Source organism: Streptomyces sp. NPDC058637 (genome assembly GCF_042717325.1).
Classification (GTDB): domain Bacteria; phylum Actinomycetota; class Actinomycetes; order Streptomycetales; family Streptomycetaceae; genus Streptomyces.
In genome coordinates, this window is the sequence record NZ_JBHXRD010000021.1 from 53,242 (window position 1) to 110,912 (window position 57,671).

Consider the following 57,671-nt stretch of genomic DNA (forward strand, 5'->3'; position numbering starts at 1 on the left):
AAGGGTGACATCCGGGGCCAATGGTGTGAACCCGTCTGCGCCAGGGTTCACGCAACCCGATGCGATCTTCGTACTGACGCAGAGTGAAGGCCATGGATGCCATGCCGCAGCAGAACCCGGAGCCACCCCCCTCCACCCTGCCGCCGGAGGGTGCGACGGCCGTTACCCCGCACCCCGCGCCGATGCGCACCACGCTGCGCAGGGCGGCGCTCGGTGCGGTGGCCGGCGCCGTACTCGTGGCCGGTGCGGTGGTCGCCGTACCGGACGACGCGAACGATGCCTCACCCCCCGTGCCGGGGCCGGTCGCGCGGGCCGAGGCCGCTGCGGCCGCCGGATCCCCGGCGTCGCTGTCCGACCTCACGGCGCTGATCGGCGACCGGCAGCAGTGGGTGGAGACACACCCGTCCGACGCCCCGTCCTGGGCGGTGCTCGGTACGGCGTACGTGGAGTGGGGCCGGCGCTCCGCGGACGCGGCCTACTACACCCGGGCGGAGCAGGCGCTGCAGCGCTCGCTGGCCGCACAGCCCGGTGAGCGCGGGAACACGGAGGCCTGGGTGGGGCTGGGAGCCCTCGCCAACGCACGGCACGACCACCTCGCGGCGAAGAAGTGGGGCGAGACGGTACGCGCGCGGCAGCCGAAGAACTGGGCGGCCTACCCGGTCCTGATCGACGCGTACAACGGCCTCGGCGAGTACGAGGCGGCGGTCCGGGCGACGGAGAAGTTCGGGTCGCTGCGCAAGGGTGTCCCCGCGCTGGGCAGGACCGCGGAGATGTACCGGAACCAGGGCTGGCGCGAGGACGCCCTGGCCACCGCGCAGGAGGCGGCGGACCGCGCGACCGCCCCCGCGGAGAAGGCTGCGGCGCTGCACCGGCTGGGCGACCTGGCGTGGGAGCGCGGCGAGCCCGCGGAGGCCGTCGCCCAGTACGGCGCGGCCCTGCGCACCGACAGGGGGCACCTGGCCTCCCTGGCCGGCCGGGCGCGCGCCCTGGTGGCCCTGGACCGCACGGACGAGGCACTGGCCGACTACCGGACGGTGACGACGAAGCTGCCGCGCCCGGAGTACGTCCTCGAACTGGGCGAGCTGTACGAGTCGCTGGATCTGGACGGCGACGCCCGCACCCAGTACACGAGGCTCCGCGAACTGCTCGCGCAGGCCAGGACCGACGGGGTCGACGAATCCGTGACGGAGGCCCTGTTCGAGGCGGACCACGGCGATGCCGAAGCGGCCGTGGAGCTGATGCGCGCCGAGTGGTCCGCGCTGCGCCGCAGCTCGGCGGTGTCGGACGCCCTGGGCTGGGCGCTGCACCGGGCGGGCCGGTCGGAGGAGGGCCTGCAGTACGCGGAGCGGGCCGTGGAGACGGGTGTGCGGAACGCCTCGTACGCGTACCACCTGGGAATGATCGAGAACGCGCTCGGCCAGGGCGGGCCGGCCCGCGGTGATCTGGAGGAGTCCCTCCGTACGAATCCGGGGTTCTCCCCGCTGGCCGCGCCCCTGGCCCGGGACGCCCTCGACGCACTGGGCGCACCGGCCTCCGGTGGCCCGGCGGACATGGAACCGGCGGCCCCCGAGCCCGCTCCGGAACCGGAACCGACGCCGGTGCCGAGCCCCGGGGCACCTGAAAAGGACGGGACGGACGGGACGGACACGGCGCCGGGGAAGGCGGAGAGCCGGGAGAAGACGGAGAAGGGCGAGCCGGAGCCGAAGCGGTCCGAGCCGGAGGCCGCTCCGTCCCCGAAGGCGAAGCAGGGCGCGGAGCCGGTGGCTCGGTAGCCCTGCCCCGGGGCGTGCGGGGCGCGCACGTCCCGGGGCGTTTGCCTGCCTGCTACAGGTTGCCGCGCTTCTCCTGCTCGCGCTCGATCGCCTCGAACAGGGCCTTGAAGTTGCCCTTGCCGAAGCCCATCGAGCCGTGGCGCTCGATCATCTCGAAGAAGACCGTCGGCCGGTCCTGGACCGGCTTGGTGAAGATCTGCAGGAGGTAGCCGTCCTCGTCGCGGTCGACCAGGATCTTCAGCTCGCGCAGTGTCTCCACGGGTACGCGGGTCTCGCCCGCCCACTCCCCGAGGGTGTCGTAGTAGGAGTCCGGGGTGTCCAGGAACTGCACGCCGGCTGCCCGCATCGCCTTGACGGAGGCGACGATGTCGTTGGTGGCGAGCGCGATGTGCTGGACGCCCGCGCCGCCGTAGAACTCCAGGTACTCGTCGATCTGCGACTTTTTCTTCGCGATCGCCGGCTCGTTGATCGGGAACTTCACCTTAAGCGTGCCGTCGGCGACGACCTTCGACATGAGGGCGGAGTACTCGGTGGCGATGTCGTCGCCCACGAACTCCTTCATGTTGGTGAAGCCCATGACCTTGTTGTAGAACGCCACCCACTCGTTCATCCGGCCGAGCTCGACGTTGCCGACGCAGTGGTCGATCGCCTGGAAGGTCCGCTTGGCGGGTGCCTCGACGATCGGGGCGGCGGCGGCGAAGCCCGGGAGGTAGGGGCCGTCGTAGCCGGAGCGCTCGACGAGGGTGTGGCGGGTCCTCCCGTAGGTGGCGATGGCGGCGAGGACGACCGTGCCGTGCTCGTCCTTGAGCTCGTACGGCTCCGTGATGCCCTCGGCGCCGTGCTCGACCGCGTACGCGTACGCGGCGCGGGCGTCCGGGACCTCGATGGCGAGGTCGACGACACCGTCGCCGTGGGTGTTCACGTGGTCGGCCAGGAAGGTGCCCCACTCGGTGGAGGCCTTGATGACGGAGGTGAGGACGAAACGGGCGGAGCCGTTGGTCAGGACGTAACTCGCGGTCTCGCGGGTGCCGTTCTCCGGTCCGGAGTAGGCGACGAGCTTCATGCCGAAGGCGGTCGAGTAGTAGTGCGCCGCCTGCTTGGCGTTGCCCACGGCGAAGACGACCGCGTCCATTCCCCTGACCGGGAAGGGGTCGGCCTGCCGGGCGGTGTCAGGGGTGGTGTGCAGAGTCTCAGTCATGTCCGAAGGTTCCCGCCGCTTCGCAAGGTGCGCAACAGTTCGTGTGATCGCTGGTCAATCTGTCCAGTAGTCGGCCAGGATGGGGTTGCTATCTGCACAGGGTGACCATCGGGAGACGGATCATGGCGATCGATCATCTGGACGGCCGGCTCATCGCGCTACTGGCCCGTGAGCCCCGTATCGGTGTACTGGAGGCCTCCCGGCGGCTCGGGGTGGCGCGCGGGACGGTCCAGGCGCGGCTCGACCGCCTTCAGTCGAATGGCGTCATCCGCGGTTTCGGTCCGGACGTCGACCCGGCGGCACTCGGCTACCCCGTCACCGCGTTCGCCACGCTGGAGATCAGGCAGGGCCAAGGCGCCGACGTACGGGCCCATTTGGACGGGGTGCCCGAGGTGCTCGAACTGCACACGACCACCGGCCACGGCGACATGCTCTGCCGGCTCGTAGCCCGCTCCAACGCCGATCTCCAGCGGGTGATCGACCGGGTCGTCGGTTTGGATGGGATCGTCCGGGCCTCCACGGCGATCGTCATGGAAAACCCGGTCCCCCTGCGTATTCTCCCGCTCGTCGAGCAGGCTGCACAGGACATCGACTGACCCGAGGAGCGGCATGTGAACTTCTGGGAGTACGTGACCACCCGGCACCAGCAGCTCCTCACCGACGCGTTCCAGCACGTCAGCGCCGTCTTCCAGTGCATGGTCATCGCCACCCTGCTCGGCGTCCTGATCGGCGTGGTCAGCTACCGGAGCAGCTGGGGCGGGTCGTTGGCCATCACGTCCACGGCCATGATCCTCACCATTCCGTCGCTCGCCGCGATCGGTCTGCTGATCCCGCTGGTCGGCCTCGGGGTACCGCCCACCGTGATCATCCTGACGCTGTACGGGCTGCTGCCCATCGTCCGTAACTGCGTCGTCGGACTGCGTGGCGTCGACCCGTCCCTGGTCGACGCGGCGAAGGGCATCGGGATGTCGCGTACGGCGCGGCTGTGCCGGGTGGAGCTGCCGCTCGCCTGGCCGCCCATCCTCACCGGGATCCGGGTCTCCACCCAGATGCTGATGGGTATCGCCGCCATCGCCGCGTACGCCTCGGGGCCCGGTCTCGGGAACGAGATCTTCCGGGGTCTCGCCTCGCTGGGCAGCGCCAACGCGATCAACCAGGTCCTCGCGGGCACGCTCGGCATCGTCATCCTCGCCCTGCTCTTCGACGCCGGCTACGTACTGCTCGGACGACTCACCATCCCCAGGGGGATCCGTGTCTGAAACCGTCACCGGGCCGAAGGAGACTCCCGCGTCCCCCGCCGCGACCTCGGGGGCCACCATCCGGCTGGAGAACCTCACGAAGTCCTACCCCAACAGCCCCGCCCCGGCCGTCGACAACGTCTCCATGGACATCAAGGCCGGTGAGACCGTGATCCTGGTGGGGCCCTCCGGCTGCGGCAAGTCCACCACGCTGAAGATGATCAACAGACTGATCGAGCCGACGTCCGGGCGGATCAGGATCAACGACGAGGACGTCACCGACATGGACCCGGTGAAGCTGCGGCGCAAGATCGGCTACGCGATCCAGTCCTCCGGGCTCTTCCCGCACATGACGGTCGCGGAGAACATCGCCCTCGTGCCGAAGATGACCGGCTGGTCGAAGTCGGGGGTGAAGGACCGGGTCGAGGAGATGCTCGACCTGGTCGGTCTCGATCCGCGGGAGTTCCACGGGCGGTATCCGCGCCAGCTCTCCGGCGGCCAGCAGCAGCGGGTCGGCGTCGCACGGGCGCTGGCCGCGGATCCACCGGTGCTGCTGATGGACGAGCCGTTCGGCGCGGTCGACCCCATCACCCGTGACCACCTCCAGGACGAGCTGATCCGGCTCCAGCACGAGCTGCACAAGACGATCGTCTTCGTCACGCACGACTTCGACGAGGCGATCAAGCTGGGCGACCGGATCGCGGTGCTGCGGGAGCGTTCGCACATCGCGCAGTTCGACACCCCGGAGGCCATCCTCACCAACCCGACGGACGACTTCGTCTCCGGGTTCGTGGGTGCGGGCGCGGCACTGAAGCGGCTCAACCTCACCCGGGTACGCGATGTGGGCATCGCCGACTTCCCCACGGTGACCGTCGAGGACCCGCTCCAGTCGATCTTCGACAAGCTCCGGGACGGCCGGCACAACGAGCTTCTGATGCTGGACCGCAGGAACCGTCCGTACAAGTGGCTGCGGCGCGGCGACCTGATGCGGGCCAAGGGTTCGCTCGCCAGGGCCGGCCAGCTGGTGCACGACACGGTGACCCGGGACGCGACGCTGCACGACGCGCTGGAGGCGGTGCTGACCGACAGCGGAGGGCGGGTCGCCGTGACGGGGCGGCGCGGGGAGTTCATCGGCGTCGTCGACATGCACACCCTGATGAACTCCGTGCAGGAGCTGCTGGAGGCCGACCGGCTCACCGCGATGGAGCACCAGCACGATCTGGAGCACCTGCGGGTCCATCAGACCGAGCAGGAGCTGGAGGGAGGTGGCGGCGGGCTATGACCCCCAGTCATCAGGCACCCTCCACGCGACCGCCCGGGGAACACGATGTGCGGGGCCACTCCTTCCGCGACGAGGAGGCGGGGCCCCCTCGGGCGCCGTCCGGTCCGGCCCGCCGGATCACCTGGCGGAAGCTCGTGGTCGTACCCGCCGTCCTCGCGGTCGTCCTGGTCGCCACCTACTTCTGGATCTCCAACGTCGACCTCGACTCGATCGCCGAGAACTCGCTGGCCGGTGACACCGTCGAGGTCCGCTGGTGGCAGCACGTCAGGCTGACCGCGATCTCCACCTTCTGGGTGCTGATCATCGCCATCCCGCTCGGCATCGGGCTGACCCGGCGCGGCCTGAAGAGGGCCGCCCCCGGGGTCACGGCCCTCGCCAACATCGGACAGGCGACCCCCGCGATCGGGCTGCTGGCCCTGCTGGTCATCTGGCTGGGCATCGGGCCGTCGACGGCGATCATCGGAATGGTGATCTACGCGGTGCTGCCGGTGCTCTCCAACACCGTGGCGGGGCTGAACTCGATCGAGCCGACGCTCGTGGAGGCCGCCCGGGGCATCGGTATGTCCGCGATGGGCACGCTCGCCAAGGTCGAACTGCCGCTCGCCGTCCCGCTGATCCTGGCGGGTGTCCGCACGGCCCTGGTGCTCAACGTGGGCACGGCGACACTCGCCACCTTCGGGGGCGGCGGCGGACTCGGCGACCTGATCACCTCGGGGATCCAGACGCAGCGCATGCCCGTGCTGGTGCTCGGTTCCGTACTGACGGTGGTGCTGGCACTGCTCGTGGACTGGCTGGCCTCGCTGGTCGAACTGTGGCTGACGCCGCGCGGACTGGAGGAAGCGTGAGGGTACGTACGGGCCTGGCATCGGCGGCCACGCTCGCCCTCGTGCTCACGGGGTGCGGGCTGAAGAGCGGGTCGCCGCTGGTGGACGACGTGGTCCCGGGGTCGGTGGGGCAGGGGCAGCCGCTCCAGGGTGCCTCGCTGACGGTGACCTCGAAGAACTTCAGCGAGAACATCATCCTCGGAAACGTGATCGGACTGGTCTTCAAGGCGGCCGGCGCCGAGGTCCTGGACCGCACGAACCTCCCGGGGTCCATCAGCGCGCGTGAGGCGGTCGCCCAGGGGGAGGCCGACGCGCTGTACGACTACACGGGTACGGCCTGGATCACCTATCTGGGCCACGCCGAGCCGATCACCGACCCGCAGAAGCAGTGGAAGGCGGTCCGCGACGAGGACCTGGACAACGGGGTGACCTGGCTGCCGCCGGCCACCCTCGACAACACGTACGCCCTGGCCATCAGCAAGGAGAACAACGCCGAGTACCGCCTGAAGACCCTCTCCGACGTGGCCGCGCTCGCGAAGAAGGACCCCGGGGCCGTGACCGTCTGTGTGGAGAACGAGTTCGCGTCGCGCGACGACGGGCTGCCGGGCATGCAGAAGAAGTACGGGCTGAAGCTTCCGGCCGCGAACATCAAGAAGATGGACGCCGGGATCATCTACACCCAGGTGTCGAAGTCCGACTCCTGCCTGCTGGGCGAGGTGTACACCACGGACGGCCGGATCAAGGCGATGAACCTGGACGTGCTGGAGGACGACAGGCAGTTCTTCCCCAACTACAACGCCGCCCCCGCCATCCACACGGCGACCCTCGACAAGTATCCGGAGATCGCCACGATGCTGGCCCCGGTGACCGAGAAGCTGACGACCGAGCTCGCGCAGGAGCTCAACTCCAAGGTGGACGTGGACGGGCAGGACCCGCACGAGGTGGCGAAGGACTGGCTGCTGGAGGAGGGGTTCATCGAGGAGGGCTGAGCGGGACCGGTCCGAGCCACCGCAGAGCTTCCAAAGAAGTCGTTGCAAAAAACAGCTTGCAAAGTAATCTTTGCAAGCTTATGGTCGCGTCATGCCACCGAACGAGCCCGAAGACCGGCCCGCCCCGCCCTCGTACGCCGACGACCCGAAGATCCACCACGTCGACACCCGCACCCTGCGCGGTCTCGCGCACCCTCTGCGCATCCGGCTGCTGAACGCCCTCCGGGAGTTCGGTCCCGCCACCGCCTCTGGTCTGGCCGACCGGCTCGGCGAGTCCAGCGGCGCCACCAGCTACCACCTGCGCCAGCTGGCCGCGTACGGCTTCGTCGAGGACGACCCGGAGCGCGGCAAGGGGCGCGAGCGGTGGTGGAAGGCCGTCCACACGGGCACCGTCTTCCAGCGCACGGACAGCTTCCTGCAGCACCCGGACCCCGAGGTGCGCGGAGCCATCGGAGTCGTGCTCCACGAAGTGGCGACCACACACGCCCAGGAGCTGAACACCTGGCTCGGGACGATGCACGAATGGCCCCAGGAGTGGCGTCAGGCGTTCGACATGAGCGACTTCAAGCTGCGCCTCACCCCTGAACTCTCCCTGGAACTCGCGGAGAAGATGCAGGAGCTGGTGAACAGCTACCGGGGCCGCGTCCCCGAGGGCACCGAGGGGTCGGCCGTCGTCCGCACCCACCTGCACGTGTTCCCGCGTCCCACCGACTGAGGGGATCAACGTCATGCACAGCGATGTCCACCTTCTGCTCCACACCTGCCGTGCCGCCGAACTCCACCGCGAGGCGGCCGGGTTCACCCCCGTACGCCCCGGCTTCCGTCACCGTATGGGCTGGACGATGGTCGAGCTGGGCCTCCGCCTGGCCCAGAGCGCGCCACCCCCGGCACGTGCCGCGCGAACGGCCTGACGTGGACGGGGGGAAGCCGGCACCGGACCGTATCCCGCTCGCCGCCGTACTGGCGGCCAACTCGATATCCACAGCCGGCACCTCGCTCACGCTCATCGGCGTGCCGTGGTTCGTCCTCGACACCACGGGAAGCGCGGGCCGGGCCGGTGTCGTCGCCTTCTGCGCGACCCTGCCGATCGTCGTCGCCGCGCTGATCGGCGGGCCCGTCATCGACCGGATCGGCCGCCGCCGGGTCGCCGTCGCCTCGGACGCGGTCTGCGGCGCGGCCGTCGTCGCCATCCCGCTGCTGCACCACTCAGGAGCGCTCGAATTCTGGATGCTGTGCGCCCTGATGGCGCTGAACGGGCTGGCCCACACGCCCGGCAACACGGCGCGCTACGTCCTCGTACCCGATCTCGCCGAGCACGCGGGCACCACACTCGCCCGCGCCGCCAGCCTCTTCGACGCGGTGTCACGCGGGGCCCGCATGGTGGGCGCCGCGCTGGCCGGGGTGCTGATCGCCGTCGTAGGGGCAGAGACCGTACTCCTGCTGGACGCCGCCACGTTCGGTCTGTCCGCACTGCTGGTCGCGACCGGCGTCCGCGGGGTCCGGGCGGCCGAGCCCCGCAAGGCCGCGGCCCCGGTCTCGCTGCGCACCTACCGCGCCGAACTCCGCGAGGGTTACGCCTACTTGCTCGGCAACCGGCTGCTGCTCGCCGTGGTCGTCATGGTGATGGTCATGAACGGCACGGACCAGGGGTGGAACGCCGTCCTGCTGCCCGTGCACGCCGAGGGCGAGCTGGGCGGGGCGACCGATCTGGGTCTGCTCACCGCCCTGTTCGGCGCGGGCGGGCTGACCGGCGCGCTGCTGTACGGGGCGGTGGGGCACCGCTTCTCGCGACGGGCGGTGTTCTCGGTGTGCGTGGTGCTGTACGGGGCGCCGAGGTTCCTGGTCGCCGCGCTGACCGGGACGACGCTGCCGCTCGCGGTCACGATGGCGCTGGGCGGGGTCGCGGGCGGCATGCTCAACCCGATCCTGACGACGGTGACCTACGAGCGCGTCCCCGAGGAGCTGCGCAGCCGGGTGTCCGGGGCGCTCACCGCGGGCTGCGAGCTAGCCATGCCGGTGGGCGGCCTGGCCGCCGGCCTCCTGGTGGAGGGCATGGGCGCGTCGGGGGCGCTGCTGGCGATGGGCGGGGTGTACTTCCTGGCGACGCTGAGCCCGCTGGTGTTCCCCGCGTGGCGCGGCATGGAGGGTTCCCGGCCGCAGGTCAGCAGCTCGGAACCTCGTCTCCCTGATCCAGGGCCCGCAGCGAGGACACCGCGCTCTCCAGCGTCGTGACGGGGATCAGCCGCAGGCCCTCGGGGCGCTCCGCCTCCGCCTGCTTGCACTCGGCCTTCGGCACCAGGAAGACGGTCGCGCCGTCACGCCGCGCGGCCTGCGTCTTCAGGGAGACCCCGCCGACGGCGCCGACCGTGCCGCCGGCCTCGATCGTTCCCGTACCGGCGACCGTCCGGCCACCGGTCAGATCGCCGCCGGAGCCGTCACCGGCGAGTTTGTCGATGATGCCGAGCGAGAAGAACAGCCCGGCGCTGGGGCCTCCGACGTCGGCGAGGTTCAGGGTGACGTCCACCGAACCGGGGTCCCTGTCCAGGTAGTTCAGGGCCGCCTCGACCGCGACGTCCTGTGACTTCTCCATGTCCTGGAGATTGTGCTGCTCGATCTCCTTCTCGGAGCCCCCGGTGGGGTAGACGGAGTCGCGCGGCATGACCGCGCGGTCCGTCCTGAACCAGCTGTCGACCACGTCCGCGGCCGTGACGTCGGCGGTCGGCCCGGTCGCGATGATCGTCGTCATCAGCAGCTCGCCGTCCGTGGGAAGGGTCGGCGCGCCCTTGATCGTGATGACCGGCTTGCCCTGGTCGTCGCCCAGCACGTTCGCGGTCGTGCCGGGCTGCGCCAGGGTGAACGGCAGCGGCGCGAAGGCCGCCGTACCGAAGAGCGCGAGGACGGGCAGCGCACAGAGGGCGAGGGTGCGGGGGCGCGTGAGACGAGTGAGCACCCGCCCAATCTATCCGCCGCCGCACACCCCGGACGACTCCCCCGGCCCCGGGCCCGCGGGCCGGATCGGCGCGCCCGCGGCGGGGTCAGCGCAGCGCGTCCGCGACCTCCCGGGCCGCGTCGAGCACGCGGGGGCCGACCCGTTCGGGCACGGCGTCCGCGAGCATCACGACGCCCACGCTGCCCTCGACCCCGGACACCCCGACCAGCGGCGCCGCGGCACCGCAGGCACCGGCTTCGAGCTCGCCCTGGGTGAGGGTGTAGCCGGGATGGTCGGCGAGCGACTTCTGCCGGGCGGTGAGGATCGCCCGTCCTGCGGCGCCCCTGTCCAGTGCGTGCCGGAAGCCCGCCCGGTAGGCCACGTGGTAGTCGGTCCAGGTCGGTTCGACGACGGCGACGGCGAGTGCGTCCGCGCCGTCGACCAGGGTGAGGTGGGCGGTGGCCCCTATGTCCTCGGCCAGCGAGCGCAGTGCGGGCAGCGCCGCCTCCCTGACGAGCGGATGCACCTGACGGCCCAGGCGCAGCACGCCCAGGCCCACTCTGGCCCGGCCGCCCAGATCACGCCGGACGAGAGCGTGCTGTTCGAGAGTGGCGAGGAGTCGGTAGACCACCGTGCGGTTGACGCCGAGCTTGTTCGACAGCTCGGTGACGGTCAGGCCGTGGTCGGTATCGGCGAGCAGCTTGAGGACACGCAGTCCTCTGTCGAGCGTCTGGGAAGTCTCCGCGGTCACGACGCCCTCTCCCTCTTTGGTGAGCGGGGCGGATCTCTCTCCGGAGTGCCGACGCCGGACTCGACGGCGACGTACCGAGAGGCCGCCGACTGGCCATGGCACCGGCTGCGCACCGCGGCGACACTGCCACGGTGCGTTCATGTTTCGGGGACATTAGCGAGCGGGTCCGCTCAGCGGAAGACCTCGTCCAGAATCCGGTCCCCCTCCGGAACGCGACGACATAACCGCCGGTCAGCGCGGAACCGTCCGGAACGCGAACATCTACGCGCGTTCTAGTCGCGTGACTCGGCCGCGACGCTCCGTGCACCGGATGTGAACGGGTGTTAACTCACCGTAAATTAATGTGACGAAGTTTTCCGCGCAAGGGGTTCGCGCACGCCCTCACGAGCGCCGCACGCTCCGGGGGCGGCGGCGTGACCGGCCGGGCCTCGGAGAGCGGGCGCCGAGCACGGCGACGGGCCCGGTGCGGGGGACGCTCTCCCCCGCGCCGGGCCCGTCGCCCGGGGTCACCTCACCGCATCCGGGTGGCCCACTCCTGCACCTTCTTGATCCGGTCCTGGATCTGCCCGGCCGTCGCCTCGGCGCTCGGCGGCCCGCCGCACACCCGCCGCAGCTCGGTGTGGATCACGCCGTGCGGTTTGCCGCTCTGGTGCGTGTACGCCGACACCATCGTGTTGAGCTGCTTGCGCAACTCCAGCAGCTTCTTGTGCGTGACCACGGGCCGGTCCTCGGCCGCCTTCTCCAGGAGGTCGGCCTCCGCGGCCGGCTTCTGGCGGCTGTGCGCGATCTGCCGGGTCTGCCGCTTCTGGAGGAGCAGCTGCACCTGGTCGGGTTCGAGCAGCCCCGGGATGCCCAGGTAGTCCTGCTCCTCCTCGCTCCCCGGGTGCGCCTGCATGCCGAATTCGGCCCCGTCGTACAGCACCCGGTCGAAGACCGCGTCGGACTCCAGCGCCTCGAAGGGGAGCTGCTCCTCGGTCTCCTCGTCCTCGAGCTTCTCCGCGTCGGCGAGGAGCCGGTCCTCCTCGGCGAAGGGGTTCTCCTCGTCGCTGCCCTTCTTCGGCTTGTCGAGCACGTGGTCGCGCTCGACCTCCATCTCGTTCGCGAAGTCGAGCAGCATCGGGATCGTCGGCAGGAACACGGACGCGGTCTCGCCCCGACGCCTCGACCGCACGAAACGGCCGACGGCCTGGGCGAAGAAGAGCGGCGTCGAGATGGTCGTGGCGTACACCCCGACCGCGAGGCGCGGCACGTCGACGCCCTCCGACACCATGCGGACCGCGACCATCCAGCGCGACCCGTCCTGGCTGAACTGGTCGATCTTCTTCGACGCGGCCTTCTCGTCGGAGAGCACGACGGCGGGACGGTCGCCGGTGATCTTCTTCAGGATCTTGGCGTACTCGCGCGCCGACTCCTGGTCCGTCGCGATGACCAGTCCGCCCGCGTCGGGGATGCCCTTGCGCACCTCGCTCAGCCGCTTGTCGGCCGCGGCCAGCACGTTGGGGATCCAGTCACCGGTGGGCGAGAGCGCGGTGCGCCAGGCCTGCCCGATGGCGTCCCTGGTCATCGGCTCGCCGAGCCGCGCGGCGATCTCGTCGCCGGCCTTGGTGCGCCAGCGCATGTTGCCGCTGTAGCTGAGGAAGATCACGGGGCGGACGACGCCGTCCGCGAGCGCGTTCCCGTAGCCGTACGTGTAGTCGGCCGAGGAACGCCGGATGCCGTCGTTGCCCTCCTCGTACGCCACGAACGGGATCGGGTTCGTGTCCGAGCGGAACGGCGTACCGGTGAGCGCCAGCCGACGGGTCGCCGGGTCGAACGCTTCCTGGCAGGCCTCACCCCACGACTTCGAGTCACCGGCGTGGTGGATCTCGTCGAGGATCACGAGGGTCTTGCGCTGCTCGCAGCGGTTGCGGTGCAGCATCGGTCGCACGCCGACACCGGCGTACGTGATCGCGACCCCGTGGTAGTCCTTGCTCACGGGGCCGGCGCTGTACTCGGGGTCGAGCCTGATGCCTATGCGGGCCGCGGCCTCCGCCCACTGCTTCTTGAGGTGCTCGGTGGGCGCGACCACGGTGATCTGCTGCACCACGTGGTGGTGCAGCAGCCATGAGGCGAGGGTCAGCGCGAAGGTGGTCTTCCCTGCGCCGGGCGTCGCGACGGCGAGGAAGTCGCGCGGCTGCTCCTGGATGTACTTCTCCATGGCACCCTGCTGCCAGGCTCGCAGCTTCCCGGCCGTACCCCAGGGGGCGCGTCCGGGAAAGGCGGGTGAGAGGTGGTGGGAGGCGGTAGTAGTCACGGTCTCCGGTTCGGGGCACTCGGGTACGTGGGGTGCTGCCCGTACGGGCCGGGACGGACTCGTACGCGATACGACAACCGGGCCACCCTACCGGCGGGCGGGCCGGAACCCCGTACGAACCAGCCGTGACCCGGCGCCGCTGAGACCCGCTTCACAGGAGACGGCTACTTGGCGAACCCTGGCAGCCGTTCCGCGATCTTGGGCATGTCCAAAGCCCCTTGGCATACGTCCAGCACGAACCGCTCGGCCTCGTCCACGTCGAAGCCGGGGTCGAGCGGGTGCCCGTTCATGTGCAGGAAAACCCAGGTCGCGTACCAAGCAATGCGCTTGTTGCCGTCCACGAGCGCGCCCGCAGATTCAGACCAGCCATGAAAAAACGGTACCGCGCGGTACCAGGCGGCACTACGAGCTTTCCTTCACCCGCGTCGCCACCCACACCCCCACCAGGGCCACCGCCGCCATCGGCAGGAACACCGCCGTGAAAGCCCCCGGGTGCGATCCGGCGGCGCCGCTGCCCACCGCCCCGTGGGCCGCCGCCCCCACCGCGCCGCCGCCCAGCGCGGCGAACGCCGCTCCGCCGCCGGTGAGCAGCAGCACGTTGGACAGGCCGTCCGAGATCTGCAGCGCCGCGGAATTGCCACCCGCCTCCTGGGGGGCCGACAGCTTCAGCAGCAGCACGCTCGTCGAAGCGATCACCATGCCCATGCCGAAGCACCCGACGCCCCAGGCCGCGGCCAGCGTCCACACCGGCACCGACTCGATGAGCACAGCCGGCGCGGCCGCTATCGCCAGGGCCACCAGCACCATCCCGGCCACCATCAGCGACTCCCGGTGCTTCTCCAGGCGGGGCCGGGCCAGTACGTACGAGCCGAGGGCCCAGGTGAGGCCGCCCAGCGCGAGCGACAGGCCGGCCATCGTCGGGGACAGTCCGCGCTGGGTCACCAGCATCAGCGGTACGAAGGACTCGGCGGCGATGAACGAGCCGGCCGATATCCCGCGCAGCAGGATCACCGCGGGCAGCCCCCGGGCCGCCCGCACGGTCCCCCGGGGCAGCAGACCGCGCACGGCGGGCACGAGCAGCGCGGCACCGACGGTGGCAGGCAGCAGCGAGACCCACCGCAGCTCCTGCCCGGCGAACTGCAGGAGCCCGGCGCCCAGTGAGATGCCCAGGGCCAGCCGGACGCGCCGCCTGTCGAAGGGCTTCGCGGCCGACTCCGCGTCGGCGGGGCCTCCCGCCATCCGCCGGATCGCGGGCAGGGCCAGAGCGAGCGGCAGGAGGATGAGCACCGGGATGCCGACGAAGACCCAGCGCCACCCGAGGTGTTCGGTCACGGTCCCGGAGGCGAGCGGCCCGACGACGGACGGGACGACCCAGGCCGCCGAGAACGCGGCCATGATCGCGGGCCTGATCCGCTCCGGGTAGGCCCGCCCGATGACGACGTACAGCGCCACGATCACGAGCCCGCCGCCGATGCCCTGGACGGCCCGCCCCAGGATGAACATCCACATGCTGCCCGCCGTCCCGGACAGCAGCAGCCCCACCCCGAAGGCGCCGATCCCGGTGGCGAGCGGGGCGAGCGGCCCGCGCCGGTCGGCCCACTGCCCGGAGAGCACCATGGCGAAGAGGCTGGTCGTGAAGTACGCGGAGAACGCGAACGCGTACAGCGGGATGCCGTGCAGCTCACGGGCGGCGACCGGCATCGCGGTACCGACGGCGGTCGCCTCGAAGGCGATCAGCAGCACGACGGAGACGATGCCTATGCTGAGCGCCCGGTGGGTCCGCCCCAGCACGCCCTCCGCGGGGGTGTCGACGGCTATGTCCTCGACAGGGGCCGTGACCTCGGCGTCACGCGGTTCCAGGGCACTCATGGACCCAAGAGTAAGGGCCGTAATGCCGGATGAACCCTGTCGGTGGAGGGAGCCCGCATCGGACCTTGGTCGTAGGCCCGGACGGCCGAACGTGAACGCGGTGTGGCAGTCGCGTTGCAGGGCACCCGGCACCCTTGAGGGACCTCACGCCGGCCCGTACGGTCGACCACAGAACGACAAACACCTGACCGTGTGCCCGAGAGGCTCAGGGGCTCGACTGCAACTCGAGTTACACCGGTTCGATTCCGGTCACGGTCTCCAGCGGGAACACCCGAAAGGGTGAGGCCGCCCCCATGGCGCGGGGGCGGCCGTTCCTGTGCGCCGGGTGGTCCCGGCTGCCCCGCGTACGTCGGGTCCGGCGACCGCTTCCCCGCGGACAGCAGCCCTACTCCAGGTCCAGCGACGGCTGCGCGGTGAGCCCGCCGTCCCCTTCACAGGCCAACCGCTTCGCCACGGCCCGCGCCACGGAGTGCGCCACGGTGGCGTAGGCCTTCTTCAGCACCTCGGCGTCGTCGCCGGGCTCCGTCGGCATTCCCGTCCGCATCACGTTCATCTCGATGTGCACGGGCTCTGCGCCGTATTGATCAGCTTCTTGCTGCGGCAGGGGAACTCGACGTAGGCCTCGTCGTGTGAGGTCGCTCCTTGCCCGTGATCCAGCCGGGTGAACCCTGAGGGGAGATTGCCGTCCGCCCACCGGGCATCATCGGACAAGCGCCAGACGACGCGGAGTTCGTAACCGGCCTTCCCGACCGGGGTGTAGATGCGGCAGAGGTCGCCCTTGTTGCCAGAAGGCTCGGGAATGAACGCGGAGACGATGCCCGTCACCTCCTCGGCTGCGGCGGCCACCGTGTACCTCTCGGCGGATGCCTCGAACCGGGTCGATCCGGTGATGAGCTCCAGCGCCTTGCCCGCCTCGGCGGACACCGCGCCCCCGCACAGCCGCTCCGGGGGCACCGACTGCTCCCAAGCCTCTCTGACGTAGTCCCTCTTGTCCTCACCGCAGCCGACGGCGCCTGCGAGCAGCGAGGCGGCCGCTGCCAGGCCGGTGACAGCTCTAAGCATGGCTCTCAAGTCGTTCAGTCCATACGGGCCACGGACATCCATTCCGGAGAGTCCGTCCGGACGCGACCTCTCTACTTCGGACTGAGAACCGGGTCCTTGGGCAACCCGCCGTTGTTCTCGCAGTCGAGCGCCTTCACCAGCTTGAGCGAAACGGCATGCAGGATGGTCATGTTCAGGTTGCGGTACTCACGCGTGTCCGGTGCGTCGCTCTTGCCACGCCCGAAGCTGCCATGGATACGCAGCGGGTTTTTGTCCGAGTCCTTCAACTGGGGGGTGACACACTCGAAATAGAGGGCAGCCCCACTTCTTGCGACCTCGGATTGCTGGCCCATGGTGTAGAATTCCGCGCCTGCCGGAAGCCCCGGATCACCCACGTCGTGGGGCGCGTACATCGAGAACTTCACTCCGCCCGCCGGTTCGGTCGGCGTCGCCCCCTTCCGAACCAGCTCGCAGAGGTCGTCCCCCGCGGCCCAACTACGCCCGGACGCGTATCCGTCCTTGAGCGCCCGGACGACGTCCTCCACGCTTTTCGAATTCCTCCAGGCGAACAGCTTCCGGCCCGTCACGTCTTCGACCATCTTCGCCGTCGGACCCGCGAACAGACCGCCACACACCTCCTCGGCCCCGACGTACGCCTCGTGCTCCGCCTCCGCGTCGTCCGACGCGCATGCCACGCTCCCGGCACCCAAGGTCATCGCCAGGCCGACGGCCGTAAGCCATCGCCTCGCCCGCACACTCCGCACGGCATGCATCCCGAAGCCCTTCCCTGTCGTCATCAGCCGGTTTCCGGGGCGCTGCCCTGCTGGTTCTCGCGACTGTTGCCCTGCAGATAGCCGAGCGCAAGCGACTCGGTCATGTCCTGACGGAATCCCTTGTACTCGTCCCCGGACGCACGGCTCCTCAAGAAATCGTCCATCGGGGCCTCGGCCATGGACTCACCGGAGCGATAGATCCTGTTCCATTCCTCTATGGTCAGGTCCTCGGCCTTTTCCTTGCTCTTGTCCACGGAGTTGTCCGAGATGTCTCCGACGACCTGCCCGATGACCTGCTCCGCGGCACCACTGGCCGTGTCGGTGACCAACGGGATGAGCACCGCGGCCGTGCCCACCGCGGCCGTCGCCGGCAGGAAGGCTACACCGGCCGCGATCCCCGCCGCCGCGCCGAACTCCACCCAGCCCGAACGCTTGGCCACGGCCTTCTCGTAGTCCTCGTGCGTCTTCATGTTGTCGGCCTGGACCTGATCGGCCCGGGACTGGTCGAGCATGCCCTGCACCTCGGCACCGCGGAACACCACCGACCTGGAGCCTCCGGGATCGGGCTTCCCGTCGGCGCCTACCTGGGACTCCAGCGCACTCGCCGTGTACACCTGCTCGGCGGTGGACAGCGTGGCGTACGCGTCCGGGTGCTGGCCCATGACACTGAGGAACTGCCGTACGGCGTCGCGACCGTGGCCCTCCGACGTGTCGGAGAAGTCGAGGTGCCCCTCCAGGTTCTTGGTCGGCGCGAAGACGCTGTCCGCCCCGTTCTTGTCCAACGCCCAGTTGATGTCGTCGATGTACCCGGCCCCCATGGTGCCGAGACTGTCCGACATCGCCTCCTGCTGCTTGAGGAGCCCCGCGTCCTCGCCGTACTTCTCCATGACCTGACGCATGATCGCCGCGTTGTCCGCGTCCCGCACCACGCCCGCGTCGGGGTGACCGGCCGGATAGCCGAGCGTGGCCGCCTCCAGGGCATGGCCCAGGGCGTCCGGCATGTAGTTGAGGGACGCCTTGAGTTCCTTCTCGTCCAGCGAGTCGACGTCCCCGTAGGACTCCCACTTCTCGTTCCCGAAGAAGTCGAGGTAGTTGCCGATCGGCGTGTCGCCGTTCTTGCCCAGATCGGCCGTGGCGCCCTTGTTGACCGTTCCGTCCTCGTTGTACGCGGTCGGCGGGTCGTTGAAGAAGTGCTTCGCCGCGTCCGGGCTGTTGCCGAGCGCCTCCAGCATGGACACGGCCGGGTCGTAGCCGGAACCGTTCACGCCGGACGGGTTGAACGGGTTCTTGAACGGACTGTTCACCACCTTGTTCTCGGCGAACATGTACGGGTCCTTCTGGTGCAGCTGCGCCACGTGCTCGGCGATCGGGTTGAGGAACTTCGCGTCGTAGTTCCCGTACCGCATGATGCCGCCGAGCAGCTGGTAGCCGAACGGCCCGCCGTAGTCGTGCTTCGCCAGCGGGATGCGCTCCGTGCCGAGCTTACGCAGCTCCGGGCCCCATTCGGCGGTGAACGCCTTGTCCTGGGAGGCGGTGGCCAGGTTGAGGCCCAGGTTCTTCTGGAGCTCCTGGACGTCCTTGAGGCGCTCCTTGTCGGCCTTGCCGTACTGGTACGTGTCGGTCGAGAGCTGGCCGAAGAACGCGAGGGACTTCTCCGGGCCGAGCTTCTCGTAGAAGTTCTTGGAGAACTCGGGCGACTTGCTGTTGTCGTGGAGCAGTTCGTTGAGCGCCTGCAGCTCGGTGTGCGTGATGTCGCGGCCCTTGGCGGCCAGGGCGGCGGCACGCGCGGCCTCCTCCTGGTCCATCTTTGTGTACTTCGGGGCGCTGAAGTCCTTGCCCTCGGTGACGTTGGCCTCCAGGGAGTTCCTGAAGGACACGTCGGTGTCGTTGCAGTTGTCGACGATGAGGTCGATCTTCTTCTGCCAGGCCTGGATGTTCTCTTTCTGCTGACGCAGGAGATCGGGGTAGTCGGGGTCGTTGCGGCGCTGCTGCGGAGGAATGTCCTCCACGGGGTGCCTCGCCGTGACCTTGCCCTTGGCGTCGACGTGGATCCCGGCCGCGGGTCCTTCGTCGTCCCGGATGCCGATGAGGTCGTCCCTGGCCTTCTTGATGGCCGTGTGGGCTTCCTCGAGGATCTGCTTGACCCCCTTGGCCTCGGCGGCGGCGTCCTTGAACTCCTTGGCCGTCTTGCCTATGAAGGCCTTGGTGACGCCCGCGTTGACGCCCTCCCACTCGGCCTTGTCCGCCTTGACCTTCATTCCGTCGCCGGCGTCGTCGGCCAGCCGGTCCAGCTTCGTGACCATGTCCGCCCAGTCGTCGGCCGCGGTCTTCAGCTTCGCCACCGGGGCGTCGACGATGTCCTCGTACTCCAGCATTTCCGAATCCCCCGCGATTACTTCAGATAGTCGTTGAGCTTGGAGACGGAGATCAGATCGCCACCGATCTGCACATCGTCCTTCGCGTGGGCCGACGTGGTGTAGTCGAGGTGGTTCGAAATCTGCGCGCAGGCGTCGAGGAGCGTCTTCATGTGCGTGTTCCAGCGGTCATGAACCTTGAGCAGCGCGGAACCGCTGGAGAAGTTGCCGTTGGTCAGCGCGATCGCCGCGTCGAAGGTCGTGGGCCGGGCGTGGTCGCCGTCCTTGGACAGGCGGGTGCGCAGACCGTACGCGTCGTGCCCGATGGCCCCGAGATTGTCCTGGTTGACCGCCAGATCGGGGCTGCTGGGCGCACCATGACCGCCGTTGCCGTCATCGACACCGTTGAGCCGCATATCGACCCGTTGCGTCGACTCCGCCCGAAGCGCCGCCCACTCTGCGTCGAACGTCACGAATTCCCCCGTACTCGATCCCGGATGCCACCGAAGCCATCGACTTCGCCCTCAGTGACGCTCACGCTAGCGCTTCAGTTTCCGCTGATACAGGCGGGGAGGAGACGCGCTGCGGCCGCATCCGGATATAGCAGGATGACGGGCGTCTGGCGACAGGGCCCTCTGGCAGCCATGATCGGCCGGCACGATGCCGACGTACGGAGTGTGGTCCCCGCAGCGGCCCCCACGAAGCCGCCCGCTCAGGCCCGGCGCCGCTTTCTGACCGCACTGGGCACTGTCCGGCGGATCATGGACGGAGCCATAAGCGGACTGCCGCTGCTGAGACAGGACGTATCCGCAGTCGCCGTGGTGGCCGAAGCCCCTATCAACAGCAGCGCCAGCCCGGCCGCGAACGCCGTGCGCCGCCACTTGCTCCGCCGGCCGGTGGCGGACACACCTCTCCCAGGCCCCGGAAGGAACGCGTTTACGTAGTGGGGCCACCCTGGTGCGGGGGGCTGCCGTACGGAGCGTCAGGTCCGGGAGCGCCTGCCGGGGGCGAGTAGGGCGGGTACGGGGGCTGGGACTGCTGGTACGCGTAGGGCGGCTGGTAGGACGGCGCCGCCGGGACGGCCGCGTTACGGCGGCGGGAACGGATCACCGCGAGAGCCACCGCGACACCGACGAGCGCCGCTGCACCGATGCCGATCCCGGCCCAGAGAGCGGTGTTGCCGCTGTCGACGGAGGCCACTGCCGAGGTCTCCGGCTCGTTGCTCTTCTGGGAGCCCTCGGTCGCCTTGGACGGCTCCGAGGACGGCTCCTGGGACGCTGCGGCAGCGAGGTCCGGCAGGGGGTACTCGTCGGCGGGGCCGGGGGCACCGGGCTCGGTCAGCGCAGCTCCCGGGCGTACAGCGCCGTAGCCGATGTAGTCGTTGCGCTCGGCACCGCTCGTCGGACCGCCTGCTGTGTTCAGCATGACGCGCAGGACCTGATTGTTCGTCCAGTCGGGATACTTGGACCAGATCAGGGCTGCGGAGGCGGAGGCGATTGCTGTGGCGTCACTCGTTCCGTGCGACTTGCAGAGATCAGTCTCACTCGGGCAGGCATGGATCATCTCCTCGCCCGGTCCCGCGAGGTCCACTTGAGGGCCGAACTGCGATTCGTCCGTCTTCGCCAAGTCCTTACCGAGTGCCCCCACCCCCACGACGCCGGGGGTAGCTGCCGGATACCTGACGTCATTCAGGCGTTCGGCATTGTTACCGACGCTGGCAAAAATGAGCGAACCCTTCCCGAGGGCATACTTGACCGCGTCCGTGAGTTGTTGCGACCCTTCCTCGGTGCCCAACGAAATGTTGATGACCTTAGCGCCCTGATCGGCCGCATATCGGATGGCTACAGGCACCTGAGTATTGAACTGCTTGATGTCTGCCTTCAGGTTGGGGGCCTTGTCAGGAACCCGGACTGGAAGAATCTTCACTCCAGGAGCGAGCCCGAATGCGCCGTCTCCGCTGCGGCTCTTTCCCGTTCCTGCGATCAGGGCAGCCATACCGGTGCCATGGCCGTCGTAATCGGTCAGCTCGTCGCCCGATTCATCCGGGGCGAAGTCCTTGCCCTGAATGACTCGACCTTGAAGATCAGGGTTCGACGCGTCCACCCCTGAGTCGATGACGGCCACGGTGACGCCCTCTCCCGTGCTGTACCGCCACATCTCCTCGGCCTTCATGGCCGTCAGGTGCCACTGACTCGAACGAACGGATTCCGCGTGGGCAGGGTTGGCACCCACCAGCAGCAGGGCCCCTGCGATGGAAGCGACGGTTCCACGACGGGTGGCCGCTGCACTGCTGGTACGCATCCAATTCCCTTTGCCTATGTCCTGCTGCTCAGTCGATCACTGGCGGGACGACGCGTCGGCCGCCCTGCTGCCACGTTGCCTCGTCCTCGACGAGGTAGTCCGGCCGCTCCCCCTCGTCACGGCGCGGGTCACGGGCTCGCTGGGGAGAACCCGCTCCTCCTCGCCCTGCCTGGGCGGCCACACGACTGCCGTCACCCGCTGCCGCGCCCCGCACCAGTCCTGTGCCTCCGGGCGTGAACGGACGGCCGGTCGTACGTCCTGGCTGCTGTGGACGGCCGCCCACCAGGCCGCCGGTCTCACCCGCGAGCCGACGTCCACCGGTGATTCCGCTCTGGCCGCCTCCCCCGACTCCGCCCATGCCACCGCCGTGCCCCATCGTTCCGCGACCGGCTTGAGCGCCGTCACCGCCGATCACCGTGCCGCGGGGAAGAGCTCCTACAGGGCGCCCCGGACTCTGGGCAACAGGGCGGCCACCGACGATTCCGCCGTCGCGGGTCGGTCGGCCGATGGGATTCGCGCCCAGGCTTCCAGCGCCGGTGGGCATCGGTGGACGAGTAACACCTGCTCGGCCACCGGAATTTACCGAAGGCGGCACCGGTCCACCGCCGATACCGGGCGGCAACGCGACAGGTGTCGTGAAGGGTCCACCTTCCGGCTTACCCGGCGCCGTCACCCCCGGCTGTGAAATCGGCGCGGGAGCAGACGCTTGCGGCAGAGTGCCCACGCCATCAAGTTCCATGTGTACGGGGGTTTCCGGCCGCGTTACCGTGTGGATCGCCAGCGGTTCCCGGATCGAGCCCGACGTTCCAGGACCGGACACCGACGTGGATACAGCGTGTACGGCCTCCCCACCGCCGAAGACTCCACCGCTCCGCCCCGTCCCGGCAGAATCGCCTGAAGGTCCCCATGTTTCTCCTGCGCCGTCGCCGTCGCCCCGCTCCGGCGCAATCGCCTGCGGCGGCGGGGGGAATTCCGGCCTTTCCAGTGTGCCGAGCACTTGCTTCGACTGGTCGTACGCCTCGGCAAGCCTCTTCATCTGGCTCGCTGCTGCGAGTCTCTGAGTTTGCAGCTCCGGACCCAGCTTCTCCACGAGCGCCGAGGAGTCCGGATCGTTCCGGGCCTTGAGCGCCGCTTCGTAGTTGGCCGTGTCTCCGACGTCAGGGCGGGGCGTCGCCGCCTTGGCCAGGACAATCGCCTCCGCAGCGAGACTCAGCTGCTCCGCAGCGCCTTTGCTGTACTCCCCAAGACGCCGGGTCTCGTTGGCCAGGTCCGCACTCCAGGCACGGAAAGAGAACGCGCCCTCGCCCTCCCACTTCACCCACTGCGGGCGAATCTTCAGCTCGACGGCGATCTTCTCGATCTCCGCCCCGACGTGCGCCAAGCGGTCAGCCACGGTCTGCACAGCCGAGCTGTTCGCCTGGTCGAGCCACGCGATCATCTGCTTGTGCGACATCCCTTCAAAAGATGTCAAGGATGCCCCGGACGTCTCGGGTGCCTCAGCCATCCCACTCCCCCGTCTCTTCCAGTGTCATGCCAATGATCACTGCCCCCACGAATACCCGTCGGAATTGGTGGTGTCGCCTGACTTCGACTCGACCGGCTGCTCGGCGCCGCCCTTGCCGCCCTCCGGCTGCGGGTCGTACTCGCCCTGGTAGTGCTCCTGCGCGCCCTCGCGGATCGTCAGCATGCGCTCACGGATGTCGTCGTCCAGGTTCTCGTAGCCCTTGTGCGACGCGAGGACCGCGATGCTCATGCCCTCCATCGAGTCGGACAGCAGCTTCGAGAAGGTTTCGAGCTCCGTGACGACCTTCTTGTACGAGGAGAAAAGCCCCGTGGCCTCTGCCCACCCAGGGTCCCCGAACTGGGTCTCGCCGATGGAGACTTCGTTCAGCTTCCTCGCATCCGCCGGGGACGCCTTGAGGTCCTCCAGCAGTTCGTCGATGCGGTTGCGGAACTTCGTGAACGACTCGAGTTCGGTGACCAGATCGCCCACGGCGTCCTGCGCCACGGCGATGATCCCGCCGAACGGCCATCCCGGAGCCGGCCCCGATCCTGACCCTGCGTCGCTCGCCACAGCAACCTCCCCGTATGCAGCTGGCTACAGCTAAGGGCATCACTGTAGCCAGCGCCGGTGACACCCCGCATCCCCGGGTTGCACGTGCAATGTGGATCACACCAGGGGCTCGGCGCTCAGGACTTGGGGGTGACGACCGCCGCCTGAGGGCGGATCGGGAGGCGGTTGACCGGGCGGCCCGTGGCCGCGCGGACTGCCGAGGCCACCGCCGCGGGGGACGTCACCACCGGGACCGCGGAGGCGGGTTTGGCGCCGAAGGGGGCCACCACGTCGCGTTCCTCGATCAGTTTGACGATGCGAATGTCCGGAGCGTCCAAGGACGTCGGAAGTGCGTAACCGGTGAGGTCGGGATGCCGGATCAGACCCCGGGCAGTGCGGAGGTTCTCCGTGAGGGCCGCGCCGATTCCCTGCGTGACGCCCGCCTCGATGCGGGTCGCCAGCTGGGCGGGGTTGAGGATGCGGCCGACGTCCTGGGCGACCGCCATCTCGACCACGCGGATCGAGCCGAGCTCGATGTCGACGTCGACCACCGCGCGGACCGCGCAGAAGGCCAGGCCGACGAACGCGTCTCCCTGGCCGGACTCGTCCAGGGGTTCGGTCGGGTGGGGGCGGCACTGGGCCGTGGCCCAGAGTTCCTTGCCTTCCATGGCCTCCATGACCGTCGTGGACAGCACCCCGTCGTACGAGGTGATCTTGCCGTCGGCGATCTGGAGGAGCTCCGTGGACATGCCGAACTTGTGGGCCAGCGGCTGGAGGAGCTGGGTGCGGACCATCTTGGCCGCGCGTTCCACCGCGCCGCCGGAGACCCAGGTGTGACGGCCGTGGGTCGCCGGGCCCGCGGGGGGCTGGTCGGTGTCCACCGCCGCCACGTGGACCTCTTCGATGCCCAGGATCTCCTGGACGATCTGCCGGGCGAGGGTGCTGAAGCCCTGGCCGGTCTCCACGGCCGCGCAGATGACCGTGGCGACACCGTCGTGGACCCGGACCGTGGCGGTGGAGACCTCGTCCGTGCCCTCGGCCCCGAGCATGTGGACCATGCCCAGCGCGTAGCCGACACCCCGGCGTACGGCTCCGGGCTCACCGGCGCCCTCCGGGCCCCCCGGCAGCAGCCAGTCGTCCTCGGGGGCGTCCTTGGGAAGCGTGGGGAGCGGGTGGTCGCGGACCTCGCGGAGCAGTTCCGCGACCGGGGCCGGGCAGGTCACCGTCTGGCTGGTGGGGAGTATGTCGCCGGTGGAGAGGGCGTTACGGAGACGGATCTCGGCCGCGTCGATGCCCAGCTTCGCCGCCAGCTTGTCCATCTGGCCCTCGTAGGCCGCGCACACCTGCATCGCGCCCTCGCCGCGCACGTGTCCGGAGGGCGGGTTGTTCGTACGGACCGCCCAGCCCTCGATGAAGGCGTGCGGGACGACGTACGGGCCGCAGGCGAAGGCCACCGCGGCGGCCAGGGATTCGGACGAGGAGTCGGCGTACGCGCCCGCGTCGAGGAGGATCTGGGCCTCGACCTTGACCAGTCTGCCCTCGGCGTCGGCGTGGTGGCGGTAGCGCAGCAGGGTGGGGTGGCGGTGGGCGTGGCCGAGGAAGGACTCCTCGCGCGTGGCCGCCAGTTTGACCGGGCAGCCGGTGCGCAGGGCGAGGAGGCCGAGCGGGATCTGGAAGCCGGGGTCCTCACGGTCGCCGGTCGCTCCCGGGACGCCCGTCACGACGACCTTGACCCGGTCGGGGTCCAGGCCGAAGCAGGCGGCGGCGAGGTCGCGGTCGGTGTGCGGGTCCGTGGACGCCGTGTAGAGCTCGACGCCGCCGTCGGGGCGGGGCACGGCGAGGCCGGCCTCGGCTCCGATCGGGGCGGGGTCCTGGCGGCCGATGCGGTACAGGCCCTCGACGATGACCTCGCCGACGGTGTCCGGGTCGCCGAAGCGCAGCGGGATGTGGCGGATGAGGTTGCCGTCGGGGTGGAGCGGTTCGGCCGCGAAGGCCTTCTCCGGGTCGGTGACGGGTTCGAGTACCTCGTACTCGACGGCGACCGCGGCGGCGGCCAGGCGTGCGGTGTCGGGGTGGTCCGCTGCGACGGCCGCGATGGCCTCGCCGTGGTGCCGGACCAGGTCGGAGGCGAAGACGGGGCGGTCGACGACGCTCCGGCCGTACGCGCTGTCCCCGGGGACGTCCGCGTGCGTGACGACCGCGCGCACACCGGGCATCTCCAGGGCTGCGGACGTGTCGATCGACAGGATGCGCGCGTGCGGGTGCGGGGAACGCAGCATCGCGGCCCACAGCAGGCCCTCGGCCCAGAGATCGGCCGCGTACGGGAACGTGCCCTCGGTCTTCGCGCGGGCGTCGGCCGGCGGGAGCGAGGCACCCAGGCCGAGCGAGGGAAGCTCCTGGTCCGGGCCCGTGCCCTCGGGCTGCGGTGCGGTCCGGGTGGTGCTGGTCGCGGTGGCTGCGTCGTTGGTCACGCCGCCTCCTTGTCGTTCGCCCCGCCGCGGGAGCGGCTGTTGGTGGTGGTGTGGGTGACCGGTGCTGCGGGAGACGCGGGGTTCACCGGGGGTCTCCCTCGTGCGCGTGCGGCTGGACGCTGCCCGCGCCGGGCGCGGCCTGATGCGGGATGCGTGGTTCCTCGTCGTCCGTGCCGGCCGCTTCCCGGCCGGCGACGACCTCGCGTACGGCGTCGAGCACGCCCCGGTAGCCGGAACAGCGGCAGAGGTTGCCGCACAGGGCCTGGCGCGTCTCCAGCTCGCTGGGGGCGTGGTTGCCCTCCAGGAGGTCGTGGACGGTCATGGCCATCCCGGGGATGCAGAAGCCGCACTGGACGGCACCGCAGCGGGCCAGGGCCCGCTGGACGTCGGACGGTTCGCCGTCCACCGCGAGGCCCTCGACCGTACGGACCTCGCTGCCCGCCGTGGTGGCCGCGGGAACCAGGCAGGAGGCCACGAGGCGGCCGTCGACCTGGACGTTGCAGGCACCGCACTCGCCCTGCGAGCAGCCGTCCTTCGCGCCGGCGAGGCCGAGGCGCTCCCGGAGCACGTACAGCAGCGACTCGCCGATCCAGGCGTCGGTGACGGGACGGTCCGCGCCGTTCACGTGCAGGACGTACGAGGCGGCGGGGTGCTCGCTGGGCCTGTCCGGCGCGCCCACGGGGGCGGGGTCCGGACCTGCGGGTGTGGCGTGTGCCGGTGCGTCGTCGGGTGCCTCGGGTACCTCGGGTGCGTCACCAGCCGTGGCGGTCTCGAGCAGCCCCTCTTCGGGGGCGGCCGGGGTGCCGGGCGCGTCCTGTACGTCCTCCGACGGCTCGGGCGCGAACGGGGTCTCGGCGGACGCCTCCTCCCCGGGGGCCTCCTCCGGTGCGTCGGGCTCGTCCGGGACCCCGGACAGGCCCCCGGACGGGGCCTCCGACGAGGGCTCGGGCCCGGCCGCCGGTTCGGGCAGCGGCGGCAGTTGCGGCTCCGGCGACGGCTCCGGAGCGGACGCCTCCGGTGCGGGCGCCTCCGGTGCGGGCGCCTCCGGTGCGGGCGCCTCCGGGAGTGCCTGCTCCTGGGTGGCCCACGGTGCCGGTGCGCCTCCCGGGAGGGTGGCCGGGGGCGTCTCCGCGTACCACTGGGACGCCAGGGACGAGGCCGCGAACTCCCCGGACTCGTCCGGGAGGTCGCCGTTCGCCACCGGGATCGTCCACCGGCCGGTGTGCCCCACGGGCTCGGCGGAAGCGGAAGCCGAAGGCGCAGCCGGTACGTGTCCGGGCGCGTGCGGATGCGGGTGCGCCGGGTCGTCGGGCCCGGCGGCGGGCACGGTCTCGGTGAAGTTCCACTGGGCCGTCGTCGACGAGGTCTGCTCGTACTGCGACGTCGAGGGGTACGTCTGCGGGTACTGCTGCCCGTACGGCTCCTGCTGGTTCGGGTCCGGCCAGTGCACCGCGTCGGGCGCGGTCTCCGCGCGGGCGGCCCGCTCCTGCTGGCTCTGCGTCTGCACGACCCAGCTGCCCGTCGCCGCGGGGTCGAGCCCCGCGGCCGGGGTCAGCGGAAGGATCATCGGCGGTACGTAGCCCTGGCCGGGGGCGGCCAGCGGGTCGTTGCCGAGGTTGGCGAGGTCCTCCGGGTCCAGGTGGACGAAGGCGGTCGCCTCCGCGTCGTACTCACCGCTCTGCGGAGTGGGCTGCCAGCCGCCGTACGGATCGGGCTGCCCGTGCCGCCGGTCGGGATTCTCTTCATTGCTCACGACAGTGCCCTCCCCAGCGCGCGTCGGGCGAGCGCGGCGACCGTGCGCCGCAGGTGGAGTACGGCGGGGGGCAGCGGTGGCGCCTCTCCCCCGTCGTCGGGTGCCTGGTCCGGGATGCAGGCCGCGGCGACGTATTCGCCGAATGCGGCCAGCGCGTCGGGGGCCAGGCCCCGTTCGCCGTCCCAGTCGATCAGGGAGGCGATCCAGCGTTCCGCCTCCAGGGGCCGCAGCGGCATCGGGGCGATCGCGCCCACCGCGCAGCGCACCCCGCGCCGCGCCGGGTCCAGGACGATCGCCACGGAGGCGGTGGCGCGGCCCGGGCCGGTGCGGCCGGTCGCCTTGAGGAACACCTGGGGCGCGTGCAGCAGGGGTACGCGCACGAAACCGATCAGCTCGGCGGGCCCCAGCATCTCGCGGCCCGCGAGGAGGTGCGAGACCGGGATCTCGCGGCGTGAACCGCCCGTACCCGCGATGACCAGCTCGGCCTCCAGGGCCGCCAGCACCGGCAGGGCGTCGCCGGTCGGGGCCGCGGTGGCGATGTTGCCGCCGAGCGTTCCGGCGTTGCGGATCTGGGGCGGGCCCGCGGCGCGCGCGGAGGCGGCCAGCGCGGGGATGAGGGCGGCGAAGTCGGGCCGCCCCATGCGTGCGTGGGTGAGGCCGGCGCCGAGCAGGGCGTGGCCGTCCTGGTAGTGCCAGCCGCGCAGCTCGCTGATCCGGCTCAGCCCGACCAGCCCCGAGGGGCGCAACAGGCCCTTGTTGACGGCTGCCATGAGGTCCGTGCCCCCGGCCACAGGAACGGCGGCAGGCATGGCTCCGAGAGCCGCCACGGCCTCGTCGAGCGAGGCCGGCAGCGTCACCGACTGCGTCGCCTGCGGTGCGTGCGTGGTCAACCCAGTTGCCCCTTCCCGGTGTCCCGGCAGTCCCGCCTGTCCGCCGTACGGTACGTGCTCACGGCCGGGACGTGGCAACTCTGGCACATCTTCCGGGCGGACCGACGCGAGGGTCCACGAAGGACACTTCTGTCCCCAGCCAGGGGATAAGTCGCCTTTCACCTGGCTTCCGCCCGGCGCACGAATTGCCACCCTTCAGCGAGTTCGTACGACTTATTCGTTGGCGCGCCGCACGGTCCGGGTCCGGGCCGGACGTGCGGTCCGGGCGGAGGCGGACGGCCCGTCCGGGCGGAAGCCCACGGCCCGTGCAGGCGGGTGCAGGCAGAAGCCCATGACCCGTGCAGGCGGGTGCACAGGGCCGGCCCGGGCTCAGACCCGCGGGGGCGGTCCCTCGATCGGGCGACCCAGGACCCCGGGCCGGCGTTGCCACGGCAGCGGGCCGCCGGCCGGCCGGTAGGCGACCCCCAGGGCGTCGAGCCGGTCGTAGTGCGTGCCCATGCGGCGTTCGAAGTCGGCGAAGTCCCGCTCGCCGGGGGCCGGGAGCGCGGACCAGGCGACCTCGGCGAACGCCGCGAGCCGGGGGAAGACCTGGTAGTCGACGCGGGCCCGGTTCTGCATGACCTCGGTCCAGACGTTGGCCTGGGTGCCGATGATGTGGCCGGCCGCCTCCTCGGACAGGCCCGGGGGTACGGGTTCGAAGCGGTAGACGTCCTCCAGGGTCCGGACGAATCCGATGGGCATCGGCTCGTCGGGGCCGCCGTCCTGACGGTGGTCCAGGTACACCTGCTGCTCGGGGCACATCACGACGTCGTGCCCGGCCTCGGCGGCGGTGACGCCGCCCGCGTAACCCCGCCACGAGGACACCGCGGCCCCCTCGGGGAGGCCGCCTTCGAGGATCTCGTCCCAGCCGATGAGGCGGCGCCCCCGGGCGGTGAGCCAGCGGTCGAAGTGCCGGATGAACCAGGACTGGAGCGCGTCCTCGTCGGGCAGGCCGAGTTCGGCCATCCGGGCCTGCGCCGCCGGCGACTCCTTCCACTGGTCCTTGAGGCATTCGTCGCCACCGATATGGATGAACGGCGAGGTGGCCGCTGGAAAGAGGTCGAGCACCTCCTCGAAGACGCCTTCGAAGAAGCGCAGGGTGCTGTCGGTGGGGGCGAGTACGTTCGGGTTGATGCCCCAGGTGTCCCAGACGGAAAGCGCGGAGGTGTCGATGACGTCGGTGTTGCCGAGTTCCGGATATGCGCTGATGGCCGCCTGCGAGTGTCCCGGGATGTCGATTTCGGGGACGACCCGGATATGCCGCTCGGCCGCGTACGCGACGATTTCGCGGATGTCGTCCTGCGTGTAGAAACCGCCGTGCGGGGTCTCGTCCCACAGTTCGGAGGCGCGATGGCCGTGTTTGGTCCGGGCCCGCCAGGCACCGGTCTCCGTGAGCCGGGGATGGCGTTTGATCTCGATGCGCCAGCCCTGGTCGTCGGTGAGGTGGAAGTGGAAGACGTTCAGCTTGTGTGCGGCGAGGAGGTCGAGGTAGCGCAGGACGTCGTCCTTGGGCATGAAATGCCGTGCCACGTCGAGCATCAGGCCGCGCCAGGGAAAGCGGGGCCGGTCCTCGATCTCCGTGGCCGGGACGCCCCTGCCCGTACCGGCGCCGACGGGTGCGCGGCGGAACGCCTCGGGTCCCAGGAGCTGACGGAGGGTCTGCGCCCCCCAGAACACACCGGCGGCGCTCCCTCCGGTGATGCGTACGCCGGAGCCGGGCGTCACGGACAGCCGGTATCCCTCGGGCTCCAGGGTTGCGTCGACGCGCAGCTCGACGGTGTTCCCCGCCCCGTCCGCCGGGGTGCCCGGGGCGAGGGGCAGGCCGAAGGCGGCGCCGAGGGTGGCGCGCAGCCAGCGCTCCGTGCCCTCGGTGCCGGCCTGTGCCCCGAGGGTGGTGGACGGGTCCAGGAGGAATCCGCGCCCCCCTCCGCCCTCGGTGCGTACGGGGGCGGGAATCAGGTTGTCCACGTCAGTCCTTCACCGCTCCGCCCAGCCCGGAGACCAGACGGCGCTGTACGAGTACGAAGAAGACCAGGACGGGCACGGTCATCACCGTCGAGGCCGCCATGATTCCTCCCCAGTCGTTCTCGTCGGGTTTGAAGAAGACCAGAAGCGCCATGGGGAGCGTCGACTGGGAGGTGTCGCTGATGATGAACGACTTCGCGAACAGGAAGTCGTTCCAGGTGGAGATGAACGAGAAGACGCTCGTCGCCACGAGCCCGGGGAAGACGAGCGGGAAGAGGATCTGCCACAGGAAGCGGGTGCGGCTCGCCCCGTCGATGTAGGCGGCCTCCTCCAGCGCTTCCGGGACGGCCCTGACGAATCCGCGCAGCATCCAGATCGCGAAAGGCAGCGAGAAGGCGAGATGCGGCAGGATCAGCGCGCCCAGGGTGTTCAGCTGGCCGAAGTCCCGCATCAGGAAGAACAGCGGAATGGTCAGCGCCTCCACCGGCACCATCTGCGCGACCAGGAACATGATCAGCAGGGTCGTGCGGAACTTGAAGCGGAATCTCGTCACGGCCGTCGCGGCGAGGAAGGCGATCAGCGCGGACGCGATGACGACCGTGCCGGCGACGAGCAGGCTGTTGAGGAAGTACCGGCCGAACTCCTGCTGTTCGAAGACCCGGCGGAACGAGTCGAGGGACGGGGCCAGCGTCCAGGGCCGGGCCTCGGTGGACTGGATCTCGCCCGCCGGCTTGAACGCGGAGAGCACCATCCAGTACAGCGGGAAGGCGACCGCGGCGGCGATCACGAGGGCGGTCGCCTCCGCCGCCAGCCTGCCGGGCCTGCGGATGCGCGAGCGTCTCGTCGTCGTGCTCACAGTTCCTCCCCCTGGCGCCGCACCAGGCGCAGATAGACCAGCGTCACGGCCAGCAGGATCACCAGCATCACGACGCCGATCGCCGATCCGAGGCTGTACTGCGAGGACGCGAACGCCTTCTGGTACGCGTACACGTTGAGCACCAGGTTCTGGCCGGCGATGCCGCCGCCGTTGGTCATGACGTAGATCTGGGTGAACACCTTGAAGTCCCAGATGATCGACTGGATGGTCACGACGACGAGGATCGGCCGCAGCATCGGCGCCATGACCGAGCGCCAGATGCGCCACTGCGAGGCACCGTCCAGCGAGGCCGCCTCCAGCACCTCGGTGGGGATCGCGCGGATGCCCGCGTACACGGTCACCATCACGAACGGGAACGAGCACCAGAGCACTTCGAGGAGCACCAGGGCGAAGGCGCTGTAGCGCCCGTACGTCCAGGAGAAGTCGCCCAGCCCGAGCACCTTGTTGACCGGTCCGAAGTCCGGGTCGAAGAGGAACACCCAGACGGTGGAGCCGGTGATCGCCGGGGTCGCCCAGGCGCCCAGCGCGGCCATCATGAGCGCGAGCCGGGGCAGCGCCCGGACGCGGGTCAGCAGGACGGCCAGGGCGCAGCCGACGAACAGGGTGGCGAGCACGCAGGCCGTGGCGAAGAGCACGGTCGCGAGGAGGACCTGCCAGAACTGGCTGTCGCCGAAGAGGGTCGCGTAGTTGCCGAAGCCCACGAACGTGGTCGGTTCGCCGCCGCTGACCTGGGCCTGGGTGTACTCCAGGAAGGAGATGAGGCCCAACTGGTAGATCGGGTAGACCAGGAGTCCGCCGAGCAGGACCAGCGCGGGCAGCAAATACAGCCAGGGGGTCCAGCCGGAGCGCAGCGCCGGGGACGCCGGGCGGCGCCGGGGCGGGCGGGCCGGCGGGCCGCCCGCCCCGGACTTCTCGGGGGCCTTGTGAGCCATCGTGTCCGCGGTCATCGTCAGCTCGCGTCGGCGAACGCCGCGTCCATCTTCTTCGCCGCGTCGTCGGAGGCGGCCGCCACGTCCTTACGGCCGCTGACGATCTCCTGGAACATCGTCGGCAGGACCAGCGAGGCGTCGATCTGGCCCCAGGCCGGGGAGGCGGGGACGAACTTGGCGCCCGCGCCGAGCGTGTCGACGAACGGCCCGACGAACGGCTCCTTCTCCGCGACCGTGGCCCGCACGTCCGTGTAGGTCGGCAGGAAGCCCATCGCGTCGAACATCTTCGCCTGCGTCTTCTTGCCGGTCAGCGACTTCATCAGGTCGACGGCGAGGGTGCGGTGCGAACTGCTCCTGAGCAAGCCGATGTTGTTGCCTCCCGCGAACGCGGGCGCGATGGATCCCTTCTCCACGCCGGGCAGCGGGACGACCGCGTACTTGCCCTTCACGCTGCCCGCCTCGACGGCCGCGTGGCTGAAGTCGCCGCCGATCGCCATGGCCGCCTTGCCGGACGCGAAGGCGGTGACGGTCGCGTTGCCGCCCATGGCCGCGCACTTGGCGGCGGGGCAGTTGTCGTCGCCGAAGAGCGAGGTGTAGGCCTCGATGCCCTTGCGGGCCTTGTCGCTGTTGATGGCCGACTCGTAGCTCACACCGGTCTCGTCGGCCAGTTCGCCGCCGTGCGCCCAGATGAACGGCATCGCGCCGTAGGTGTAGGCGCCGCCGACCGCGAGGCCGTACAGCTCGGGCTTCTCCCCGTGGACCTTCTTGGCGGTGGAGATGAGCTCGGCCTGGGACTTGGGGGGTTCCATGCCGAGGTCGTCGAAGACGTCGGTGCGGTAGTAGAGCGCCCGTACGCCGACGAAGAGCGGCGCCCCGTACACCTGGCCGCCGACGGTCACGGACTGCCTGGCGGTCGGGTCGGTGTCCTTGGCCTCGTCCCAGGCCGCGAACTCCTCGCTCACGTCGGCGAGTCCGCCGTCCTTCACGTAGCCGGCCGTGTCGGTGTTGCCGTACTCGATGAGGTCGGGGGCGCTCTTCGGGTCGTTGAAGGCCGCCTTGATGCGCTGGGCGCGGGTGTCGACCGGTATGTACTCGACCTCGACCTCCGCTCCCTCGTGGGACTTCTCGAAGTCGGCGACGGCCGCGTCGACGACCTTCTCCTTGGGCTTGTTGCCGACTTCCTGGAAGAGCCACACGCGGAGCGTGCCGCTCTTCTCGTCCCCCTCGGCGCCGGTGTCGGAGGTCTGCGGTGCACAGGCGGTGGCCGTGAGGCCCGCCAGCACCATCGCGGCAGCCGGGGCGGCAATTCGGGCAGAAAGCTTCATCCGGAACCCTTACCGATCAGTCGTTGCATTCTGCGCAACGCACGTTTCGTTCTGCACAACTGGCAGGAGAGTAAGGGCGCACCACCACCCGGACAAGTGGTCTCAACCACTCTGTGACCACCGGACGCACCCCGTGCAACGCGCCGCGCGTCCCGCCGACCGCTCCGCCCCGGGGTGCGCGAGAGGCCGCCCGGGCATACGAAAAGGCCCCCGGGGCGCGCATCACCGCGCGCCCCGGGGGCCGAGGCCCCGAAGGGCCTGAGGAAGGTGGGCCGGGACTACTTCTTGCCGCTGTCCTTGCCGCCCTTGCCCTTGTCCTTGTCGCCGCCGGCGCCCATGGACTCGTAGATCTCCTTGCACATCGGACAGACCGGGTACTTCTTGGGGTCGCGCCCCGGGACCCAGACCTTGCCGCACAGTGCCACCACGGGAGTGCCCTCCAGGGCGCTCGCCATGATCTTGTCCTTCTGGACGTAATGGGCGTAGCGCTCGTGGTCGCCGTCGCCGTTCGACACCTGCGGCGCCGGCTCTACGAGGGTCCCCGTACCTGCCCCGCGCTCGGGCTCAAGAGTGCTCATAACTGCCAAGCGTACTGAAAGCTCCGAGCATCAGTTCAGCGAAGGGTCGTCCGGATACGTCGCGATCATCGCCAGTTCGCTGCGCTGGCGCCGCAGGACGGCCCGCCAGAGGCTCTCCGGGCGTGGCGACGACACGTCGCCGGGCTCCGATTCCACCACGTACCAGGCACCGTCGGTCAGCTCCGTCTCCAGCTGGCCGGGCCCCCAGCCCGCGTACCCCGCGAAGATGCGCAGCGAACCGAGCGCCGCCGCCAGCAGTTCCGGCGGTGCCTCCAGGTCCACCAGGCCGATCGCCCCGTGCACCCGGCGCCAGCCCAGGGGGCCCTCGTCGCCGGGGATCACCGCGACGCCCAGCGCGGAGTCGAGCGAGACCGGACCGCCCTGGAAGACCACGTCCGGCTCGCCGGTCAGGCCGGCCCAGGACGCGAGGATGTCACCGACGCCGACGGGGGTCGGGCGGTTCAGGACAACACCGAGCGAGCCCTCCTCGTCGTGGTCGAGGAGCAGCACGACCGCACGGTCGAAGTTCGGGTCCGCCAAGGCGGGTGTGGCCACGAGCAGTCGCCCTGTGAGCGAGGACACCTCGGTCATGGCAGAAATGATCGCGCATCTTCGCCCTCCGCGGGGCACAACCGGCCCGCCCGGTCCCGGGCCGGGGCCCGTGCGCAGCTCAGGGCGCACAGAAGCCGCACAGGCGCACGGGGAGCGCACGCGCGCGGTCGCGCCGAACGGCACCCGCGGACGGTAACCCTCCGCAAGGGATACCGAGCGGAACGTGGGTGTGGCGGAACAATGACGTCCGTACACCCCCGCGACTTACGGAAGGGGGGTGGGGGGCCATTACCCTTTTCGATGGCCCCCTGCCCGACCACTCCGGAACGCGAGATACATGACCGGCACAGACGATGTCCTGCTTGTCCACGGCGGCACCCCGCTGGAGGGCGAGATCCGCGTCCGAGGCGCCAAGAACCTGGTGCCGAAGGCAATGGTCGCCGCGCTGCTCGGCAGCGGGCCCAGCCGGCTCCGCAACGTGCCCGACATCCGCGATGTGCGGGTGGTCCGGGGACTGCTGCAGCTGCACGGCGTGACCGTCCGCCCAGGTGACGAGCCGGGCGAACTCATCCTCGACCCGTCGCACGTCGAGAGCGCGAACGTCGCCGACATCGACGCCCACGCGGGCTCGTCGCGCATCCCGATCCTCTTCTGCGGCCCGCTGCTGCACCGCCTGGGCCACGCGTTCATCCCGGGGCTCGGCGGCTGCGACATCGGCGGACGGCCGATCGACTTCCACTTCGAGGTGCTGCGCCAGTTCGGTGCGACCATCGAGAAGCGGGCGGACGGCCAGTACCTGGAGGCCCCGCAGCGGCTGCGCGGCACCAAGATCCGGCTGCCGTACCCGTCGGTGGGCTCCACCGAGCAGGTGCTGCTGACCGCCGTCCTCGCCGAGGGCGTCACGGAGCTGTCCAACGCGGCCGTCGAACCGGAGATCGAGGACCTCATCTGCGTACTGCAGAAGATGGGCGCGATCATCTCCATGGACACCGACCGGACGATCCGGATCACGGGTGTCGACCGGCTCGACGGTTACACCCACCGGGCGATCCCGGACCGCCTGGAGGCGGCCTCCTGGGCGTCGGCCGCACTGGCGACCGAGGGCAACATCTACGTGCGCGGCGCCCAGCAGCGTTCGATGATGACGTTCCTCAACACCTTCCGCCGGGTCGGCGGTGCCTTCGAGATCGACGACGAGGGCATCCGCTTCTGGCACCCGGGCGGCGCGCTGAACGCCATCGCGCTGGAGACGGACGTCCACCCCGGATTCCAGACCGACTGGCAGCAGCCGCTCGTGGTGGCCCTGACGCAGGCCGCGGGCCTGTCCATCGTCCACGAGACGGTGTACGAGTCCCGGCTCGGCTTCACGTCGGCGCTCAACCAGATGGGTGCGCACATCCAGCTCTACCGCGAGTGCCTCGGGGGCTCCGACTGCCGCTTCGGGCAGCGGAACTTCCTGCACTCGGCGGTCGTCTCCGGGCCCACCAAGCTCCAGGGCGCGGACCTGGTGATCCCGGACCTGCGCGGCGGGTTCTCGTACCTGATCGCCGCGTTGGCGGCCCAGGGCACGTCCCGGGTGCACGGCATCGACCTCATCAACCGCGGCTACGAGAACTTCATGGACAAGCTCGAGAAGCTCGGCGCGAAGGTCGAACTGCCGGGCGGCTCACTCGTCTGACGCCGCGCCGGACGCGCGCTCCGGCGCGCACAGTGCTGCCGCACACAGCATTGCGCACCCCCGCACCACAGCCCGCCGCCCCGGTCCCGTACGAGGACCGGGGCGGCGGGCCTCTTCATGAGCGGCACGGGGGACCCGCCCGCGCACGCGAACCGGCCCGCGAGGCGAGCCGGGCCGCGCCCCGGTCGGCCCCACAAGCCCACAGGGCGCCCGTACGGCCCCGTACGGACCACAACCGGACCCGGGGGCTCCCCGGGGTGTCGCAGCGCCTCACAGCGCCCGCGCCGCCGGTGTGCGTGTGGCCCCGGGTACGCCGAAGGGCGGCCGCCCCGGTGGGGACGGCCGCCCTTCTTATGCCTTGGGGGCCTTACTTGCCCTTGGCGGCTTCCTTGAGCTTCGAGCCCGCGGAGACCTTCACGCTGTAGCCGGCCGGGATGTTGATCGGGTCGCCGGTCTGCGGGTTACGAGCGGTGCGAGCGGCACGGTGGGTGCGCTCGAAGGTCAGGAAGCCGGGGATGGTGACCTTCTCGTCGCCCTTGGCGACGATCTCGCCGACGGTCTCGGCGAGGGCGGCCAGAACGGCGTCGGCGTCCTTGCGGGTCACCTCGGCACGGTCGGCCAGGGCGGCCACCAGCTCACTGCGGTTCATGTTGTTACTCCCGTGTTCTTCTTGCCTGTGAGGCGTGAGATCGAAGCCGATGCTGCCAGGGCCCTCTGACAGTCCCCGGACCCGGGTCTGATGTCAGACCCTCGCGCCCGAATACGCATCCTGCCCCCACCTGCGGCGCTAACGCCAATCCGGATCCCCTGGACGTCACACGAAAATCACCACCATTTTGCCCGTGGTGACGTTCCGTCGACTTGTTGCAGCGGTCCGCAGCGGATGCCGGGCCTGTGGGGCTCGCTGCCCGCCCACCCTAAAGGGGCGTTTGGGACGCCGCGACCCGCGACGCGCCGTACGGGGCGCCCGGACGTGAGGTACGGCACCGTCCGCGGGAGCCGTGGCCGACCCCCGCGGGCGGCGTGTGTTACGCGGGGCCCGCCGTGGCCCCGGAGGTACCGGCCGCCTTCGCGGCCTCGCGGACCGCCCCCGCGACGGCTCCGGCGACCTTGTCGTTGAAGACCGACGGGATGATGTAGTTCGCGTTCACCTCGTCCTCGGCGACGACGTCGGCGAGCGCGCGGGCGGCGGCGAGCATCATGTCCGTGTTGACCGCGCGGGACTGTGCGTCCAGCAGGCCGCGGAAGACGCCCGGGAAGACCAGTACGTTGTTGATCTGGTTCGGGAAGTCGGAGCGCCCGGTGGCGACAACCGCCGCCGTCTCGCGGGCGATCGTCGGGTCGACCTCGGGGTCCGGGTTCGCGAGCGCGAACACGATCGCACCGTCGGCCATCGCGGCGACGTCGTCGCCGTCCAGGACGTTGGGGGCGGAGACGCCGATGAAGACGTCGGCGCCGACGACGGCCTCCTTGAGGGTGCCGGTGACGCCCTCGGGGTTGGTGTTGTCGGCGATCCAGCGCAGCGGCGAGTCCGGGTCGGCGGAGACCAGGTCCTCACGGCCCGCGTGCACCACACCGTGGATGTCGGCGACGACCGCGTGCTTGACGCCCGCGTCGATGAGCAGCTTGAGGATGGCCGTACCGGCCGCACCCGCGCCGGACATGACGACCCGTACGTCCCCGATGCCCTTGGCCACCACGCGCAGCGCGTTGGTCAGCGCGGCCAGGACGACGATCGCCGTGCCGTGCTGGTCGTCGTGGAAGACGGGGATGTCCAGCGCCTCGCGCAGGCGCGCCTCGATCTCGAAGCAGCGGGGGGCGGAGATGTCCTCCAGGTTGATGCCCGCGAAGCCGGGGGCGATCGCACGGACGATCGCGACGATTTCGTCGGTGTCCTGGGTGTCCAGGCAGATCGGCCACGCGTCGATACCGGCGAAGCGCTTGAAGAGGGCCGCCTTGCCCTCCATCACGGGGAGCGCCGCCATCGGGCCGATGTTGCCGAGGCCGAGCACCGCGGAGCCGTCGGTCACGACCGCGACGGAGTTGCGCTTGATGGTGAGCCGGCGGGCGTCCTCGGGGTTCTCGGCGATCGCCATGCAGACCCGGGCCACACCCGGGGTGTAGATCATCGAGAGGTCGTCACGGTTGCGGATGGGGTGCTTGGACGCCATCTCGATCTTGCCGCCGAGGTGCATCAGGAACGTACGGTCGGAGACCTTGCCGAGGACGACGCCCTCGATGTCGCGCAGACCTTCGACGATCTCGTCCGCGTGCGACGTCGAGGACGCCGCGATGGTGACGTCGATCCGCAGCTTCTCGTGGCCGGAAGCGGTCACGTCTAGGCCGGTGACCGAACCGCCGGAGGACTCCACGGCCGTGGTGAGCTGGGAGACCGCTGTGCCGCTCGCGGGCACCTCCAGCCTGACCGTCATCGAGTACGAGACGCTGGGCGCCGTTGCCATGGCCGAGTCCTTCGCTTTCTTAGCTTCATTGCTGTGCGCGCGGAGGATGGCCCCGTACGCGCGGTCCGATCGTCGCACCTACCGACGGGTAGCCGGTAATGACTGCCACCTTTCGGAAAGATTTTTCCACCATACGAGAAGCACTCGTCCGAAGGAACCCTTTCCGGCCACGCGACGGAGCCGCTCAGGTCGTCGGCGGACACAGCCGTGAACACGAACAGACCCGCGTCACCGGAAGGTGACGCGGGTCTGTTTTCTTCACTTAGGTGGCACCGGCCCGCCATGCTCGCCTCGCGGCAAGTGGTCGCTCGAAGCGACGAAGGTTGGGCCCGGGGGCTTGGATCGAGCCGATGCCGACTCCAGGCTAACAAACACCCCGGAGAAGTGATTCCTGTGCGACGGGTTGACTCGAAAAAAGGGCCGCCCGACCGCCGCGGCCCCTCCTCGTCAGTCCCTCAACAGGTCGGGCACGCCGTCCTCGTCCGGCATGTCACGCTCGCCCGAGACCACGGTCAGCTGCTGCGTCGCCCGGGTGAGCGCCACGTACAGCACCCGCAGCCCCGCCGGCGACTCGTCCGCGATCTCCGCGGGCGAGACGACCACCGTGGCGTCGTACTCCAGCCCCTTCGCCTCCAGGCTGCCCAGCGCCACCACGCGCTCGCCGAGCTCCGCCAGCCAGGCACGGGCCTCGGCGCGGCGGTTCATCGCGACGACCACGCCCACGGTGCCGTCCACCTCGGCGAGCAGCCTGCGGGCCTCCTCCCGGACGGCCGCGGCGAGATCCCCGTCCCGTACGGTCTCGAAGCGCGGCTTCACGCCCGTCGAGCGGACCGCCACCGGGGACTCCATCCCCGGCATGGCGAGCGCCAGCACCTTCGCCGCGAGCTCGGCGATCTCCGCCGGGTTGCGGTAGTTCACCGTGAGGGTGAACCGGCGCCGCGGCCGGTTGCCGAGCGCCTCGTCACGGGCGGCGGCGGCCTCGTCGGGGTCCGACCAGGAGGACTGCGCCGCGTCGCCGACGATCGTCCAGGTGGCGTGCCGGCCGCGGCGGCCGACCATGCGCCACTGCATGGGCGTCAGGTCCTGCGCCTCGTCGACGATCACGTGGGCGTACTCGGTGCGCTCCGCCGCCAGCCGTTCGGCCCGCTCCCACTGGGTCTCCTCGCGCTGCGGCATCAGCTCGTCCAGACCCGTGAGCTGGTCCAGCGGGTCGAGCTCACGCTTCTTCCTCGGGCGGTTGGGAGTGCCCAGGAGTGTCTGCAGCTCGTCCAGGAGCGCCACGTCGTGGACGGAGAGCGGGCCCTTGCCGTCCTCGTCGAGCCGCTTCAGCGAACGGGCAAGGCGGCGCACCTCGCCCTGGTTGAGGATCCGGCGCGCCCACCTGCTCAGCCGCCGCTCGTCGCCCATCGCGGCCAGCACCTTACGAGGGGTGAGTTCCGGCCACCAGGCGTTCAGGAAGGTGAGGAACGGCGTCTCGGTGGAGACGTCCTCGTCGAACGAGGAGCGGAGCTCCGCGGCCAGTTCGGGGTCCGTGTAGCGGCCCCGGCCCGAGGATTTGCTCCACAGGGCGTCCAGGAGCAGTTTGCGGGCGCGCGGGCGCAGCAGGTTGACGGGGGCGGTGCCGCCGAGGACGTTGTGCCGGATGCGCCGGAGCTCGTCCGCGTTCAGCTCCACACGGCCGCCGAAGACGACCACCCTCAGCCGGGTGGGAGCGCCCTGCTCCTGCGGGGCCTCCGCCTCGCCGAACGCCAGCTGCCCCTCCTGGGCGGCGGGCCGGGGGGGCGCGGACTGCTCCAGCGCCCCGCGGGCCGCCTTGCGCAGCACGTGCAGCATCCGGGAGGAGCCCTTGATCCGGGCGACGGCGGGCTCGTCGTAGGTGGTCGCCCCCTCGACCCCCGCCGCCTCGTCGGACAGCGAGCCGACGGCCCTGATCGCGACCTGGCCCTCCTCGCCGAGCGAGGGCAGCACCCCTTCGGTGTACGCGACCAGAAGCGGGGTCGGCGAGACGACGAGGATGCCGCCCGCGTACCGGCGCCGGTCCTGGTAGAGCAGGTACGCGGCCCGGTGCAGCGCCACGGCCGTCTTGCCGGTGCCGGGTCCGCCCGAGACCTCCGTGACGGAGGCGGCGGGGGCCCGGATCACCATGTCCTGCTCGGCCTGGATGGACGAGACGATGTCCCGCATCGTGTGGCTGCGGGCCTGGCCCAGCGCCGCCATCAGGGCGCCGTCGCCGATCACGGGCAGCTTGTCGCCGCCCAGGTACGCGGTCAGCTCCGGGCGCATCAGGTCGTCCTCCACCCCGAGGACCCGGCGGCCCTTGGAGCGGATGACGCGCCGGCGCACGACCCTGCCCGGGTCCTTGGGCGTCGACCGGTAGAACGGCGCGGCGGCCGGGGCACGCCAGTCGATCACCAGGGGCGCGTAGTCCGAGTCGAGTACTCCTATGCGGCCGATGTGGAGCGTCTCCGCGATGTCCGCGGCACTGTCCCCCCGTACGGCGTCTTCGGCCGGCTCGACGGAGGTGAAGGCGCCGTCCGGGCCGCGTTCACCGTCCTTGCCGAGCAGGAGGTCGATCCGGCCGAAGAGGAAGTCCTCGAACTCGCTGTTCAGCCGGTTGAGGTGGACGCCGGCGCGGAAGACCTGGGCGTCGCGCTCGGCGAGCGCCCCCGGCGTACCGACCTGGCCCCGTTTGCTGGCGTCGTGCATGAGAAATTCCGCCTCGTGGATCTTCTCTTCGAGGCGGTGGTAGACCCGGTCCAGATGTTCTTGCTCGACACCGATTTCCCGGTCCCGCAACGAATCGACAGCGGCATCCTGCGCGGCCACCGAGGCCCCCTTCTGACGTGCATTGGGCAGCCGTCAACCGTACGCGAAGGGGGGCCCCACGCGCACCTGCCGCTCCGGTTGCGTTTAGGCGTCGATCTCCACCAGCCGCTCGCCGTCGAAGGTGCGGACCTCGAAGTGGTCGATGTCCTCGCGGGCCATCGCCGCACCACCGTGCACGTACAGCGGGGCCTTCGCACCCGCGTGCGTGGAACCGTCGATCCCGTAACCCCGGACGGGCACGGACCAGGAGGTGACGATCTCCTCCTCGCCGGTCCGGGAGACGGCGATCAGGCTGCACTTCTGCGGGCCCTTGACGTTCTTCAGCTCCAGGACCGTGTGCGTGCCCCAGGCCTTGGGCTCCAGGCCGACCGTGGCGCCGACCCGGGTGACGGGGTCGGTGGCCCGCACCTTCTCGGTCATGTGGTTGAAGAAGGCGTCCTCGGCGGGGCTCGTCGGATGGGGCGCGGCCAGGACCCGCTTGTCCGGCTTCTCCTCCGCCGTGGCCACGACCGCGATCACGGGGCCGCCGATCACGAGGACCGCCGCCGCCGCGAGGAGGTACCTGCCGCGCCGCCGCCGCTGTGCCCGCCTGCGGGCGACCTCGTCGACCAGGCCGGCGAGCAGCCGGGGCGCCGGGCGCTCCGGGACGTGCGGGACGGGCCGGGCCCCCGGGTCGGCCGCGGGGGCCTCCGCGAGCATCGCCAGCATGGGCTCCATCCCGGCGAACTCGTCGAGGTGGGCGGTGCACAGCACGCATCCCGCCAGGTGCGCCTCGAAGGCACTCGCCTCCGCGTCGTCGAGGATGCCCAGGACGTACGCGCCTGCGGCGTCGTGCTCCGGGCCTCCCCCGGTGAACTCGAAGGGCCCCGGGGCTGGGCCTGGGGGCCCGGACGGGCCCGAGGGGCCGCGGGGGCCGGTCGGCCGGGGCCCGAACGGCTGCCACTCGTGGTCGCTCATGCCGTGATCCCCCTCTCTTCGAGTGCGAGCTTCATGGAACGGAGTGCGTAGAACACCCGGGACCGCACGGTCCCGCTCGGGATGCCGAGCACCTCGGATGCCTCGTTGACCGTACGGCCCTTGAAGTAGGTCTCGACCAAGGCTTCCCGGTGAGCCGGGGTCAAATCGTCGAGCGCGTCCGAGAGCGTCATCAGCCACAACGCCTTGTCGATCTCGTCCTCCGCGGGAATGACCTCCAGCGGCGACGGATCGACCTCGCGCGGCCGGGCCTGCCGACTGCGGTGGCCGTCGATGACGATGCGCCGGGCGACCGTCACCAGCCAGGGGCGGACGGAGCCGGTGGCCCGGTTGAGCGAACCGGCGTTCTTCCAGGCTCGGATGAGCGTTTCCTGCACCACGTCCTCGGCCCGCTGCCGGTCACCGGCGACGAGTCGGAGCACATAGGCCAGCAAGGGACCGGCGTGTTCGCGGTAGAGCGCCCGCATCAGCTCCTCGTCGGGGACGTCGGAGGCGGAGCGGGGCGGTTCACTGCGATGTCGAGCCCTGTGCGGACGGTCATCGGCCACGGCCGCATCCTTGCGCACCCGAACCTCCCGGTCGAGACCCTGTCGAGCTCTGTGAACATCGATACGGGAGCGGGCGGCGGATCATTCAACTGGTCCCGGACTTTCTTTCCCGGCCCGCGGGTGGACGGCTCAGGTGGCGGCCTTCACACGGCGGCGGTGCCGGGCCACGCGCTCCCGGTTGCCGCAGACCTCACTGGAGCACCAGCGGCGCCGGCGCCCCCGTGACGTGTCCAGGTAGAGCCGCCGGCAGGCGTCACCCTCGCAGCGCCGCAGCGCCGCCCGGGCCACCGGGTCCGTCAGCAGTTCCACGGCGTCCCGGGCCACCGCGGCCAGCAGCGTCCCGCACGCGGGGTCCGCGCTCAGCGCCCGTACGAGCACGCCGCCCTTTCCCCGGACCGCCCGCAGGCCCGGAGTCGCCCCGGCCGAGAGGGCGTTGACGCGGTCCAGCGCGCCGTCGGCGCTGCCTCCGGCCAGCTCCGCGGTCATCAGCCGGTCGACGCACGCGCGCAACTGCCGAAAGCGCGCCACCCAGGTCTCGTCCACGGACGTCAGCGGCGTCCCCCTGGGGACCAGTCGCGACGCCACCAGCCACTCGGCGAGCCGTGCGGGGCCGTCCAGTCGCTCGCGCGCGCCGGAGGTCCCCGCCGCCGTCGCCACCAGGTCCAGGCAGATCCGACCGGAGTCGAACCGCCGGCCGTACGAGCCCGTGCCCGCCGCCATGAGCCTGTCACCGCCTCGGGGTCACCGGTGGGGAGTCACCACTTCCAGAGTGCCCGCCCCCGGCCCGCCCCGGAACCCCTCCTGCCGCCCGGGCCACCGCCGTAACGTATCGGCGTGAACAACGAAACAGTCACCCTGACCGCCGGACCGCTGCTGCTGCGCCCCTGGCGTCCGGACGACGTCCCGGCGCTCCTCGCGGCGTACGACGACCCGTCGATGCGGCACTGGCTGCGCACCCAGGTGTCCGGCCTCGCGGACGCCGAACGGTGGATCGAGGTCCAGCGGGAGGGCTGGGTGTCCGGCAGCCGGCTGAGCTTCGCCGTGACGGACACGGCGCGCGGCGGCGAACTCGTCGGCAACCTCGCCCTGAAGCGCCCCGTGCCCGGTGCCCGGAGCGCCGAGGCGGGCTACTGGACCTCGGCGGCGGCCCGCGGCCGGGGCGTCGCGTCGCGGGCGCTCGGAGCGCTCACCGACTGGGCGTTCGGCACGTTCGCCGGGGAGGGTCTGCGGCGGCTGGAGCTGCTGCACCAGGTGGACAACGCGGCGTCCTGCCGGGTCGCGGAGAAGTCCGGCTACGTGCTCACCGAGGTCGTGCCCGCGCTGCCCCCCGAGTATCCGCTGGACGGCCACCGGCACGTCCGGCACGCACCCCGCTCTCCGCGGGAGGCGCTCAGCCCCGCGGCAGGCCGTCGTGCAGGATCCGCTGGAACAGCCGGTGGTCCTGCCACGCTCCGTTGATGTGGAGGTAGCGCGGCGCCGTACCGATGTGTTCGAACCCGGCCTTCGCGAGGACCCGTTGCGAGGCCGTGTTGTCCACGACCGTGCCCGCCTCCACGCGGTGCAGCCCGAGATCGTCCCGCGCCGCCTCGCAGACCCGGCCGACGGCGGCGGTCGCCAGGCCCTGGCCCGCCCGGTCGACGTCGACCCAGTAACCGAGCCGGGCGTTGCGGAACGGCCCGCGCTCGATCGACGCGAGCGTCATCGCGCCCACCACCCGGTCCTCCTCGTCGGCCAGCACCCAGGGCATGACACGCCCGGCGTCCCGGTCCGCCAGCAGCCCGGTCAGGCGCTGGGCCTGGCCCCGTACGGTGAAGAAGGCCTCGGGCCGCGCGGGCTCCCAGCGGCGCATGTACGCCCGGCTGCGGGTCAGGGCCTCGGCGAAGGACTCGGCGTCGCCGAGCGTCGCGGGCCTCAGCCGGACACCGGCGGTCAGCGGGTGGATGTCGTTGATCATCCCCGCACGGTACCGACCGGTCAGGTATCCGCGTACTTGGTGTCCGCCGACGGGTCCAGTGCCAGCCGGTAGCCGCGTTTGACGACCGTCTGGATCAGCCTCGGCACGCCCAGGGCCGTGCGGAGCCGGGCCATCGCCGTCTCCACCGCGTGCTCGTCCGTTCCGCTGCCCGGCAGGGCCCGCAGCAGGTCGGCGCGTGAGACCACCCAGCCCGGCCGGCGGGCCAGCGTGTGCAGCAGGGCCATCCCGGCGGGCGGTACGGGCCGCAGGGCGCCGTCGACCAGCACGGCGTGACCGCGGATCTCGACGAGGTGCCCGGCGACCGGGAGGGTACGGGCACGGGCCGGCAGCTGGGCGCAGAGCAGCTGGACGAGTGGGCCGAGCCGGAAGCGCTCCGGCTGGACGGTGTCGATGCCCACGGCCTGCAGGGGCAGGGCGGTGACAGGTCCGACGCAGGCCGTGACCACGTCGTGGCGCAGGGCGGACAGCACCTCCGGGAGGAGTCCGCGGGCCTCGGCACGGTTCAGGTACGAGGCTGCGGCGGGGGCGCTGGTGAAGGTGATGGCGTCCAGGCCGCGGGCGACCGTGACGTCGAGCATCCGGTCGAGGGGGGTGATGTCCTCGGGCGGCATCCACCGGTACACGGGGACGCCGACGACCTCGGCACCCGCCTCCCGGAGCGACTCGACGAATCCGGGCAGCGGTTCGCCGTGCAGCTGGAGGGCGATGCGCCGGCCGTCGACCCCTTCGCCCAGCAGCCGGTCCAGGACCTCGGCCATCGATTCGGACCCGGGCGACCAGGCCTCGGTGAGCCCGGCGGCCCGGATGGAGCCCTTGACCTTGGGGCCGCGGGCGAGGAGCTCGACGCCGCGCAGCAGCTCCAGGAGCTGGTCCCCGATGCCCCAGCCGTCGGCGGCCTCCACCCAGCCCCGGAAGCCGATGGCGGTGGTGGCGATCACGACATCGGGTGTGTCGTCGATCAGTTCCTTGGTGGCGGCCAGGAGTTCGCTGTCGTCCGCGAGCGGAACGATCCGCAGTGCGGGGGCGTGCAGTACAGCGGCGCCCCTGCGCCGGAGGAGCGTCCCGAGCTCCTCCGCGCGACGGGCCGCGGTCACCCCGACCGTGAAGCCCGCGAGGGGCCCGTGCTGTGCGTCGTCGTGCATGGCGTGATACCCGGCTCTCGTCCCGCTGCTGCTCGATGGTGCGGAGGACCGAGACTGCCAACCCTGCGTGACAGACTCGGTTCACCCACATTTCCCGCCCGTTACGTCGTAGGACGCCCGGTGGTCATCCTCACACCTCGGCATAGCTGAGCTGGGGCTTCGCCGACACGGCCACGGTCCGGCGAAGGTATACCGCCCAGGTGAGGGTGAAGCAGACGGCGTAGAAGGCCAGGAAGGACCAGAAGGCGGCGGTCCCGGCGCCCGAGGTCGCGAAGGACTGGCGGAAGGCGAGGTTGATGGCGAGGCCGCCGAGGGCCCCGACCGCCCCGATGAGACCCATGGCCGCCCCGGACAGCCGTCGCCCGTACGCGAGGGCCTCCTCGCCGTCCAGACCCTTGCTGACTCCCTTGGCGTGGAAGATGCCCGGGATCATCTTGAACGTCGAGCCGTTGCCGAGTCCCGTCAGCACGAACAGTGCGATGAATCCGACGAGGAAGACGCCGAGGGACTCGATGCCGGAGGCGTATACGACGACACCGGTCGCGGCGGCCATCGCGGCGAAGTTCCACAGCGTGATCCGGGCGCCGCCGTACTTGTCGGCGAGCCAGCCGCCCGCGGGCCTGATCAGGGAGCCGAGCAGCGGGCCGATGAAGGTGAGCGACGCGGCCTGCAGCGGGGTGCGGCCGAACTGCGTCTGCAGGACGAGACCGAAGGCGAAGCTGTAGCCGATGAACGAGCCGAAGGTGCCGATGTAGAGCACCGCCATGATCCAGGTGTGCGGGTCGCGTACGGCCTGGAGTGCGGCCCCGGTGTCGTTCTGGACGGGCCGGAGGTTGTCCATCCGGAAGGCGGCGAAGAGCGCGGCGACGATGATCAGCGGGATGTAGACGCCGAGGACGATCCGCGGGTACGCGGCGCCGGCCGTGCCGATCACCAGCAGGCCGACGAGCTGGACGACCGGCACCCCGATGTTGCCGCCGCCCGCGTTCAGCCCGAGTGCCCAGCCCTTCTTGCGCAGCGGGAAGAACGCGTTGATGTTCGTCATCGAGGAGGCGAAGTTGCCGCCGCCGATCCCGGTGAGCGCGGCGACGACGACGAAGGTGGTGTACGAGGTCCCGGGCTCCATCACCACGAAGGCGCCGATGGTCGGTACCAGCAGCGTCAGCGCGCTGACCACGGTCCAGTTGCGCCCGCCGAACAACGCGACGGCGAAGGTGTACGGCACCCGGACGACGGCACCGACCAGGGTGGCCGTGGAGATCAGGAAGAACTTCCCGGCGGGGTCGATCCCGTATTCCGGCCCCATGAAGAGGACCATCACGGACCACAGGGACCAGATCGAAAATCCGATGTGCTCCGAGAGCACGGAGAACCACAGGTTCCGCCGGGCGACGCGCTCGCCCGACTCACGCCAGAAGGTCTCGTCCTCCGGCTCCCACTGCTCGATCCAACGACCGGCCATCACGCGCCTCCACAGGGGTCGGGGTGTTGTGCCGCCGACGCTAGGGAACGCTCGTTTCGGTGCGGTGCCGCGAGGTGACCGGTGCGCAACCTTGCTCTCACTCGGCCGCCGGGGGTGCGGTGAGCCCGGGCCCGCCGCACCTCCGGAAGGGTTCAGGCCCGGCTGCGGCGCCGGTCCGTCCCGTTGGGCCACAGGCGCGGCCGTCGCTTGGCCGCGACGTCCTCGACCCAGCCGAACGACAGGATCGCCAGTCCGATCAGCGGCCAGACCAGGATCAGGACGAGCCCGTCGTACGCCTTCTCGATGTACGTGCCGAACGCGTCGCCGAACCAAGGGATCGCCCACAGTCCGTCGACGAGCTGGGCGGCGGCCATCAGCAGCAGGTTGTGCCAGAGATAGATCGTCACGGCCCGGTTGTTGGCCAGCGTGACCAGGCCGTCCCAGCCGGCGAGCCTGCCGGGGAGCCGCTTCCAGGACGGGGCGTAGATCAGCAGGATCGCGCAGAAGCCGAGGGACCAGGTGGCCTGGGCGAGCGGGATCTCGTCCAGGTTCCAGCCCTCCTCGGTGAGGTGGCCGGACGCCCACCACAGGCCGAAGCCCATGACGATCGCGGCGGACGACACCGCCAGGTAGCGCGGGATCTCCTTGAGCAGCCCGTCGTTGTGTGCGAAGCCCAGGATCCAGCAGGACCCGAACACCGCGAAGTCGACGAGCCCGTCGCCGAGCATCCCGGGCACGGTCACCAGGCCCGTGCCGATCACGGCGGTGAGGCCGATCGGCGCGAGGAGCGTCACCCACGGAAGCCTGCGGAACGCCTTGAGCAGCAGGGGCGAGGCGAGCACGAACCAGAGGTAGGCCCGGATGTACCAGAGCGGCCCCACCGCCTGGTCCGCCCAGGACACCTCCAGCCATCCGCCGGCCGAGCCGTTCTCCTCGGGGTACGGAGGGGAGCCGACGGGGAGGAGGTAGCAGCCGATCTTGACGAACCACCACAGCCCCTCCTCCCGGACGGGCTTCCAGCTCAGCGCGAACATCACGGGCACCGCGAGGAGCGAGAACGCCCACATGGGAGGGAGCAGCCTGCGCAGCCTGCCGCGGATGACACCGCCCGCGGGGCGGGCCAGCGAGCGGGCCATCAGCGAACCGGCCAGGGCGAACATGACGCCCATGGAAGGGAAGAGGACGGTCAGCCAGGCCCAGCCGAAGAGGTGGAAGAAGACGACGCGGACGAGGGCGACGGCCCGGAGGAGGTCGAGATAGCGGTCCCGTCCCGGGCGGGCGGGCGGTACGGGTGCTTCGGCGGCTTCCGGGTCCGCGGGGGCCGGGTACTCCGCTGCCGGGGCTGCCGGGCGGGCACGGGCGGTGGTACCCGGGGCGGTACGGGTCTGCCCGGCCTGCCCCGGGAAGGCCCCGGCGTGCGCCGCGTGGGCGCCGTCCCGCGCCGGGTACGGGCTGCCCTGTCCCGGGTACGGGCTGCCCTGTCCCGGGTACGCAGTGCCTTGCCGCGGGTGCTTGCCGTCCCGCGTGGGGTACGCGCCGCCTTCCGGCAGCCAGGTGCCGCCCTGCGGCGGCCGGGAGCCGTCGTGGCCGTCCCGCCGGGGCTGGTTCGGGTGGGTCATGCGACCGGCCTCCGGTCCGTCTCAGCGTCCTTGCGGCGGTTCGGTGTCCCGCCCGGTGCCTCCACCACTCCCGTACGGCGGAGCTTCTGCCAGCGCAGCCGGCCGCCGGTGAGAGCGGTGATCCAGGACTGGAGCAGCACGACGTACATCAGCTGCCGGTAGAGGATCTGCTGGAGCGGCAGGGAGATCAGATGGGTCATGCGTTCCCGGTCGAGCCGGAAGGCGTACGCGGCGCAGACCGCCTGCACCAGCAGGACGCCGAACCAGGCGGCGACCGTCTTCCCCGTCGGGCCGAAGACCAGTCCGTACAGCAGGAAGACGTCGATCAGGGGGGCCAGCAGCGGGGCGACCACCATGAACAGGGATACGAAGGGCAGTCCGACGCGTCCGAAGCGGCCCGAGGGCCCGCGCTCGACGACCGCGCGGCGGTGCTTCCAGATGGCCTGCATCGTGCCGTACGACCAGCGGTAGCGCTGCGACCACAGCTGCTGCACGGACTCCGGGGCCTCGGTCCAGGCACGGGCGTTCTCCGCGTAGACGACGCGCCAGCCGTCCCGGTGCAGCCCCATGGTGACGTCGGTGTCCTCGGCGAGGGTGTCCTCGCTCATGCCGCCGATCCGGTCCAGTGCCTCCCGGCGGAAGGCACCGACCGCACCGGGGATGGTGGGCATGCAGCCCAGGAGGTCGTACATCCTGCGGTCGAGGTTGAAGCCCATCACGTACTCGATGTGCTGCCAGGCGCCGATCAGCGAGTCACGGTTGCCGACCTTGGCGTTGCCCGCGACCGCCCCGACCCGGGGGTCCGCGAAGGGCTGTACGAGCTCGCGCACGGTGGAGGCTTCGAAAACCGTGTCGCCGTCCATCATCACGACGATGTCGTGGCGGGCGTTCGCGATGCCGTTGTTCAGCGCCGCGGGCTTGCCCGCGTTCTGCTGGCGGACGACCCGGACGTTCGGTATCCACATCGCGTCGACGAGGTCGGCCGTGCCGTCCGTCGAGCCGTCGTCGATGACGATGACCTCGATCGGGTGGTCGCTTGCCACCAGCGACCGCACGGTGGCCTCGATGCACTCGCGTTCGTTGTACGCGGGGACGAGCACCGTCACCGGGCGGGTGATCGGCTCGCCCCAGCTGAAGTCCTTGCGGCGGACCTTCCTTGCGTGCAGGAAGGAGAGCAGCAGCATCAGCCCGAAGCGGACGAGCACCAAGCCGCCGATGACCGCGAGGCCGACCACCAGCACACCGGTGATCCGCTCCGAGATGTCCACGGCGAAGACGAACGCCTTGCCCTTCCAGAGCGCGAACCCGGTGACCGGGGTGTGCGCGCTGGGGGCGCCGAGGGCGGCCGTGAGGTGGGTGAACTCGTAGCCCCGCTCCTGCATCCCCGGGAGGAACTCCCCGAGGGCGGTCACGGTCTGGGAGCGGTCGCCACCGGAGTCGTGCATCAGGATTATGGCGCCCTTGCCGCCCTTGGGCGTGGCCCGCTCGATGATGGCGCGGACACCCGGGCGCTTCCAGTCCTCGCTGTCGGTGTTGTTCACGACGGTGAGGTAGCCGCGGCTGCCGATGTACTGCGTGACCGGCCAGGACTTGTTGTCCATGGCGTCGGAGAACGAGGAGTACGGCGGTCGGAAGAGGGAGGTGCGGATGCCGGCCGCGCCCGCCAGCACCAGCTGGTTCTGGGAGAGCTCCCAGTCGATCCGGCCCGCGGACTGGAAGGACAGATCGGGGTGGTTGAAGGTGTGCAGCCCGATCTCGTGCCCCTCGTCGACCATGCGCCGCACGAGGTCCGGGTAGCGCGAGGCCATGGTGCCGGTGACGAAGAAGACGCCGTGCGCGTCGTACTTCCTGAGCTCGTCCAGGACCCGCGGGGTCCAGACGGGGTCCGGGCCGTCGTCGAAGGTCAGGACGATCTTGTGGTCGGGTATCCGGAGGGTCTCGGCTGCCTCACCGGGCGTACGGGCGTCTATGACCGGCCCGCCGTCGAGGACGTCGGCGGGCACCTGTGTGGTGGGGGCCGGGGCCTGGACGCGGTGGTCGGCGAGGATTTCGCTGTGCACGTATCCGCGCAGCATCAGCATGGCGAGCAGGGCGACGAGAAGGAGTGACGGAAGCAGATAGCGCATCGGGAGCCTGCGCCGGACGGTCCGCTTCTTCCTACGGTTGTGCCTGCCCCGCGTGACGGGGGTGGTCATCTACTGGGTGCCTTCTTCTTCCACCGGCGGAACCGAGGGTTCCTGGGACGGGGGCGGACTCACCACGACGGGAGGTTCGGTGTCGGACGGCGAGGGGCTGCCGGCCGGTGAGGCGGACACCGAGGCTCCGGGGCCGGGCTGTGTCGCACCGTCGCCCTCGGGGGGTGTCACGGAGGCGGACGCGGAGGCCGCCGTGCCGGGCTGGCGCGCGACGGACGCGGACGCGGAGGCGGACGGGTTCGCGGAGCCGTTCGCGGCCGGGGCGGAGACGGAGGCGGTGGGTGTGGCCCCGGGGCTCGCGGACCCCTCGTCGGCGTCGGTCGGTGCGGGCCGCACCTCGATGTCACCGGCCTGCTTCTCCTCGTGCCCGGAGAGGGGCAGCCAGGGTGCGGTGGAGTTCCCGCCGACCACGGCGACCACCAGCGTCACCGCGTAGACGGCGCAGATCGTGGCGAGCACCCATCCCAGGCGCCGGTACGTCTTGCTGCGGCGACCGCTCTCGTCGACGAAGACCGGGCCGTCGGAGGGGTCCGGAGGGCTCGGTTCCACAGGCAGTTCGGCAAGCTGCCGACCGAGGCCGTCCAGCTGGACGGTGACGTCGTTCGGCTCGTGCGTGTGCCCGGTACGGGTACCTTCACGCCAATTTTCCACAGGTGTTCGCACATCCCCCACTCAACGAAGCAGGTGCGCGGGAATGACTGAATTCCTACTGTCGGACAGGGCCCCCACCCCGTCGGCGCAGCACATCTCCCGTGCACCCGGAACCCCGAATGTAGCGCACGACGGCGGCCGACAGGCCCTCCCGGTACGTCCCACTCATGAACAGTGACGCATGAGCGACGCATCGGTTTCGGGCAGCCAAGATCCAGATGGCCGTTGCATCCATCCTCCCGCCGCAGCTAGTTCGACCGCCGCGGCTCGCAGCGCGGCCAGACCGGGATGGTCCGGCCCGGCCCGCCACACCATCGCCAGCGGGGACAACGGCACCGGTCGCACCAAGGGACGGACCACCGTGCCGGGAAGTGGAACGAAATCCACGACGGCCAGTGCCGGGTTCCCGGACTTCGCCATCACCCGCTGAAATTCGGCCATGCCGACCGCGAGCGGAGCGGGTGGGGCCAGCACGATGCCCCACTCGCCGAACAACCGTGCGGCAAGATCTGTCCACTCCCGCGTGCGCGCATTGCCCGCCCCCGCGTAGACGGTTTCCCCGGACAGGTCGGCCAGGGCGACGACCTCACGCCCGGCGAGTGGGTGATCGTGCGGCAGCAGGACGGCCATCGGCTCGTACCGCACGGGCTGTACCGAGAGCCGGGCGAGCACTACCGGGTCGAGTCCGGCGGCCCGGCCGAAGGAGACGTCGAGGCGCCCGGCGAGCACCTCGCCGGCCGCCCAGGTCAGCCCGCTCTCGAATCGCGCCATCAGCTCGCACTCGGGTGCGAGCTCGCGCGCCCTGGCCAGCACCCGGGCCGCGGTCCCCCCGTCGGTGTTGACGTCGACGAGCAGCGGCCGGGCGGCGGGGTCGGAGAAGGCCGCGGACAGCTCGGCGTGCGCGGCGAGCACCTGCCGGGCGTACGGGAGGAGACGTTCCCCGTCCGCGGTGAGCGACACCTGGCGGGTGGTGCGGACGAAGAGCTCCCTGCCGAGCTCGCGCTCCAGTCGGCGGATGTCCCGGCTCAGCGCCTGCTGCGCGACGTAGAGCCGGGCGGCGGCGCGGGTGAAGTGCAGTTCCTCGGCCACGGCCGTGAAAGCGCGCAGGAGCCGGGGATCGATGTCGGAGGAGGAAGGCACCCGCCGAATTTACAACAAGGGTGCGTGAATCGGCGCGGAGCAGGTGTTGGACGGTCCGGAGCCCGCCCCCGAGGCTGGACGCGTGCCTCAGGAAACCGCTCTCGTCCCCACCCCCACCCTCACCCCCGTCACAACCTCCGCCTCCGCCTCCGCGGGACCGTCCGCGGGCAACCCGTACCGCAGGCTGCTCGCCACCCCCGGCGCGCGCGCCTTCACCGCGGGCAATCTCCTCGCCCGGTTGCCCATGGGGATGTTCAGCGTCAGCGCCGTCATCATGATCGCCGGGGCGCACGGTTCGTACGCCCTCGCCGGTGCCGTCACCGCGACCGGCCTGGCCGCGACCGCCGTCGTCGCCCCCTGGACGGCCCGGCTCGTCGACCGGTACGGCCAGGCGCGGATCGCCGTGCCCGCCACCGCGATCGCCGTACTCGGCTCGCTCGCCCTGCTGCTCTGCGTGCACTACGAGGCGCCGGTCTGGACGCTCTTCGCCGCGTACGCCGCCACGGCCACCACCCCGAACACCGGCGGTATGTCCCGGGCCCGCTGGGCCCATCTGCACCGGGGCGATCCGGCGGCCCTGCACACGGCGAACTCATTCGAGCAGGCCGTCGACGAGCTCTGCTTCATGCTCGGCCCCGTGATCGCCGCCACCCTCTGCGGAGCCCTGTTCCCCGAGGCCGGCACCCTCACCGGTGCGATCTTCCTGATGACCGGCGTCCTGGTCTTCGCCGCGCAACGGGCGACCGAGCCCCCGGTGTCTCCCCGCACCCGCGCGGCCTCCCCGCTGCGGACCCCCGGCATGCCCGCCCTGCTCGCCGCGTTCCTCGCGACGGGTGCGGTGTTCGGCGCCATGGAGGTCGTCTCGATCGCCCACGCCGGGGGTGCGATCCTCGCCCTCCAGGCGGGCGGATCCTGCGTGGCCGGACTGCTCTACGGCTCGCTGCGCCCGGCCTCGGACGTCCGGCGCAGGCTGCTGTTCTGCCTGCTGGGGATGACCGCGCTGATGTCCCTGCCGCCGATCGCCGCGGCCACGACCGATTCCCTGCTCGTCCTGGCGGGCTGCCTGCTGCTCGCGGGGGCGGCCACCGCGCCCACCATGGTCACCGGCATGACGCTGGTGCAGCGCCTCACCCCGCAGGCGCAGCTCAACGAGGGCATGACGCTCGCGGTCACCGCACTGCTGGGCGGAATAGCCGCGGGTTCGGCGGCCGGCGGCTGGCTGGTGGAATCCTCCGGAACGGTGATCGGCTATGCGGCACCGATGTGCGCGGCGGCTCTGGCCCTGGTCGTGGCGACGGCGGGCACGCGCAGGAGCTGACTCCGGATCGCGTCCGGAAAAAGAAAAAACGAGGACCCCGCTGCCAGGGGCAACGGGGTCCTCGTTCACATGGGAATTGTGGAGATGGCGGGAATCGAACCCGCGTCCAACGGTGCGGAACCAGGGCTTCTCCGAGTGCAGTTCGCTACGCTTTTCTCGGCCCCGGAGGTCACGCGAACAAGCCTCCGACAGGCCCAGTCACTGTTTGATTTCCTTCAAAGCCCCGTGACCGGGCTTAGAAGTTTAGATCCCTTAGTGATGCCAGGATCCGGGTCGGGATCACTCCCGGGCTGACACTCCGCAGAGTCTTCGCTTAGCTGCTAATTAGGCAGCGAGGGCGAAGGCGGAGGAATCGCGCTTGGAATTGGCGATTATTGTTTGCGACATATGGTTAACGAGATCATTGTCGCTTCCTCGACTCGCTTCCCCTGCCTCGACATCCGCTGTCGAAACCGATCATCCCCATGTTGTTTTTTCAAATGCGCGCACCTTCTGTGAGGTGCACGGCCCATCGTACGTGACCGACGCGTGCCGGGGCCACCCTATTACGGCAGCTCCGGGTCGGGGGCCCCGTACTACGCGCTCCGCTGGCGCCGGCGGGCCGCGGAGATCGCGCGGTTCGTCTCCCGCGTGTCCTGCTTCTCCCGCAGCGTCTGGCGCTTGTCGTACTCCTTCTTGCCCTTGGCGAGCGCGATCTCGACCTTGACCCGGCCGTCCTTGAAGTACAGCGCGAGGGGCACGATGGTGTGGCCCGTCTCCTGCGTCTTCGACGCGAGCTTGTCGATCTCGGCCCGGTGCAGCAGCAGCTTGCGCTTCCGCTTGGCGGCGTGGTTGGTCCAGGTCCCCTGCACGTACTCCGGGACATGGATGTTGTGCAGCCACGCCTCGTTGCCGTCGATCTGGACGAAACCGTCCACCAGGGAGGCCCGGCCCATCCGCAGCGACTTGACCTCCGTACCCATGAGCACGAGACCGCACTCGTAGGTGTCGATGATGAGGTAGTCGTGCCGCGCCTTCTTGTTCTGCGCGATCATCTTGCGCCCTGTGTCTTTTTCCTTGGCCATAGTGCCGTCATTTTCGCACTACGACCCACCCCCGAGGCCAATCAATACCGTCTCGGCCCGCTGCTCCGCCTCCGGACCCGCCCCGACGTCCGGTGTGATGCCCTGCCCCTCGACGCTGCGGCCCGCCGGAGTGCGGTAGTGCCCGACGGTCAGCTCGGCCACCGAACCGCCGGGGAGCTTGCTGGGCATCTGCACGGAGCCCTTGCCGAAGGTGCGCGATCCGACGGTGACGGCCCGCCCCCGGTCCTGCAGCGCACCGGTCAGCAGCTCGGCGGCGCTCATCGTGCCGCCGTCCACCAGGACGACCACGGGCCGGCCCGTGTCGCCGCCGGGATCGGCGTAGAGGGCCCGCTGGTCGCCGTGCACGTCGTAGGTGGCGACCAGACCACCGTCCAGGAAGGCGGAGGAGGCGGTGACGGCCTCGGTGACGAGGCCTCCCGCGTTGGCCCGGAGGTCCAGGAGGATGCCGGCGTCCCCGGGAGCGGCCTCCACGGCGTCACGGACGGCGGTGCCCGCCCCCTTGGTGAAGGCGGCGACCTTGATCAGTACGGCGGCGGAGGGCTCGTCGCCCAGCCGTCGCACGGTGACCGCCTCGGTGCTGAGCCGGGCCCGCCGCAGGGTCACGGTCCATGCCCGGTCGCCGCGCCGGAGCCCGAGAACGACCGGGGTGCCCTCGGCCGCTCCCGTACGGTCGCCGCGCAGCAGCGCGACCACCTCGGCCACGGGGCGCTCGCCGACCGGGCGGCCGTCGACCGAGCGCAGCCGGTCGCCCTCGCGCACACCGGCCAGGTCCGCGGGGCCGCCGGTCTGGACACCGGTCACGGTGATCACTCCGCGGGCGGAGCGCCGCGCGGAGATGCCCACCCCGGTGTAGGAGCCGTCGAGGGCCTGCTCGAAGTCCTTGTACTCCCGCTCGTCGTAGACCGCGCCCCAGCGGTCCCCGCTGCGGCTGACGACCTCCTCGGCGGCGGCGGTGCCGGACTTCCCGTCGGCCTCCGCGTCCGCCGCGGCGTCCGCGATCTCCTCACGGTCCACGGAGCCGACGGTCAGGGAGACGGAGCGGGTCTTTATCTCCGCGCTCGTGTCGTCCTCGCGGGGCAGGGAACCGGTGGCCGCGGCGGTGGCCAGCACGCTCGCGAAAACCAATGTCAGGGCCGCCCCGCGGTAGACACCGCGGGGCCCCCGAAGGTGCGTGAGGCCCGGCATGCCGACGAGTCTAGGACAACGCCCCGTCCGCACACGGCTCGTTGGCCGCATGCCGCACGGGGCGCTCGTCACACCTTCAGGTACTTGCGCAACGCGAAGAGAGCGGCGACGGCGGGCATCAGCAACCCGATCGCGAGGACCAGCGGAAGCTTGGTGAGCACCGCTTCCCAGCCTATGAAGTCGATCAGGTTCAGCTTCTCCCCGAGCGCGAGACCGCCGTCGATCAGGAAGTACCGGCCTGCCAGCAGGATCACGCAGGCGAGCAGTCCGCCGATGAGACCGGCGAAGGCGGCCTCCATGATGAACGGCATCTGGATGTAGAAGCCGGACGCGCCTACAAGCCGCATGATGCCCGTCTCCCGTC

At 70.7% G+C, this 57,671-nt stretch carries 50 protein-coding genes, 1 tRNA gene, 1 other RNA gene and 1 pseudogene (1 of these 53 running past the window's edge); 13 read left to right on the forward strand and 40 right to left on the reverse strand.

Features of this window, described 5'->3' with window-relative positions; all coding sequences use genetic code 11:
• Window positions 1–92 precede the first annotated feature (92 nt).
• The gene (locus ACFWVP_RS21865) at window positions 93–1,772 is read left to right on the forward strand and encodes a hypothetical protein (protein ID WP_384498922.1); all 1,680 of its coding nucleotides are present in this window, start codon (window positions 93–95) and stop codon (window positions 1,770–1,772) included.
• 52 nt (window positions 1,773–1,824) lie between these two features.
• Here the strand turns inward: ACFWVP_RS21865 and hppD are convergent, their stop codons facing one another.
• Window positions 1,825–2,970 (reverse strand): 4-hydroxyphenylpyruvate dioxygenase, encoded by a 1,146-nt coding sequence (gene hppD, locus ACFWVP_RS21870; protein ID WP_384498924.1) that lies wholly within the window; start codon window positions 2,968–2,970, stop codon window positions 1,825–1,827.
• Between the two features lie 122 nt (window positions 2,971–3,092).
• Between hppD and ACFWVP_RS21875 the strand changes: the two genes are divergently transcribed.
• The 8 genes from ACFWVP_RS21875 (at window position 3,093) to ACFWVP_RS21910 (ending at window position 9,535) form a co-directional block, all read left to right on the forward strand.
• Window positions 3,093–3,566, forward strand: coding sequence for an Lrp/AsnC family transcriptional regulator (locus tag ACFWVP_RS21875; protein ID WP_384498926.1), 474 nt, complete (start codon window positions 3,093–3,095; stop codon window positions 3,564–3,566).
• 15 nt (window positions 3,567–3,581) lie between these two features.
• Window positions 3,582–4,229, forward strand: coding sequence for an ABC transporter permease (locus tag ACFWVP_RS21880; RefSeq protein WP_384498928.1), 648 nt, complete (start codon window positions 3,582–3,584; stop codon window positions 4,227–4,229).
• Window positions 4,222–5,490 carry a betaine/proline/choline family ABC transporter ATP-binding protein gene (locus tag ACFWVP_RS21885; protein ID WP_384498929.1) on the forward strand — a complete coding sequence of 423 codons (1,269 nt, stop codon included), beginning with the start codon at window positions 4,222–4,224 and terminating at the stop codon, window positions 5,488–5,490. Before ACFWVP_RS21880 ends, ACFWVP_RS21885 begins: the two co-directional genes overlap by 8 nt.
• Window positions 5,487–6,335, forward strand: coding sequence for an ABC transporter permease (locus tag ACFWVP_RS21890; protein ID WP_384498930.1), 849 nt, complete (start codon window positions 5,487–5,489; stop codon window positions 6,333–6,335). Before ACFWVP_RS21885 ends, ACFWVP_RS21890 begins: the two co-directional genes overlap by 4 nt.
• On the forward strand, window positions 6,332–7,303 hold the full coding sequence (locus tag ACFWVP_RS21895; protein ID WP_384498931.1) for a glycine betaine ABC transporter substrate-binding protein: 972 nt from the start codon (window positions 6,332–6,334) through the stop codon (window positions 7,301–7,303). Before ACFWVP_RS21890 ends, ACFWVP_RS21895 begins: the two co-directional genes overlap by 4 nt.
• 91 nt (window positions 7,304–7,394) lie before the next feature.
• Window positions 7,395–8,018 (forward strand): ArsR/SmtB family transcription factor, encoded by a 624-nt coding sequence (locus tag ACFWVP_RS21900; RefSeq protein ID WP_384498933.1) that lies wholly within the window; start codon window positions 7,395–7,397, stop codon window positions 8,016–8,018.
• A 13-nt stretch (window positions 8,019–8,031) separates the two neighbouring features.
• A complete protein-coding gene (locus ACFWVP_RS21905; protein WP_384498934.1) occupies window positions 8,032–8,214 on the forward strand; it encodes a hypothetical protein in 183 nt (60 codons plus the stop codon).
• A gap of 1 nt (window position 8,215) precedes the next feature.
• Complete coding sequence (locus tag ACFWVP_RS21910; protein WP_384499027.1) at window positions 8,216–9,535, forward strand: MFS transporter; 1,320 nt, start codon at window positions 8,216–8,218, stop codon at window positions 9,533–9,535.
• Here ACFWVP_RS21910 and ACFWVP_RS21915 read toward each other — a convergent pair.
• The 5 genes and pseudogenes from ACFWVP_RS21915 to ACFWVP_RS21935 form a co-directional block, all read right to left on the reverse strand.
• Complete coding sequence (locus ACFWVP_RS21915) at window positions 9,465–10,253, reverse strand: S16 family serine protease (protein WP_384498936.1); 789 nt, start codon at window positions 10,251–10,253, stop codon at window positions 9,465–9,467. The genes ACFWVP_RS21910 and ACFWVP_RS21915 overlap by 71 nt on opposite strands.
• A gap of 85 nt (window positions 10,254–10,338) precedes the next feature.
• Entirely contained in the window at window positions 10,339–10,983 is a 645-nt protein-coding gene (locus ACFWVP_RS21920) for an IclR family transcriptional regulator (RefSeq protein WP_384498937.1), read from the reverse strand.
• 511 nt (window positions 10,984–11,494) lie between these two features.
• Window positions 11,495–13,276 (reverse strand): DEAD/DEAH box helicase, encoded by a 1,782-nt coding sequence (locus ACFWVP_RS21925; protein WP_384498938.1) that lies wholly within the window; start codon window positions 13,274–13,276, stop codon window positions 11,495–11,497.
• 164 nt (window positions 13,277–13,440) lie between these two features.
• Window positions 13,441–13,620: pseudogene (locus ACFWVP_RS21930) on the reverse strand (death-on-curing protein); the annotation flags it as partial.
• 58 nt (window positions 13,621–13,678) lie between these two features.
• The gene (locus ACFWVP_RS21935; protein ID WP_384498939.1) at window positions 13,679–15,145 is read right to left on the reverse strand and encodes an MFS transporter; all 1,467 of its coding nucleotides are present in this window, start codon (window positions 15,143–15,145) and stop codon (window positions 13,679–13,681) included.
• 186 nt (window positions 15,146–15,331) lie between these two features.
• Here ACFWVP_RS21935 and ACFWVP_RS21940 point away from each other — a divergent pair.
• Window positions 15,332–15,406, forward strand: a tRNA-Cys gene (locus tag ACFWVP_RS21940).
• A gap of 124 nt (window positions 15,407–15,530) precedes the next feature.
• On the opposite strand, the gene ACFWVP_RS21945 is transcribed toward ACFWVP_RS21940, so the two are convergent.
• The 17 genes from ACFWVP_RS21945 to ACFWVP_RS22025 all read right to left on the reverse strand — a co-directional run bounded on the left by ACFWVP_RS21945 (window position 15,531) and on the right by ACFWVP_RS22025 (window position 35,085).
• Window positions 15,531–15,710 (reverse strand): hypothetical protein, encoded by a 180-nt coding sequence (locus ACFWVP_RS21945; protein ID WP_384498940.1) that lies wholly within the window; start codon window positions 15,708–15,710, stop codon window positions 15,531–15,533.
• On the reverse strand, window positions 15,695–16,249 hold the full coding sequence (locus tag ACFWVP_RS21950) for a hypothetical protein (protein WP_384498942.1): 555 nt from the start codon (window positions 16,247–16,249) through the stop codon (window positions 15,695–15,697). The genes ACFWVP_RS21945 and ACFWVP_RS21950 overlap by 16 nt, the downstream gene beginning before the upstream one ends.
• Before the next feature lie 29 nt (window positions 16,250–16,278).
• The gene (locus tag ACFWVP_RS21955; protein WP_384498944.1) at window positions 16,279–16,983 is read right to left on the reverse strand and encodes a hypothetical protein; all 705 of its coding nucleotides are present in this window, start codon (window positions 16,981–16,983) and stop codon (window positions 16,279–16,281) included.
• The gene (locus tag ACFWVP_RS21960; protein WP_384498945.1) at window positions 16,983–19,334 is read right to left on the reverse strand and encodes a hypothetical protein; all 2,352 of its coding nucleotides are present in this window, start codon (window positions 19,332–19,334) and stop codon (window positions 16,983–16,985) included. Before ACFWVP_RS21960 ends, ACFWVP_RS21955 begins: the two co-directional genes overlap by 1 nt.
• A 17-nt stretch (window positions 19,335–19,351) precedes the next feature.
• Entirely contained in the window at window positions 19,352–19,786 is a 435-nt protein-coding gene (locus tag ACFWVP_RS21965) for a hypothetical protein (RefSeq protein WP_384498946.1), read from the reverse strand.
• A gap of 463 nt (window positions 19,787–20,249) precedes the next feature.
• Entirely contained in the window at window positions 20,250–21,614 is a 1,365-nt protein-coding gene (mycP, locus tag ACFWVP_RS21970) for a type VII secretion-associated serine protease mycosin (RefSeq protein WP_384498948.1), read from the reverse strand.
• A 28-nt stretch (window positions 21,615–21,642) separates the two neighbouring features.
• Window positions 21,643–23,118, reverse strand: a complete 1,476-nt coding sequence (locus ACFWVP_RS21975) for a hypothetical protein (RefSeq protein ID WP_384498949.1) — start codon at window positions 23,116–23,118, stop codon at window positions 21,643–21,645.
• A 36-nt stretch (window positions 23,119–23,154) separates the two neighbouring features.
• Complete coding sequence (locus ACFWVP_RS21980; RefSeq protein WP_384498951.1) at window positions 23,155–23,688, reverse strand: hypothetical protein; 534 nt, start codon at window positions 23,686–23,688, stop codon at window positions 23,155–23,157.
• A gap of 116 nt (window positions 23,689–23,804) precedes the next feature.
• A complete protein-coding gene (locus ACFWVP_RS21985) occupies window positions 23,805–26,138 on the reverse strand; it encodes a xanthine dehydrogenase family protein molybdopterin-binding subunit (RefSeq protein ID WP_384498953.1) in 2,334 nt (777 codons plus the stop codon).
• Between the two features lie 82 nt (window positions 26,139–26,220).
• Window positions 26,221–27,891, reverse strand: coding sequence for a 2Fe-2S iron-sulfur cluster-binding protein (locus ACFWVP_RS21990; protein WP_384498955.1), 1,671 nt, complete (start codon window positions 27,889–27,891; stop codon window positions 26,221–26,223).
• Window positions 27,888–28,781, reverse strand: coding sequence for an FAD binding domain-containing protein (locus ACFWVP_RS21995; protein WP_384498957.1), 894 nt, complete (start codon window positions 28,779–28,781; stop codon window positions 27,888–27,890). The genes ACFWVP_RS21990 and ACFWVP_RS21995 overlap by 4 nt, the downstream gene beginning before the upstream one ends.
• A gap of 369 nt (window positions 28,782–29,150) precedes the next feature.
• Complete coding sequence (locus ACFWVP_RS22000) at window positions 29,151–30,788, reverse strand: beta-N-acetylhexosaminidase (RefSeq protein WP_384498958.1); 1,638 nt, start codon at window positions 30,786–30,788, stop codon at window positions 29,151–29,153.
• Between the two features lies 1 nt (window position 30,789).
• Window positions 30,790–31,641, reverse strand: a complete 852-nt coding sequence (locus ACFWVP_RS22005) for a carbohydrate ABC transporter permease (protein ID WP_384498960.1) — start codon at window positions 31,639–31,641, stop codon at window positions 30,790–30,792.
• Window positions 31,638–32,609 carry a carbohydrate ABC transporter permease gene (locus ACFWVP_RS22010; RefSeq protein ID WP_384498961.1) on the reverse strand — a complete coding sequence of 324 codons (972 nt, stop codon included), beginning with the start codon at window positions 32,607–32,609 and terminating at the stop codon, window positions 31,638–31,640. Before ACFWVP_RS22010 ends, ACFWVP_RS22005 begins: the two co-directional genes overlap by 4 nt.
• A gap of 2 nt (window positions 32,610–32,611) precedes the next feature.
• Window positions 32,612–33,916, reverse strand: coding sequence for an extracellular solute-binding protein (locus tag ACFWVP_RS22015; protein WP_384498962.1), 1,305 nt, complete (start codon window positions 33,914–33,916; stop codon window positions 32,612–32,614).
• Between the two features lie 278 nt (window positions 33,917–34,194).
• Entirely contained in the window at window positions 34,195–34,494 is a 300-nt protein-coding gene (locus tag ACFWVP_RS22020) for a DUF3039 domain-containing protein (RefSeq protein ID WP_383561538.1), read from the reverse strand.
• Window positions 34,495–34,524: 30 nt separating this feature from the next.
• Window positions 34,525–35,085 (reverse strand): YqgE/AlgH family protein, encoded by a 561-nt coding sequence (locus ACFWVP_RS22025; RefSeq protein ID WP_384498964.1) that lies wholly within the window; start codon window positions 35,083–35,085, stop codon window positions 34,525–34,527.
• Between the two features lie 298 nt (window positions 35,086–35,383).
• Between ACFWVP_RS22025 and murA the strand changes: the two genes are divergently transcribed.
• Window positions 35,384–36,724, forward strand: coding sequence for a UDP-N-acetylglucosamine 1-carboxyvinyltransferase (gene murA, locus ACFWVP_RS22030; protein ID WP_014155976.1), 1,341 nt, complete (start codon window positions 35,384–35,386; stop codon window positions 36,722–36,724).
• 367 nt (window positions 36,725–37,091) lie between these two features.
• Here the strand turns inward: murA and ACFWVP_RS22035 are convergent, their stop codons facing one another.
• The 6 genes from ACFWVP_RS22035 to ACFWVP_RS22060 all read right to left on the reverse strand — a co-directional run bounded on the left by ACFWVP_RS22035 (window position 37,092) and on the right by ACFWVP_RS22060 (window position 44,255).
• Entirely contained in the window at window positions 37,092–37,373 is a 282-nt protein-coding gene (locus ACFWVP_RS22035) for an HU family DNA-binding protein (RefSeq protein ID WP_003968811.1), read from the reverse strand.
• A gap of 379 nt (window positions 37,374–37,752) precedes the next feature.
• Complete coding sequence (locus ACFWVP_RS22040) at window positions 37,753–39,186, reverse strand: NAD-dependent malic enzyme (protein WP_384498966.1); 1,434 nt, start codon at window positions 39,184–39,186, stop codon at window positions 37,753–37,755.
• Between the two features lie 447 nt (window positions 39,187–39,633).
• Window positions 39,634–42,012, reverse strand: a complete 2,379-nt coding sequence (locus ACFWVP_RS22045) for a HelD family protein (protein ID WP_384498967.1) — start codon at window positions 42,010–42,012, stop codon at window positions 39,634–39,636.
• A gap of 84 nt (window positions 42,013–42,096) precedes the next feature.
• On the reverse strand, window positions 42,097–42,969 hold the full coding sequence (locus tag ACFWVP_RS22050; RefSeq protein WP_384498969.1) for an anti-sigma factor family protein: 873 nt from the start codon (window positions 42,967–42,969) through the stop codon (window positions 42,097–42,099).
• Window positions 42,966–43,553 carry a sigma-70 family RNA polymerase sigma factor gene (locus tag ACFWVP_RS22055; protein ID WP_384498971.1) on the reverse strand — a complete coding sequence of 196 codons (588 nt, stop codon included), beginning with the start codon at window positions 43,551–43,553 and terminating at the stop codon, window positions 42,966–42,968. The genes ACFWVP_RS22050 and ACFWVP_RS22055 overlap by 4 nt, the downstream gene beginning before the upstream one ends.
• Window positions 43,554–43,664: 111 nt before the next feature.
• Window positions 43,665–44,255, reverse strand: a complete 591-nt coding sequence (locus tag ACFWVP_RS22060) for a CGNR zinc finger domain-containing protein (RefSeq protein WP_384498973.1) — start codon at window positions 44,253–44,255, stop codon at window positions 43,665–43,667.
• A gap of 114 nt (window positions 44,256–44,369) precedes the next feature.
• On the opposite strand from ACFWVP_RS22060, the gene ACFWVP_RS22065 reads away from it, so the two are divergent.
• Entirely contained in the window at window positions 44,370–44,993 is a 624-nt protein-coding gene (locus ACFWVP_RS22065; protein WP_384498974.1) for a GNAT family N-acetyltransferase, read from the forward strand.
• Here ACFWVP_RS22065 and ACFWVP_RS22070 read toward each other — a convergent pair.
• The 7 genes from ACFWVP_RS22070 to ACFWVP_RS22100 form a co-directional block, all read right to left on the reverse strand.
• Window positions 44,926–45,489: a GNAT family N-acetyltransferase gene (locus tag ACFWVP_RS22070; RefSeq protein WP_384498976.1), complete on the reverse strand. Its 564-nt coding sequence runs from the start codon at window positions 45,487–45,489 to the stop codon at window positions 44,926–44,928. The two genes, ACFWVP_RS22065 and ACFWVP_RS22070, sit on opposite strands and share 68 nt — an antisense overlap.
• A 20-nt stretch (window positions 45,490–45,509) precedes the next feature.
• Window positions 45,510–46,652 carry a uroporphyrinogen-III synthase gene (locus tag ACFWVP_RS22075; protein ID WP_384498978.1) on the reverse strand — a complete coding sequence of 381 codons (1,143 nt, stop codon included), beginning with the start codon at window positions 46,650–46,652 and terminating at the stop codon, window positions 45,510–45,512.
• Between the two features lie 130 nt (window positions 46,653–46,782).
• Complete coding sequence (locus ACFWVP_RS22080) at window positions 46,783–48,114, reverse strand: nitrate/nitrite transporter (RefSeq protein ID WP_384498980.1); 1,332 nt, start codon at window positions 48,112–48,114, stop codon at window positions 46,783–46,785.
• Window positions 48,115–48,266: 152 nt separating this feature from the next.
• Window positions 48,267–49,733: an acyltransferase gene (locus ACFWVP_RS22085; protein ID WP_384498982.1), complete on the reverse strand. Its 1,467-nt coding sequence runs from the start codon at window positions 49,731–49,733 to the stop codon at window positions 48,267–48,269.
• Window positions 49,730–51,928, reverse strand: a complete 2,199-nt coding sequence (locus tag ACFWVP_RS22090) for a bifunctional polysaccharide deacetylase/glycosyltransferase family 2 protein (RefSeq protein WP_384498984.1) — start codon at window positions 51,926–51,928, stop codon at window positions 49,730–49,732. Before ACFWVP_RS22090 ends, ACFWVP_RS22085 begins: the two co-directional genes overlap by 4 nt.
• Window positions 51,929–52,579, reverse strand: a complete 651-nt coding sequence (locus ACFWVP_RS22095; RefSeq protein WP_384498985.1) for a hypothetical protein — start codon at window positions 52,577–52,579, stop codon at window positions 51,929–51,931.
• A 165-nt stretch (window positions 52,580–52,744) separates the two neighbouring features.
• Window positions 52,745–53,719 (reverse strand): LysR family transcriptional regulator, encoded by a 975-nt coding sequence (locus tag ACFWVP_RS22100; RefSeq protein ID WP_384498987.1) that lies wholly within the window; start codon window positions 53,717–53,719, stop codon window positions 52,745–52,747.
• An 82-nt stretch (window positions 53,720–53,801) separates the two neighbouring features.
• Here ACFWVP_RS22100 and ACFWVP_RS22105 point away from each other — a divergent pair, with 82 nt between their 5' ends.
• Window positions 53,802–55,037, forward strand: a complete 1,236-nt coding sequence (locus tag ACFWVP_RS22105; RefSeq protein ID WP_384498989.1) for an MFS transporter — start codon at window positions 53,802–53,804, stop codon at window positions 55,035–55,037.
• A 76-nt stretch (window positions 55,038–55,113) separates the two neighbouring features.
• On the opposite strand, the gene ssrA is transcribed toward ACFWVP_RS22105, so the two are convergent.
• The 4 genes from ssrA to ftsX all read right to left on the reverse strand — a co-directional run.
• Window positions 55,114–55,501: a transfer-messenger RNA gene (gene ssrA, locus ACFWVP_RS22110) on the reverse strand.
• A gap of 111 nt (window positions 55,502–55,612) precedes the next feature.
• The gene (gene smpB, locus ACFWVP_RS22115) at window positions 55,613–56,101 is read right to left on the reverse strand and encodes an SsrA-binding protein SmpB (RefSeq protein WP_384498990.1); all 489 of its coding nucleotides are present in this window, start codon (window positions 56,099–56,101) and stop codon (window positions 55,613–55,615) included.
• A gap of 18 nt (window positions 56,102–56,119) precedes the next feature.
• Window positions 56,120–57,307, reverse strand: a complete 1,188-nt coding sequence (locus tag ACFWVP_RS22120) for a S41 family peptidase (RefSeq protein WP_384498991.1) — start codon at window positions 57,305–57,307, stop codon at window positions 56,120–56,122.
• Between the two features lie 68 nt (window positions 57,308–57,375).
• Window positions 57,376–57,671, reverse strand: the end of a protein-coding gene (gene ftsX, locus ACFWVP_RS22125; RefSeq protein WP_384498992.1) for a permease-like cell division protein FtsX. It continues 622 nt past the right edge of the window; only the last 296 of its 918 coding nucleotides appear in the window; the start codon falls outside the window, past its right edge — the gene reads right to left on this strand; its stop codon occupies window positions 57,376–57,378.

Bases quoted from the DNA above. Each gene is read 5' to 3' on its own strand.
- ACFWVP_RS21875 (WP_384498926.1), top strand. From the start codon at position 3,093: ATGGCGATCGATCATCTGGACGGCCGGCTCATCGCGCTACTGGCCCGT.
- ACFWVP_RS22035 (WP_003968811.1), bottom strand. From the start codon at position 37,373: ATGAACCGCAGTGAGCTGGTGGCCGCCCTGGCCGACCGTGCCGAGGTG.
- ACFWVP_RS21905 (WP_384498934.1), top strand. From the start codon at position 8,032: ATGCACAGCGATGTCCACCTTCTGCTCCACACCTGCCGTGCCGCCGAA.
- murA (WP_014155976.1), top strand. From the start codon at position 35,384: ATGACCGGCACAGACGATGTCCTGCTTGTCCACGGCGGCACCCCGCTG.
- ACFWVP_RS22075 (WP_384498978.1), bottom strand. From the start codon at position 46,652: ATGCACGACGACGCACAGCACGGGCCCCTCGCGGGCTTCACGGTCGGG.
- ACFWVP_RS21865 (WP_384498922.1), top strand. From the start codon at position 93: ATGGATGCCATGCCGCAGCAGAACCCGGAGCCACCCCCCTCCACCCTG.
- smpB (WP_384498990.1), bottom strand. From the start codon at position 56,101: ATGGCCAAGGAAAAAGACACAGGGCGCAAGATGATCGCGCAGAACAAG.
- ACFWVP_RS22085 (WP_384498982.1), bottom strand. From the start codon at position 49,733: ATGACCCACCCGAACCAGCCCCGGCGGGACGGCCACGACGGCTCCCGG.
- ACFWVP_RS22060 (WP_384498973.1), bottom strand. From the start codon at position 44,255: ATGGCGGCGGGCACGGGCTCGTACGGCCGGCGGTTCGACTCCGGTCGG.
- ACFWVP_RS21890 (WP_384498930.1), top strand. From the start codon at position 5,487: ATGACCCCCAGTCATCAGGCACCCTCCACGCGACCGCCCGGGGAACAC.
- ACFWVP_RS22070 (WP_384498976.1), bottom strand. From the start codon at position 45,489: ATGATCAACGACATCCACCCGCTGACCGCCGGTGTCCGGCTGAGGCCC.
- ACFWVP_RS22020 (WP_383561538.1), bottom strand. From the start codon at position 34,494: ATGAGCACTCTTGAGCCCGAGCGCGGGGCAGGTACGGGGACCCTCGTA.
- ACFWVP_RS21935 (WP_384498939.1), bottom strand. From the start codon at position 15,145: ATGAGTGCCCTGGAACCGCGTGACGCCGAGGTCACGGCCCCTGTCGAG.
- ACFWVP_RS22015 (WP_384498962.1), bottom strand. From the start codon at position 33,916: ATGAAGCTTTCTGCCCGAATTGCCGCCCCGGCTGCCGCGATGGTGCTG.
- ACFWVP_RS22120 (WP_384498991.1), bottom strand. From the start codon at position 57,307: ATGCCGGGCCTCACGCACCTTCGGGGGCCCCGCGGTGTCTACCGCGGG.
- ACFWVP_RS22050 (WP_384498969.1), bottom strand. From the start codon at position 42,969: ATGAGCGACCACGAGTGGCAGCCGTTCGGGCCCCGGCCGACCGGCCCC.
- ACFWVP_RS21955 (WP_384498944.1), bottom strand. From the start codon at position 16,983: ATGACGACAGGGAAGGGCTTCGGGATGCATGCCGTGCGGAGTGTGCGG.
- ACFWVP_RS22090 (WP_384498984.1), bottom strand. From the start codon at position 51,928: ATGACCACCCCCGTCACGCGGGGCAGGCACAACCGTAGGAAGAAGCGG.
- ACFWVP_RS21975 (WP_384498949.1), bottom strand. From the start codon at position 23,118: ATGGCTGAGGCACCCGAGACGTCCGGGGCATCCTTGACATCTTTTGAA.
- ACFWVP_RS21900 (WP_384498933.1), top strand. From the start codon at position 7,395: ATGCCACCGAACGAGCCCGAAGACCGGCCCGCCCCGCCCTCGTACGCC.
- ACFWVP_RS22080 (WP_384498980.1), bottom strand. From the start codon at position 48,114: ATGGCCGGTCGTTGGATCGAGCAGTGGGAGCCGGAGGACGAGACCTTC.
- hppD (WP_384498924.1), bottom strand. From the start codon at position 2,970: ATGACTGAGACTCTGCACACCACCCCTGACACCGCCCGGCAGGCCGAC.
- ACFWVP_RS22040 (WP_384498966.1), bottom strand. From the start codon at position 39,186: ATGGCAACGGCGCCCAGCGTCTCGTACTCGATGACGGTCAGGCTGGAG.
- ACFWVP_RS21960 (WP_384498945.1), bottom strand. From the start codon at position 19,334: ATGCTGGAGTACGAGGACATCGTCGACGCCCCGGTGGCGAAGCTGAAG.
- ACFWVP_RS22010 (WP_384498961.1), bottom strand. From the start codon at position 32,609: ATGACCGCGGACACGATGGCTCACAAGGCCCCCGAGAAGTCCGGGGCG.
- ACFWVP_RS22025 (WP_384498964.1), bottom strand. From the start codon at position 35,085: ATGACCGAGGTGTCCTCGCTCACAGGGCGACTGCTCGTGGCCACACCC.
- mycP (WP_384498948.1), bottom strand. From the start codon at position 21,614: ATGCGTACCAGCAGTGCAGCGGCCACCCGTCGTGGAACCGTCGCTTCC.
- ACFWVP_RS21950 (WP_384498942.1), bottom strand. From the start codon at position 16,249: ATGGATGTCCGTGGCCCGTATGGACTGAACGACTTGAGAGCCATGCTT.